The 57,173-nt window shown below is 70.5% G+C and carries 52 protein-coding genes, 1 tRNA gene and 1 pseudogene (2 of these 54 running past the window's edge); 25 read left to right on the top strand and 29 right to left on the bottom strand.

The window, feature by feature from the left end:
• The 8 genes from acs to ACILQ5_RS03660 all read right to left on the bottom strand — a co-directional run.
• Positions 1-878: the start of an acetate--CoA ligase gene (gene acs / locus ACILQ5_RS03695; protein WP_395656617.1), read on the bottom strand. 1,102 nt of this gene lie to the left of the window's left edge; only the first 878 of its 1,980 coding nucleotides appear in the window; the start codon lies at positions 876-878; its stop codon lies beyond the left edge, outside the window.
• A gap of 158 nt (positions 879-1,036) precedes the next feature.
• On the bottom strand, positions 1,037-2,668 hold the full coding sequence (locus ACILQ5_RS03690) for a cation acetate symporter (protein ID WP_395656616.1): 1,632 nt from the start codon (positions 2,666-2,668) through the stop codon (positions 1,037-1,039).
• Position 2,669: 1 nt separating this feature from the next.
• Entirely contained in the window at positions 2,670-3,035 is a 366-nt protein-coding gene (locus ACILQ5_RS03685; RefSeq protein ID WP_395656615.1) for a DUF485 domain-containing protein, read from the bottom strand.
• 116 nt (positions 3,036-3,151) lie between these two features.
• Complete coding sequence (locus ACILQ5_RS03680) at positions 3,152-4,729, bottom strand: cation acetate symporter (protein WP_395656614.1); 1,578 nt, start codon at positions 4,727-4,729, stop codon at positions 3,152-3,154.
• Complete coding sequence (locus tag ACILQ5_RS03675) at positions 4,726-5,121, bottom strand: hypothetical protein (RefSeq protein WP_395656613.1); 396 nt, start codon at positions 5,119-5,121, stop codon at positions 4,726-4,728. Before ACILQ5_RS03675 ends, ACILQ5_RS03680 begins: the two co-directional genes overlap by 4 nt.
• 7 nt (positions 5,122-5,128) lie before the next feature.
• Positions 5,129-5,857: a LytR/AlgR family response regulator transcription factor gene (locus ACILQ5_RS03670; RefSeq protein WP_395656612.1), complete on the bottom strand. Its 729-nt coding sequence runs from the start codon at positions 5,855-5,857 to the stop codon at positions 5,129-5,131.
• On the bottom strand, positions 5,854-6,978 hold the full coding sequence (locus tag ACILQ5_RS03665; RefSeq protein WP_395656611.1) for a sensor histidine kinase: 1,125 nt from the start codon (positions 6,976-6,978) through the stop codon (positions 5,854-5,856). The genes ACILQ5_RS03670 and ACILQ5_RS03665 overlap by 4 nt, the downstream gene beginning before the upstream one ends.
• Positions 6,979-6,996: 18 nt before the next feature.
• Positions 6,997-7,818 carry a class I SAM-dependent methyltransferase gene (locus ACILQ5_RS03660; RefSeq protein ID WP_395656610.1) on the bottom strand — a complete coding sequence of 274 codons (822 nt, stop codon included), beginning with the start codon at positions 7,816-7,818 and terminating at the stop codon, positions 6,997-6,999.
• A 34-nt stretch (positions 7,819-7,852) separates the two neighbouring features.
• Here ACILQ5_RS03660 and ACILQ5_RS03655 point away from each other — a divergent pair, with 34 nt between their 5' ends.
• A complete protein-coding gene (locus tag ACILQ5_RS03655) occupies positions 7,853-8,578 on the top strand; it encodes an oxidoreductase (protein WP_395656609.1) in 726 nt (241 codons plus the stop codon).
• A 417-nt stretch (positions 8,579-8,995) separates the two neighbouring features.
• Here the strand turns inward: ACILQ5_RS03655 and ACILQ5_RS03650 are convergent, their stop codons facing one another.
• The gene (locus tag ACILQ5_RS03650; RefSeq protein ID WP_395656608.1) at positions 8,996-9,796 is read right to left on the bottom strand and encodes an HAD family hydrolase; all 801 of its coding nucleotides are present in this window, start codon (positions 9,794-9,796) and stop codon (positions 8,996-8,998) included.
• 120 nt (positions 9,797-9,916) lie between these two features.
• Between ACILQ5_RS03650 and ssd the strand changes: the two genes are divergently transcribed.
• Genes ssd through ACILQ5_RS03630 form a run of 4 tightly spaced genes read left to right on the top strand, consistent with a single transcriptional unit; the run spans position 9,917 to position 13,624 of the window.
• Positions 9,917-10,975, top strand: a complete 1,059-nt coding sequence (gene ssd / locus ACILQ5_RS03645; protein WP_395656607.1) for a septum site-determining protein Ssd — start codon at positions 9,917-9,919, stop codon at positions 10,973-10,975.
• Positions 10,972-12,153: a TadA family conjugal transfer-associated ATPase gene (locus tag ACILQ5_RS03640; protein WP_395656606.1), complete on the top strand. Its 1,182-nt coding sequence runs from the start codon at positions 10,972-10,974 to the stop codon at positions 12,151-12,153. Before ssd ends, ACILQ5_RS03640 begins: the two co-directional genes overlap by 4 nt.
• Positions 12,150-12,911: a type II secretion system F family protein gene (locus tag ACILQ5_RS03635; protein ID WP_395656605.1), complete on the top strand. Its 762-nt coding sequence runs from the start codon at positions 12,150-12,152 to the stop codon at positions 12,909-12,911. The genes ACILQ5_RS03640 and ACILQ5_RS03635 overlap by 4 nt, the downstream gene beginning before the upstream one ends.
• Positions 12,908-13,624, top strand: coding sequence for a type II secretion system F family protein (locus ACILQ5_RS03630; protein ID WP_395656604.1), 717 nt, complete (start codon positions 12,908-12,910; stop codon positions 13,622-13,624). The genes ACILQ5_RS03635 and ACILQ5_RS03630 overlap by 4 nt, the downstream gene beginning before the upstream one ends.
• Positions 13,625-13,640: 16 nt before the next feature.
• On the opposite strand, the gene ACILQ5_RS03625 is transcribed toward ACILQ5_RS03630, so the two are convergent.
• Positions 13,641-14,519, bottom strand: coding sequence for a sulfotransferase (locus ACILQ5_RS03625; protein ID WP_395656603.1), 879 nt, complete (start codon positions 14,517-14,519; stop codon positions 13,641-13,643).
• Between the two features lie 158 nt (positions 14,520-14,677).
• On the opposite strand from ACILQ5_RS03625, the gene ACILQ5_RS03620 reads away from it, so the two are divergent.
• From ACILQ5_RS03620 to ACILQ5_RS03610, 3 genes are read left to right on the top strand one after another with little or no spacing between them, the layout of a single operon-like run.
• On the top strand, positions 14,678-14,863 hold the full coding sequence (locus ACILQ5_RS03620) for a DUF4244 domain-containing protein (RefSeq protein WP_395656602.1): 186 nt from the start codon (positions 14,678-14,680) through the stop codon (positions 14,861-14,863).
• A complete protein-coding gene (locus tag ACILQ5_RS03615) occupies positions 14,860-15,237 on the top strand; it encodes a TadE family type IV pilus minor pilin (RefSeq protein WP_395656601.1) in 378 nt (125 codons plus the stop codon). Before ACILQ5_RS03620 ends, ACILQ5_RS03615 begins: the two co-directional genes overlap by 4 nt.
• The gene (locus ACILQ5_RS03610) at positions 15,234-15,578 is read left to right on the top strand and encodes an Rv3654c family TadE-like protein (protein ID WP_395656600.1); all 345 of its coding nucleotides are present in this window, start codon (positions 15,234-15,236) and stop codon (positions 15,576-15,578) included. Before ACILQ5_RS03615 ends, ACILQ5_RS03610 begins: the two co-directional genes overlap by 4 nt.
• Before the next feature lie 21 nt (positions 15,579-15,599).
• On the opposite strand, the gene ACILQ5_RS03605 is transcribed toward ACILQ5_RS03610, so the two are convergent.
• Positions 15,600-15,902 (bottom strand): hypothetical protein, encoded by a 303-nt coding sequence (locus ACILQ5_RS03605; protein ID WP_395656599.1) that lies wholly within the window; start codon positions 15,900-15,902, stop codon positions 15,600-15,602.
• Positions 15,903-15,957: 55 nt separating this feature from the next.
• Positions 15,958-18,282 (bottom strand): DEAD/DEAH box helicase, encoded by a 2,325-nt coding sequence (locus tag ACILQ5_RS03600; RefSeq protein ID WP_395656598.1) that lies wholly within the window; start codon positions 18,280-18,282, stop codon positions 15,958-15,960.
• A gap of 244 nt (positions 18,283-18,526) precedes the next feature.
• Here ACILQ5_RS03600 and ACILQ5_RS03595 point away from each other — a divergent pair, with 244 nt between their 5' ends.
• Positions 18,527-18,865: an anti-sigma factor antagonist gene (locus ACILQ5_RS03595; RefSeq protein WP_395656597.1), complete on the top strand. Its 339-nt coding sequence runs from the start codon at positions 18,527-18,529 to the stop codon at positions 18,863-18,865.
• Between the two features lie 174 nt (positions 18,866-19,039).
• Positions 19,040-21,460: a sodium-translocating pyrophosphatase gene (locus ACILQ5_RS03590; protein WP_395656596.1), complete on the top strand. Its 2,421-nt coding sequence runs from the start codon at positions 19,040-19,042 to the stop codon at positions 21,458-21,460.
• Between the two features lie 93 nt (positions 21,461-21,553).
• On the opposite strand, the gene ACILQ5_RS03585 is transcribed toward ACILQ5_RS03590, so the two are convergent.
• The gene (locus tag ACILQ5_RS03585; RefSeq protein ID WP_395656595.1) at positions 21,554-23,158 is read right to left on the bottom strand and encodes an Ig-like domain repeat protein; all 1,605 of its coding nucleotides are present in this window, start codon (positions 23,156-23,158) and stop codon (positions 21,554-21,556) included.
• Between the two features lie 138 nt (positions 23,159-23,296).
• Between ACILQ5_RS03585 and ACILQ5_RS03580 the strand changes: the two genes are divergently transcribed.
• Complete coding sequence (locus ACILQ5_RS03580; RefSeq protein ID WP_395656594.1) at positions 23,297-24,760, top strand: methyltransferase; 1,464 nt, start codon at positions 23,297-23,299, stop codon at positions 24,758-24,760.
• Here the strand turns inward: ACILQ5_RS03580 and ACILQ5_RS03575 are convergent.
• From ACILQ5_RS03575 to ACILQ5_RS03565, 3 genes are read right to left on the bottom strand one after another with little or no spacing between them, the layout of a single operon-like run.
• A complete protein-coding gene (locus ACILQ5_RS03575; RefSeq protein ID WP_395656593.1) occupies positions 24,744-25,511 on the bottom strand; it encodes a hypothetical protein in 768 nt (255 codons plus the stop codon). The two genes, ACILQ5_RS03580 and ACILQ5_RS03575, sit on opposite strands and share 17 nt — an antisense overlap.
• 56 nt (positions 25,512-25,567) lie before the next feature.
• Complete coding sequence (locus ACILQ5_RS03570; RefSeq protein WP_395656592.1) at positions 25,568-26,029, bottom strand: hypothetical protein; 462 nt, start codon at positions 26,027-26,029, stop codon at positions 25,568-25,570.
• Positions 26,023-26,736, bottom strand: a complete 714-nt coding sequence (locus ACILQ5_RS03565) for an RNA polymerase sigma factor (RefSeq protein WP_395656591.1) — start codon at positions 26,734-26,736, stop codon at positions 26,023-26,025. Before ACILQ5_RS03565 ends, ACILQ5_RS03570 begins: the two co-directional genes overlap by 7 nt.
• 190 nt (positions 26,737-26,926) lie before the next feature.
• On the opposite strand from ACILQ5_RS03565, the gene topA reads away from it, so the two are divergent.
• The 5 genes and pseudogenes from topA (at position 26,927) to ACILQ5_RS03540 (ending at position 33,108) form a co-directional block, all read left to right on the top strand.
• Positions 26,927-29,626 (top strand): type I DNA topoisomerase, encoded by a 2,700-nt coding sequence (gene topA, locus ACILQ5_RS03560; RefSeq protein WP_395656590.1) that lies wholly within the window; start codon positions 26,927-26,929, stop codon positions 29,624-29,626.
• Between the two features lie 92 nt (positions 29,627-29,718).
• Positions 29,719-30,372 carry a dTMP kinase gene (gene tmk, locus ACILQ5_RS03555; protein WP_395656589.1) on the top strand — a complete coding sequence of 218 codons (654 nt, stop codon included), beginning with the start codon at positions 29,719-29,721 and terminating at the stop codon, positions 30,370-30,372.
• Positions 30,369-31,553 (top strand): DNA polymerase III subunit delta', encoded by a 1,185-nt coding sequence (locus tag ACILQ5_RS03550; RefSeq protein WP_395656588.1) that lies wholly within the window; start codon positions 30,369-30,371, stop codon positions 31,551-31,553. Before tmk ends, ACILQ5_RS03550 begins: the two co-directional genes overlap by 4 nt.
• Positions 31,550-32,317 (top strand): annotated as a pseudogene (locus ACILQ5_RS03545) (alpha/beta fold hydrolase); the annotation flags it as partial. The gene ACILQ5_RS03550 and the pseudogene ACILQ5_RS03545, both read left to right, overlap by 4 nt.
• 86 nt (positions 32,318-32,403) lie before the next feature.
• On the top strand, positions 32,404-33,108 hold the full coding sequence (locus ACILQ5_RS03540) for an alpha/beta hydrolase (RefSeq protein ID WP_395656587.1): 705 nt from the start codon (positions 32,404-32,406) through the stop codon (positions 33,106-33,108).
• Here the strand turns inward: ACILQ5_RS03540 and ACILQ5_RS03535 are convergent.
• The 4 genes from ACILQ5_RS03535 to ACILQ5_RS03520 are packed head-to-tail and all read right to left on the bottom strand — an operon-like array spanning position 33,098 to position 37,037.
• Positions 33,098-34,456, bottom strand: a complete 1,359-nt coding sequence (locus tag ACILQ5_RS03535) for a flavin monoamine oxidase family protein (protein WP_395656586.1) — start codon at positions 34,454-34,456, stop codon at positions 33,098-33,100. The genes ACILQ5_RS03540 and ACILQ5_RS03535 overlap by 11 nt on opposite strands.
• On the bottom strand, positions 34,453-35,670 hold the full coding sequence (locus ACILQ5_RS03530) for a carcinine hydrolase/isopenicillin-N N-acyltransferase family protein (RefSeq protein ID WP_395656585.1): 1,218 nt from the start codon (positions 35,668-35,670) through the stop codon (positions 34,453-34,455). The genes ACILQ5_RS03535 and ACILQ5_RS03530 overlap by 4 nt, the downstream gene beginning before the upstream one ends.
• Positions 35,671-35,694: 24 nt before the next feature.
• Entirely contained in the window at positions 35,695-36,090 is a 396-nt protein-coding gene (locus ACILQ5_RS03525) for a limonene-1,2-epoxide hydrolase family protein (protein ID WP_395656584.1), read from the bottom strand.
• Positions 36,087-37,037: a LysR family transcriptional regulator gene (locus tag ACILQ5_RS03520; RefSeq protein WP_395656583.1), complete on the bottom strand. Its 951-nt coding sequence runs from the start codon at positions 37,035-37,037 to the stop codon at positions 36,087-36,089. The genes ACILQ5_RS03525 and ACILQ5_RS03520 overlap by 4 nt, the downstream gene beginning before the upstream one ends.
• Positions 37,038-37,145: 108 nt before the next feature.
• On the opposite strand from ACILQ5_RS03520, the gene ACILQ5_RS03515 reads away from it, so the two are divergent.
• Positions 37,146-37,328, top strand: coding sequence for a hypothetical protein (locus ACILQ5_RS03515; RefSeq protein ID WP_395656582.1), 183 nt, complete (start codon positions 37,146-37,148; stop codon positions 37,326-37,328).
• A gap of 148 nt (positions 37,329-37,476) precedes the next feature.
• Positions 37,477-37,552, top strand: a tRNA-Thr gene (locus ACILQ5_RS03510).
• 413 nt (positions 37,553-37,965) lie between these two features.
• Here ACILQ5_RS03510 and mftR read toward each other — a convergent pair.
• Positions 37,966-38,571, bottom strand: a complete 606-nt coding sequence (mftR, locus tag ACILQ5_RS03505) for a mycofactocin system transcriptional regulator (protein ID WP_395656581.1) — start codon at positions 38,569-38,571, stop codon at positions 37,966-37,968.
• Between the two features lie 88 nt (positions 38,572-38,659).
• On the opposite strand from mftR, the gene mftA reads away from it, so the two are divergent.
• On the top strand, positions 38,660-38,764 hold the full coding sequence (gene mftA, locus ACILQ5_RS03500; protein ID WP_395656580.1) for a mycofactocin precursor MftA: 105 nt from the start codon (positions 38,660-38,662) through the stop codon (positions 38,762-38,764).
• Here the strand turns inward: mftA and ACILQ5_RS03495 are convergent.
• Positions 38,758-39,366: a transposase gene (locus ACILQ5_RS03495; protein ID WP_395656579.1), complete on the bottom strand. Its 609-nt coding sequence runs from the start codon at positions 39,364-39,366 to the stop codon at positions 38,758-38,760. The two genes, mftA and ACILQ5_RS03495, sit on opposite strands and share 7 nt — an antisense overlap.
• Positions 39,367-39,559: 193 nt before the next feature.
• On the opposite strand from ACILQ5_RS03495, the gene moaA reads away from it, so the two are divergent.
• The 4 genes from moaA to ACILQ5_RS03475 all read left to right on the top strand — a co-directional run bounded on the left by moaA (position 39,560) and on the right by ACILQ5_RS03475 (position 46,034).
• Positions 39,560-40,546, top strand: a complete 987-nt coding sequence (moaA, locus tag ACILQ5_RS03490) for a GTP 3',8-cyclase MoaA (RefSeq protein WP_395656689.1) — start codon at positions 39,560-39,562, stop codon at positions 40,544-40,546.
• A gap of 1,166 nt (positions 40,547-41,712) precedes the next feature.
• Positions 41,713-43,017 (top strand): NAD(P)H-binding protein, encoded by a 1,305-nt coding sequence (locus tag ACILQ5_RS03485; RefSeq protein ID WP_395656578.1) that lies wholly within the window; start codon positions 41,713-41,715, stop codon positions 43,015-43,017.
• 148 nt (positions 43,018-43,165) lie between these two features.
• Complete coding sequence (locus tag ACILQ5_RS03480) at positions 43,166-45,331, top strand: FAD-dependent oxidoreductase (RefSeq protein WP_395656577.1); 2,166 nt, start codon at positions 43,166-43,168, stop codon at positions 45,329-45,331.
• A gap of 268 nt (positions 45,332-45,599) precedes the next feature.
• Positions 45,600-46,034, top strand: coding sequence for a heme-binding protein (locus tag ACILQ5_RS03475; protein ID WP_395656576.1), 435 nt, complete (start codon positions 45,600-45,602; stop codon positions 46,032-46,034).
• Positions 46,035-46,889: 855 nt separating this feature from the next.
• Here ACILQ5_RS03475 and ACILQ5_RS03470 read toward each other — a convergent pair.
• From ACILQ5_RS03470 to ACILQ5_RS03450, 5 genes are all read right to left on the bottom strand, one after another.
• Positions 46,890-48,980 (bottom strand): FAD-dependent oxidoreductase, encoded by a 2,091-nt coding sequence (locus ACILQ5_RS03470; protein ID WP_395656575.1) that lies wholly within the window; start codon positions 48,978-48,980, stop codon positions 46,890-46,892.
• A gap of 345 nt (positions 48,981-49,325) precedes the next feature.
• Positions 49,326-50,575, bottom strand: a protein-coding gene (locus ACILQ5_RS03465) for an IS3 family transposase (RefSeq protein WP_395656688.1) whose coding sequence is annotated in 2 segments (ribosomal slippage) — positions 49,326-50,302 and positions 50,302-50,575 — 1,251 coding nt in all. Because the reading frame shifts where the segments join, the coding sequence is not laid out codon by codon here.
• A 302-nt stretch (positions 50,576-50,877) separates the two neighbouring features.
• Positions 50,878-51,306 carry a molybdenum cofactor biosynthesis protein MoaE gene (locus ACILQ5_RS03460; protein ID WP_395656574.1) on the bottom strand — a complete coding sequence of 143 codons (429 nt, stop codon included), beginning with the start codon at positions 51,304-51,306 and terminating at the stop codon, positions 50,878-50,880.
• A gap of 164 nt (positions 51,307-51,470) precedes the next feature.
• A complete protein-coding gene (locus tag ACILQ5_RS03455; RefSeq protein ID WP_395656687.1) occupies positions 51,471-51,794 on the bottom strand; it encodes a luciferase family protein in 324 nt (107 codons plus the stop codon).
• 122 nt (positions 51,795-51,916) lie between these two features.
• Positions 51,917-53,173 (bottom strand): flavin monoamine oxidase family protein, encoded by a 1,257-nt coding sequence (locus ACILQ5_RS03450; RefSeq protein WP_395656573.1) that lies wholly within the window; start codon positions 53,171-53,173, stop codon positions 51,917-51,919.
• A gap of 296 nt (positions 53,174-53,469) precedes the next feature.
• On the opposite strand from ACILQ5_RS03450, the gene ACILQ5_RS03445 reads away from it, so the two are divergent.
• Positions 53,470-54,753, top strand: coding sequence for a flavin monoamine oxidase family protein (locus tag ACILQ5_RS03445; protein ID WP_395656572.1), 1,284 nt, complete (start codon positions 53,470-53,472; stop codon positions 54,751-54,753).
• Between the two features lie 217 nt (positions 54,754-54,970).
• Here ACILQ5_RS03445 and ACILQ5_RS03440 read toward each other — a convergent pair whose 3' ends face one another.
• Both ACILQ5_RS03440 and ACILQ5_RS03435 read right to left on the bottom strand, forming a co-directional pair.
• Positions 54,971-55,861 (bottom strand): IS3 family transposase, encoded by an 891-nt coding sequence (locus ACILQ5_RS03440; RefSeq protein ID WP_395656686.1) that lies wholly within the window; start codon positions 55,859-55,861, stop codon positions 54,971-54,973.
• Between the two features lie 8 nt (positions 55,862-55,869).
• Complete coding sequence (locus ACILQ5_RS03435) at positions 55,870-55,995, bottom strand: hypothetical protein (RefSeq protein WP_395656571.1); 126 nt, start codon at positions 55,993-55,995, stop codon at positions 55,870-55,872.
• A gap of 895 nt (positions 55,996-56,890) precedes the next feature.
• On the opposite strand from ACILQ5_RS03435, the gene ACILQ5_RS03430 reads away from it, so the two are divergent.
• Positions 56,891-57,173: the beginning of a sugar ABC transporter substrate-binding protein gene (locus ACILQ5_RS03430; RefSeq protein ID WP_395656570.1), read on the top strand. It continues 1,037 nt past the right edge of the window; 283 of the gene's 1,320 nt are visible here — the first part of the coding sequence; the start codon lies at positions 56,891-56,893; its stop codon lies off the right edge, out of view.

Genomic DNA, 57,173 nt, shown 5'->3' with positions numbered 1-57,173 from the left:
GTGTACGACGCCCCGGTCAGGTAGCCGCCCGTGGTGTGCAGGATGCCCTTCGGCTTCCCGGTCGTGCCCGAGGTGTACATGACGTAGAGCGGGTGCTCGGCGTCGAACGCCTCCGGGGTGTGCTCGGCCGACGCGCCGTCGACCGCGTCGTGCCACCACACGTCGACGCCGTCCTCCCAGTCGACGTCCTGGCCGGTGCGGCGCACCACGAGGACCTTCTCCACGGTGTGGCCCTGCTCCGCGGTCTTGGCGCGCGCCTCGTCGACCGCGGGCTTGAGCGCCGAGGCCGACCCGCGGCGGTAGCCGCCGTCGGAGGTGATGATCACCTTCGCCTGGCAGTCCACCAGCCGCGAGGCGAGCGCGTCGGCGGAGAACCCGCCGAACACCACCGTGTGCGGGGCGCCGATCCGGGCGCACGCGAGCATCGCGACGACCGCCTCGGGGATCATCGGCAGGTAGATCGCGACCCGGTCACCGGTCTGGACGCCGAGCTCGGTCAGCGCGTTCGCCGCCCGGGACACCTCGTCCTTGAGCTGGGCGTAGGTGATGTCGCGCGTGTCGTCGACCGGCTCCCCGACCCAGTGCAGCGCGACCTTGTCGCCCCGCCCGGCCTCGACGTGGCGGTCCACGCAGTTGTACGACGCGTTCAGCGTCCCGCCCACGAACCACTTCGCGAACGGCGGGTCCGACCAGTCCAGCACCTGGTCCCAGGTCGTGGCCCAGTCCAGTCGCCCGGCCTGCTCGGCCCAGAACGCCTCACGGTCCGCCGCTGCACGCTCGTACGCCTCGGCCTTCAGGTTCGCGCCCTCCGCGATGGCGGCCGGCGGCTCGAACCGACGCTCCTCGTGCATCAGGTTCGACAGGGTCTCTTCGCTCACGATCGATCTCTCCTGAACTCGGCAGGTCCTGGGGTGACGTCCGCCACCCTAGGCCCGCAGTGCGGGCTGGCTGCAAGGGTGCCCGGCCGAGGTTGCAGGCGGGTTGCCCGGTCGGGCAACCCGCCTGCCGGTCGGGGTGTCTCGCCGCGGGGTGGCGGTCAGTGGATGACCGCCTGCTCGGCGCCGGCGCCGGTGAGGGCGCGGACCTCGAGCTCGGTGTACTCCTCCTCGGCGGTGGTCTCGCGGGCACTGATGGTGCCCAGGAACCCGAACAGGAAGCCCAGCGGGATCGACACGATGCCGGGGTTCTCGAGGGGGAACCAGGAGATGTCGATGCTGGCCGGCAGCAGGCTCTGGTTCACCCCGTCGACGACGCCCTTGCCGGACATCACCGGTGAGAAGAGCACCAGCAGCAGCGACGACGCGAGGCCGCCGTAGATGCTCCAGACGGCCCCCCGGGTGTTGAAGCGCCGCCAGAACATGTTGTAGACGATCGCCGGCAGGTTCGCCGACGCGGCGACGGCGAAGGCCAGGGCGACCAGGAAGGCGATGTTCAGGTTCTGCGCCGGGATGGCGAGCAGGATCGCGATCAGCCCGATGGTGAAGGCCGCGATCCGGGTGACCCGGATCTCCTGCTGCTCGGTGGCCTCGCCTTTCTTCACGACGTTGTTGTAGATGTCGTGCGCCACGGACGCCGACGACGTGAGGGTGAGGCCGGCGACCACGGCGAGGATCGTCGCGAACGCCACGGCGGCGATCACGGCGAGCAGCACCGCACCGCCGGTGGAGCCGGCGCCTCCGCCGACCTCCTGGGCGAGCAGCGGCGACGCGAGGTTGCCCTTGCTCGTGGCCACGTCGGCGGCCTCGTCGCCCTTCAGCATGGCGGCGGCGCCGAAGCCGAGGACCAGGGTGAAGAGGTAGAACACGCCGATCAGCCCGATCGCCCACAGCACGGACTTGCGGGCGTCCCGCGAGGTGGGGACCGTGTAGAAGCGGATCAGGATGTGCGGCAGGGCCGCGGTGCCGAGGACCAGGGCGATCGCCAGGGACACGAAGTCGAGCTTGCTGGTCGTGGTGAGGCCGTACTTCAGACCCGGCTCGAGGAAGGCCTGACCCTTGCCCGTGTTCGAGGCTGCGGTGCCCAGCAGGTCCGAGATGTTGAAGTTGAAGTGGGCGAGCACCAGGACGACGATCAGCGCCGAGCCCGCCATCAGCAGGACGGCCTTCACGATCTGCACCCAGGTCGTGCCCTTCATGCCGCCGACGGTCACGTAGAAGATCATCAGCAGGCCCACGCCGAGGATGGTGAGGTTCTTGATCGCGTGGCTGTCCACGCCCAGCAGCAGGGCGACGAGCGTGCCGGCGCCGACCATCTGCGCGAGCAGGTAGAAGATCGAGACCACGACCGTCGAGGTCGCCGCCGCCATCCGCACGGGCGTCTGCCGCATCCGGAAGGCGAGCTGGTCGGCCATCGTGTAGCGGCCAGAGTTGCGCAGCATCTCCGCCACGAGCAGCAGGGCCACGAGCCAGGCGACCAGGAAGCCGATCGAGTAGAGGAACCCGTCGTACCCCGACAGCGCGATGGCGCCGGAGATCCCGAGGAACGACGCCGCCGACATGTAGTCGCCGCCGATCGCGAGGCCGTTCTGCAGTGCGGAGAACGAGCGACCGCCCGCGTAGAAGTCGTCCGAGCCCGAGTTCTGGCGACTGGCCCAGAAGGTGATCCCGACGGTCAGGCCGACCACCGAGAGGAACAGGATCGTCGTGAGCAGCTGGTGGGAGTCGTTCATGTCAGTGCCTCCGGCCGTCTTCGTCGGCGAACGCGGCCTCGTACTCCGCGTTCAGGGATCGCGCCAGCGGGTCCAGGCGGGCCGTCGAGAAGCGGCTGTAGATCCAGGCGAGCAGGAACGTCGTGGCGAACTGCAGCAGGCCGAACACGAGGGCGACGTTGATGTTGCCGACGATCTTGGTGTTCATGAAGCCGGTGGCCCAGCACGACATGACGACGTACAGCAGGTACCAGCTCAGGAAGGCGACCGTGGCCGGGAAGACGAATCCCCGGTAGCGGCTCCTGAGCTCCTTGAAGTCGGGCTCGGCGGCCAACCGGTCGTAGACCGGATCATGGCTCGTCGCGTGTCGATGGGTCTGGTGGGTCACGGTGCTCGTCCCTTCCCGGGGGTGTACCGATGTGATGGCGGTCACCGTAGGAGCGGGAGGGTGGCCGGGCCGAGGGGTACGTCCCGGACGATCGACGGACGGACGGTGCGCGTCGGTCAGCGGTCGAGTTCGAGCGACGAGCGGTCGGGGCTGCCGTCCGGTCCGCGGTCCAGGTCGAGCGCCTCAGGGGTGTGCAGACGGACCATGAACTGCCCGACGTGGTGCGGGACCCGCCCCCGGGTGCGTCGGCTGACCAGGACCATCGTCAGGAAGGCGGCCGGCACGCTCCAGGCCGCCGGCTGCTCGAGGAGCACGGGCCCCCAGCCGGATCGCGGCTCGACCAGCAGGGTCCAGGCAGCGCCGAGGCCGGCGCCGAGGCCGCCGACCGCCAGCCCGGCCACGGCGCCGCGCGCGGTGAGCCCGCGCCACCAGATGCCGAGCAGCAGCAACGGGCAGAAGGTGGAGGCAGCGACCGCGAACGCGAGCCCGACGGTGCGGGCGACGCTGAGCTCCGGGGTGAGCAGGGCGGCTGTCGCGGGCACGAGCACCGCGACGAGCGCCGCCGCGCGGAAGGCCGTGATGCCGCGCAGCCGGCGACCGCGGTAGGTCCGGCTGGTGACGTCCTGGCTGAGCACCCCCGCGACGGCGATCGCCAGCCCCGAGGACGTCGAGAGGAACGCCGCGAAGGCGCCGGCCGTCACCAGGCCGGTCAGCAGGTCACCGACGATCCCGGGGACCATCAGCCGGGGCAGCTCGAGCACCAGGGCGTCGGACCGTCCCGACGCCGCCAGCTCGGGCGCGTAGATGCGCCCGAGGGCGCCGTACACCGGCGGCAGCACGTAGAAGGCGCCGAGCAGGGCGAGGACGACGAGCGTCGTGCGGCGGGCCGCGCGGCCGTCGGGGTTGGTGTAGAAGCGCACGACGACGTGGGGCAGCCCCATGGTGCCGAAGAAGGTCGCCACGATGAGCGAGTAGGTGATGTAGAGCCCCTGGCCGCCGGTGCCGGCCAGCGGCAGCGACCAGTCCGCGGTCGCGGCGGTCGGCACGGCAGGGGAGCCGTCGCCGGTCCACACCACCAGCAGGACTGCGGCGGGGACCAGCAGTGCCGTCAGCTTGAGCCAGTACTGGAAGGCCTGGACGAAGGTGATGCTGCGCATGCCGCCGCTGGTCACGTTGGCCACGACGACCAGGACGACGATGACGGGCCCCACCCAGAGGGGAGCTCCGATCGCGGACTGGAGGGTGAGCCCGGCGCCCCGGAACTGGGGGAGCAGGTAGAGCCATCCGATGGCCACCACGAGCAGCGAGCACGCGGCCCGGACGTGGCGGGAGGCGAACCTGGCCTCGGCGAAGTCGGGGAGCGTGTAGGCGCCGGACCGCCGCAGCGGGGCCGCCACCAGCGCGAGCAGGACGACGTACCCGGCGGTCCAGCCGACGGGGTACCAGAGCATGTCCGCGCCGAAGGTGAGCAGCAGGCCGGCGACCCCGAGGAACGAGGCGGCCGAGAGGTACTCCCCGCCGATCGCGGAGGCGTTCAACCCCGGACGCACCGTGCGCGAGGCGACGAAGAAGTCGCTGGTGGTCCGGGAGAGGCGCAGCCCCCACGTGCCGATGGCGAGGGTCGCGACGGTGACCAGGGCGACCGCCACCACGCCGGGGGCGGCGTCCAACCCGTCCGTGAGCAGCGGCGTCACCGGTCGTCCTCCGGATCGGTCGGAACGGCGTCGCCGACCAGCTCGGCGAAGTCACGCTCGTTCGACTCCGCCCGCCGGACGTAGACCCAGCCGAGCAGCACGAGGAAGGGGTAGACGAGCACGCCGAGCACCAGCCAGGCCAGCGGCAGTCCCAGGACGTCGGCCCCGGCCAGGGAGGGCGCGAGCCGGAAGAGCACCGGCAGCAGGCCCAGGGTCACGCCGAGCACCGCCAGCACCCCGAGGGCGAGCCGCAGCTGCGCGCGCAGCAGGGAGCCCATCAGCATCTCGCCCAGCCGGGTCTCGGCGTCGATGTCGCGGGTGCGCGCCGTGGGGGTACGCCGACGTGGTGGTCCGGTGACCCGGACCCGTGGCGGGGGGTCCTCGGCGCTCACGGCGTGCTCACGAGCCGGCTCGGCGCAGCAGCAGGTCGCGGAGCTCGCGGGTGTGCCGGCGGCTGACGCCGAGCTCGACGGGCTCGGGTCCGGCCAGGCGCACCGAGCAGCGGCCGCCGTCCATCCGGATCTCGTCGATGTGGGCGAGCGAGACCAGCAGCGAGCGGTGGATCCGCACGAACCCCGCCGGCGCCCACTCCTCCTCCAGCGTCGACAGCGGCGTGCGGACCAGGTGCGCCCCCGTCGCGGTGTGCAACCGGGCGTAGTCCCCGTGCGCCTCGACGTAGGTGATCTCGGAGCGGTTGACGAAGCGGGTGACGCCGCCACGCTCGACCGGGATCTGGGCGTCCATGCTGGGCGCGGACCGCTCGCCGCCGCTGACCACCCGGCGCACGGCCTCCGCCAGCCGGTCCGCGCGCACCGGCTTGAGGACGTAGTCGACGGCACGCAGGTCGAAGGCGTCCACGGCGTGCCCCTCGTGGGCGGTGACGAACACGATCGGGGGCGGCACCTTGAACCGGGCCAGGACCTGGGCCAGCTCGAGCCCGGTGAGCCCGGGCATCTGGATGTCGAGGAACACGACGTCGACGTCCTGCTCCTGGAGCAGGCGCAGCCCCTCGGTGGCCGAGTTGCTCGTGAGCACCTCGCCGATGCGCGGGTCACGACCCAGGAGGTAGGCGAGCTCGTCGAGGGCAGGACGCTCGTCGTCGACGACCAGGACCCGCAGCCGGCTCACGCGTGCACCCCCGGCGCGAACTTGGGGACCCGCACCACGACCTTGGTGCCGGCTCCGGGGGCGGTCTCGACCACCAGGCCGAAGTCGTCGCCGAAGGCGTTGCGCAGCCGGCCGTCGACGTTGCCGAGGCCCACGGAGTCCAGGTCGGTGTCCCCGGCGAGCGCGCGCCGCACCCGCTCCGGCTCCTCGCCCGACCCGTCGTCCTCCACCTCGATCACGCACTCCTGACCCCGGTCGCGCGCCACAATCCGGATGTGTCCGACGCCCTCGCCGTCCTCGATCCCGTGCCGCACGGCGTTCTCGACCAGCGGCTGGATGCAGAGGAACGGTACGGCGACCGTGAGCACCTCGGGCGCGATCCGCAAGGTCACCTGGAGCCGGTCACCGAACCTGGCCTGCTCGAGCAGGAGGTACCGCTCCACCGAGCGGAGCTCCTCGGCGAGGGTCGTGAACTCGCCGTGCCGGCGGAAGGAGTAGCGGGTGAAGTCCGCGAAGTCGAGGAGCAGGTCCCGGGCCCGGTCGGGGTCGGTGCGCACGAAGCTCGCGATCGCCCCGAGGGAGTTGTAGATGAAGTGGGGGCTGATCTGGGCCCGGAGGGCACGGACCTCGGCCTCCATCAGCCGGGTGCGGCTCGCGTCGAGCTCGGCGAGCTCGAGCTGGCCGCTGACCCACGCGGCCACCTCGTCGACCGCGCGCGCCAGTCCGGCGGTCGCGTGGGTCGTGAACGCCTGGAGCGTCCCGACCACCCGCTCGTCGACCACGAGCGGGCTGGCGATGGCCGCCCGGATGGCGCACCCGGTGACGTCACAGCCCAGGTCGCTGCGGTCCACCATCCGGGTCCCGCCCCGGTCGACGGTCTCGACCGCGAGCCGGGCCGCCTGGTCCTCGTGGTGCTGGCCGCCGCCGTGCCAGGCGAGCACCCCGGCGGGATCGGTCAGGGCGACCGCGGGCGTGCCCAGCAGCGCGTGGAGGTGCCGGATGCTGCGCTCGGCGCTCCCGGCGTTGAGCCCGGTCCGCAGGGCGGGGGAGGCCAGCGAGGCGCTGTGGAGCGTCCGGAACGTCGCCCGGTCGGCCTCCGTGCCCAGGTGCCGACGTCTCCACGGGCGAGCCATGGGCGACATCGTGGCCCGCCCGGCCGCTCAGCGGAAGTCGATGAGCAGCACGTCGGCGTCCGAGCCGTCGTCGGTGACGGGCTCGGGAGCGGCGTCCTCCGCGTCGGCCTGGTCACCGGCGCGAGCCGGTGGGTCGACGAGCGTCGCGCGGAAGCAGGACGCCCGCAGGGGCAGCTGCATGCCGTCCATGCCGCGGCCGTAGTCGTCGTAGAACGCGAGCACCTCGGCCAGCTTCGCCGCCCGCTCCGCCTCGCCGAGCACGGCGACGTTGGAGCGCGACAGCGCGAGGTCCTGGATCGAGCGACGGTCGACGACCTGCCAGTGCCGGAACTCGCGCTCCTCGACGAACCCGAACAACGGCGAGGTGACCAGCGGCTCGTGGGAGGCCAGCTGCTCCTGGGTGCCGATGACGGTGCCCAGGCGCCGGACCCACGGGATCCGCTCGTCGCGCTCGTTCCAGACCAGGGCGAGCCGGCCGCCCGGCTTGAGGACGCGCGCGATCTCCGGCAGGGCGCGGTCGTGGTCGAACCAGTGGAAGGCCTGCGCGACCACCACGACGTCGTACGACGCGTCCGGGGCGGGGATGTCCTCGGCGCCGGCCACCGAGGCGCGGACGTCCGGGAGGTGCTCCTGGAGCCGGCCCAGCATCTGCTCGTCGGGGTCGGTCGCGTGCACGTCGTGGCCGAGGTCGACCAGCACGCTCGTCAGCTTGCCGGTGCCGGCACCGAGCTCGAGGACCGTCGTCGGCTGCTCGCCGGCCAGCCACGCCGCGGCCTCGCGCGGGTACGTCGGGCGGGCCCGGTCGTAGGCGTCCACGACGCCGCCGAAGGAGCGGGAGGGATCGGTCATCAGGGTCACCGTACCCGCCGATACGGTGTGGTCCGTGAGCGCAGACCCGTTGTCCCGCCTGGCCTCCCTCGAAGGAGTGCCCTCGGCGTACGCCGCCGCCCGCGACGGCATCGACGTGGTGCTGCGCGACCGCGGCCTGCGCCGTACCTCACCGGAGACGACGGCCGACTCGCTGCTGCGCGGTGCGCACGCCAGCGGCGTGCTCGAGGGCTCCGCGTCGTCGCTGGTCGAGGTGCGTGAGGGCGCCGGCGACGAGGTCGCCCGCGACGCCGTCCGGGTCTCGACCGAGCTGCTCGGGCTGGCGCCCGCGCTGTCCCGGACGCCGCTCCAGGCGCTGGCCCGGATCCACGCCGTGGCCGCGGCCGGGCTCCCCGAGGAGCAGCGCGGCCGGCCGCGCGACGAGGCCGCCGCCGAGCGGCTGCGCGGGATCGGCGGCCTGCTCACCGGTGAGACCTCGGCACCGGCACTGCTGCTGGCCGCCGTCGTGCACGCCGAGCTGGTGACCGCGGCCCCGTTCGCGTCCCACAACGGGATCGTCGCCCGCGCCGCCGAGCGCCTGGTCCTGGTCGCGCGCGGGGTCGACGAGAAGTCGCTCATCGTCCCCGAGGCCGGGCACCTCGCGCTGCGCCCGGCGTACGAGTCGAACCTGCGGGGGTACGCCGAGGGCGGTCCGGCAGGGGTGCACGCCTGGCTGCTCTACGCGGCCGAGGCGTACGCCGCCGGCGCCGAGGCGAGCCCGCTGCGCCGGGCGGCCGAGTAAGGTCCGGCGTCGGCGTCTGTCTCACCGGGTTTTCGAGACGCGCCGTCGCGACCTCCTGCGTCGGTCGTGGGCGCTCCTCAACCTCCTTGGTCGACGCGTGCTGCCCTCGGACATGCGAACGGCACCCGGTGTGTCGAGTCGTTGCTCCGGGTGCCGTCGCTGACACGTGAGACCGTGGGCTACCAGGCGTGCATCATCAACTACTGCCGCGGGATTCTCCCGAACCGGCAAGCGCCCTGTAGGAAGGGTAGATCGCCGCGTGGGTACCCGGCTCACGTGCTGTCCTCTTCAGTTCTTGCCTCCTGTCTACGCCTGTTCGGCGTCACCTTCAAGGCTTGACTTCCGGGCGCGGAGCGAGGTCTAGCCGGGACTCGTCCCCGGCCTCGACAGGCTCGGCGGACCCGACCCGGTGGACTGCTACGAGTCGAGGCGGCGACGCCGGGCGCTGGCCCACCACACGCCACCGACCGCGACGACGCCGCCGACCGCGAGCGCGGCGAGGGTGGGCCCGGTCGGAGGCAGTGGCACCCGCGCACGGAGCGCGACCGGCTTGGTGAAGACCAGGACCGGCCAGCCGTTCTCGGTGGCGATCCGGCGCAGCTCCTTGTCGGGGTTGACCGCGTGCGCGTGGCCGACCACCTCGAGCATGGGCACGTCGGTGACCGAGTCGCTGTACGCGTAGCACGCGGCGAGGTCGTAGCCGCGCAGGGACGCCAGCTCCTCGATCGCGCGGGCCTTCTCCTCGGCGAACGCGTAGTACTCGATGCCGCCGGTGTAGCGACCCTCGGCGATCTCCATCCGGGTGGCGATCACGTGGTCGGCGCCGAGCATCTCCGCGATCGGCTCGACGACCTCGGCGCCGGACGCGGACACGATGACGACGTCGCGCCCCGCGAGGTGGTGCTCCTCGATGAGCGAGACGGCCTCGTCGTACACCAGCGGGTCGACGATGTTGTGGAGGGTGTCCGCGACGATCTCGCGGACGGTCGCGACGTCCCAGCCGGCGCACAGCTGCGACATGAACTGCCGCATCTTCTCCATCTGGTCGTGGTCGGCGCCGCCGACCAGGTAGACGAACTGGGCGTACGCCGAGCGCAGCACCGCGCGCCGCGAGATCAGCCCGCCCGCCTGGAACGGTCGGCTGAAGGCGAGCGTGCTCGACTTCGCGATGACCGTCTTGTCGAGGTCGAAGAAGGCCGCGGTCGGGCGGTGCGCCATGGGGCCATCGTAGGCGGCCGCGGCCCACCTCCCGTCCACACCCGGGCTGTCGAACCCCCTTGCCCACAAGGGCTCGTCATCGCGACCCCGTCGTCGCCGCACGCGGGGAGCATCGACCCCATGACCGCGCCGCTGCTCATCACCCGTGACCAGGCCCTCCTCGACGAGCTGCTCCGCCTCGCCGCTGCCGCCGGGGTGACCCCCGACGTGGCCGCCGACGGCGGGGCCGCGCTCCGCGGCTGGACCGCCGCGCCGCTCGTCCTGGTGGGTGCGGACGTGGCCGAGGACCTCGCGCGGATCTCGCCCACGCGCCGCAGCCACGTGTACGTCGTGGCGTGGGGCGGGGTGCCCGACGACCTGTTCCGGGTGGCGCTCGCCGTGGGCGCCGAGAGCGTCGCCCAGCTGCCCCGGTCCGAGGCCTGGTTGACCGAGCTGCTGACCGACCTCGGCGATTTGGGTGCCGGGGCGTCGGCGGAGGGCCTGCTGGTGGGCGTCACCGGGGGCAGCGGTGGCGCCGGGGCGACGACCTTCGCGTGCGCGCTCGGGCAGGTCGCCGCACGGCGCGGCCGGGCGGTGGTGGTCGACGCGGACCCGCTGGGGCCCGGGATCGACCGGGTCCTCGGGCTCGAGGACCGCGACGGGGTCCGGTGGGACGGCCTGTGCGACGCCACCGGGCGCCTCAGTGCCCGGGCGCTGCGCGAGGCCCTGCCCCGGCGCGAGGGCCTCGGCGCGCTGACCTGGCGGGCGGGGGCGCCGGGGAGCCTGCAGGCCTTCGCGGTCCGCGAGGTGCTCTCGGCGGCGCGCCGCGGCCACGACCTGGTGGTCGTCGACCTGCCGCGCACGCCGGACCCGCTCGTCGACGAGGTCGCCGCCCGGTGCGACCGGCTCCTGGTCCTCGTGGTGCCGACGGTCGCCGGGGTGACCTCCGCGGTGCGCACCTGCGCCCGCCACCACGACCCCACCCGGGTGCGGCTCGTGCTGCGGGGGAGCGGGGTCGACCCGGCGTCGGTCGCCCGCGCGACCGGCGTGCCGGTGCTCGCGCGGATGTCGGACCAGCGGGGCCTCGCCGAGGCCATCGACCTCGGGCTGGGTCCGGTCCGCTCGCGTCGCGGCGCCCTCGGCCGGGCCGCCGCCGAGGTCCTCGACCAGCTCTCCCTCCTCCAGGTGGCCGCCGCATGAGCACCGCCCGCGCGGGCCTGGGCGGCGCCGTCGGCGCCGTCGACGACCTGGAGGTCGTGCGGGACCGGTTGGCGCGCAGCCCCGGTGAGCTCACCCCGCACCGGGTCGCCGAGGCGCTGCGCGAGAGCGGTCGCCCGGTCGGCGACGCGGCGGTGCTCGCGGTCTACGAGACCCTGCGTCGCGACGTGGTCGGGGCGGGCCCGCTCGAGCCGCTGCTCCGCACCCCGGGCGTCACCGACGTGCTGGTCAACGGCGCCGACCACGTCTACCTGGACCGGGGAGCAGGCTTGGAGGCCACCGCCGTGCGGTTCCCCGACGAGGACGCCGTGCGCCGCCTCGCGCAGCGGCTGGCGGCACTCGGCGGCCGCCGGCTCGACGACGCGACGCCGTACGCCGACCTCCGCCTGCCCGACGGCACCCGGTTCCACGCGGTCCTGGCGCCCCTCGCCCGGCCGGGGACCCTGGTCTCGCTCCGCGTCCCGCGGGCGCGCACCTTCACCGTCGACGAGCTGATCGCGTCGGGCACCCTCTCCGCGGACACCGCGCGCGTCGTCACCGCCGTGGTCGCCGCTCGCCTGGCCTTCCTCGTCTCCGGCGGCACCGGCTCGGGCAAGACCACCCTGCTCGCCGCCCTGCTCTCCCGGGTCGCCGCCGAGGAGCGGCTGGTCGTCGTCGAGGACGCCAGCGAGCTGCGGCCCGACCATCCGCACGTCGTGGCGCTGGAGGGCCGGCCGCCCAACATCGAGGGTGCCGGCGCCATCGACGTCCGCACCCTGGTCCGCCAGGCCCTGCGGATGAGGCCCGACCGGCTCGTCGTGGGCGAGGTCAGGGGTGGCGAGGTCGTCGACCTCCTCGCCGCCCTCAACACCGGTCACGAGGGCGGCTGCGGCACGCTGCACGCCAACTCGGCGCTGGACGTCCCGGCCCGCGTCGAGGCGTTGGCCCTGGCGGCCGGGCTGGGCCGCGACGCCGCGCACAGCCAGCTTGCGTCGGCGGTCGACGTGGTGCTGCACCTCGCCCGTGGCCCCGACGGGGTGCGTCGGCTGCGCCAGGTGGCAGTGCCCGAGCGACGACCCGACGGGCTGGTCTCGATGCTGCCGGCGCTCGACGTCGACGATCGTGGGGCCGCAGCACCCGGCCCGGCGGCCGCGCTCCTGGCCCGACGGCTGGACCTGTGACGACGGTCGCGGCGACGTGCACGGCACTCGCGCTGCTCCTCGCCCTCCCGCCGCGGCCGCGGCTCGGGACCACCCACCGGGTGCGGCTGCTGCCGCTGGTCGCGCCAGGGGTGGTCGCGGTGGCCCTCGTCGTCCCGCGTCAGGGGGCCCTGGTGCTCGTGCTGGCCGCGGCGGCCGCCGGCGGGCTCGCGCTCTGGCGTCGACGGCGACGGCGCCGAGAGGCGGCCCGGGTCGCCTCCCGGGTGCTCGAGACCTGTGAGTTGGTCGCCGGGGAGCTGGCGTCCGGCCGGCCGCCCGGTGCCGCGCTCGACCGGGCCGCGATCGCGTGGCCGGTGCTGGCGCCGGTGGCCGAGGCGTTCCGGGTGGGTGCCGACGTGCCGGACGCGCTGCGGTCCCTCGGCGGGCGGGTCGAGGGTGCCGCGGACCTCCGGGTCGTCGCGGCCGCCTGGCAGGTCGCGCACCGGACCGGTCAGGGGTTGGCCGTCACCGTGGACCGGGTGGCGGCGGGGTTGCGATCGGCGGCTGCGACCCGGCGGATCGTCGAGGGCGAGCTGGCGTCCGCCCGGGCGACCGCCCGACTCGTGGCGGTGCTGCCGGTGCTCGCCCTGCTCATGGGCTCGGGCGCCGGTGGCGACCCGTGGGGCTTCCTGCTCCGGACGCCGGCCGGGCTCGTCTGCCTCGCTGCCGGACTCGGCTTCGGCCTCGCCGGCCTGTGGTGGATCGAGGCGATCGCCGCCGAGGTGGAGGAGCGGTCGTGACCCCCTGGGTGCCCGCACTCTGCGCGGCCGGCGCGGCCGCCCTGCTCCTGCCGACCGGCCCGACCCTGCGAGTGGGCCCGCCGGACGCGCCGGACGCGGTCCCGGTGGGCTGGCTGCACCGGCACCGGCTGCTCTGGAGCGGGCTCGCCGGGCTCGGGGCGTTCCTGTTCCTCGGTGGTCCGGTGGCGCCGGTGGCGGCGGTGTTCGTGGCCGCCGTGACCTGGGTCGCGGTCGGTCGGGCCGAGCCGGCGGACGTCCGGCGCCGGCGGGCGGAGGTCCGCCGCGACCTGCCCCACGCGGTAGAGCTGTTCGCGGCGACCCTGCGCGCGGGCGCGGCCCCGGGTGATGGCGTGGCCGTCGTCGTGGCGGCACTGCCCGGGGCCGCGGCCGACCGGCTCGGCGCGGTCGCCGCCCGGCTGTCCATCGGCCTCGACCCGGTCCAGGTCTGGGACTCACTCGGCGCGGACCCGGAGCTCGGTCGCCTCGGCCGGGCGCTGGCACGCGCGCAGGCCTCCGGCAGCCCGGTGGTCGCCTCGGTCGAGCGGCTCGCCGACGAGCTCGCTCAGGCCGCCCGCGCCGAGACCGAGGAGCGCGCCCGGGCCGTCGGGGTGAAGGCGGCTCTCCCGCTGGGGCTGTGCCTGCTGCCGGCGTTCCTCCTGGTCGGGATCGTGCCGCTCGTGGTCGCGCTGCTCGCCGCGCTGGACCTCGGCTGACCGGCTCGGCCCGTCGTCACCAGCCGAGCAGCCGGGCCGTGGGCCACCGGCTCAGGACCAGCTCGCGGCCCAACCGCTCGGCGACGGCCTCGCAGGTGTCTCGGTAGTGCTCGGCGATCTGCTGGGCGAGCGGCCCCGGGAGGGCTCGTCCCTCCTCCTTGGGCGACGCGTTGACCCGGCGGTCGAAGTCGGGGAGGTGGGGGCTGATCCCGAGGAACTCGCAGAGCGTCTTGACGGTGGCCGGCTCGAACAGCTCCTCGTACAGCGCGTAGTAGCAGCCGCCGTCCCGGCCGAAGACCTCCTCGACCGCGGCCATGGTCCGCTCGTAGCGCGTCGGGGCCTCGAAGCGCGGGCGGGTGAAGACCTCGGCGACACGGTCGTCGCTGCTGCCGCTGAAGGCCGCGGGGTTGCGCTGCTGGTACATGCGCACCGCCGACCAGATGCGCTCGGCGGGGTCCCGCACGAGGAAGACGGGTGCGACGCGGATGCCGCGACGGTCGAAGGAGTCGCGGATCGCGGCGAGCCGCTCGGGCAGGAGGCCGGCGTACGCCGGTGTCACGTCGCCGGTCAGGCGGATCCCGCCCCGTCCGAGGAGCAGCTCGAAGTAGTCGTAGTAGGTCTCCGGGTCGGCGAGGAACGTCGCCAGGCGCAGCGACTCGGCGTCGGTGCTCGTGCTCGACCCGAGGCGGCCAGCGGCGCGGGTCACCCGTCGTGCCAGGCGGTCGCGGAAGTGCGCCATCTCGGGGAGGTCCACGCAGTCCCACACGTGGTACTCCTTGCGGAACCCGGTGTCGCATTCCGGCGACGACGCGAGATAACGGTGCAGCCAGGCGGTGCCGCCCTTCTGGCAGCCGACGCCGAGGAGGAACGTGGGGCGGTCGTCGGCGGGGTCCATGCCCTGGCAGTGTCCATCTCGGCGGCCCGGGAAACGTCCACCGCGAGCGGCCCGACCCGGGCCTCCACAGCCGCGGGCGGCGGCCCGGCACGCCGGCTCGGGATCGCCGAGGGTGGGCGCGTCGGCCGCATCGGGCGGCCGGGATCAAGGAGTCCTCGATGTCCCTTCGCCACCGCCCCACCCGCCGCGACCAGCGCGGCATCACCACGGCCGAGTACGCCGTCGGCACGGCCGCGGGCGCCGGACTGGCCGGCCTGCTGTTCAAGCTGCTGACCGGCGGGTTCGGCGACCAGCTGCTCAAGACTCTCTTCGACCACGTGCTCGGGCTGCTGGGCATCGGATGAGGCCCCCGACCAGGGCCGGCCGGTCCGAGCGCGGCGCCGCCACCGCCGAGCTGGCCCTGGTCCTGCCCCTGCTGGTGGCGGTCACCATCGGGCTGGTGTGGCTGCTGGCTGTCGGCTCCGCCCAGGTGCGTGCCGTCGACGCGGCCCGCGAGACGGCTCGGGCGGTGGCGCGTGGGGACGCCGAGGCAGCGGCGGTGGCGCGCGGGCAGCAGGTCGCGCCGCCCGGCAGCCGGGTCGACGTCCACGACGACGGCGACCAGGTGACCGTCGTCGTCGTGGGCCGGGTGTCCGGTCCGGGTGGGCTCTTCAGCCGGCTGCCCGGCGCCACCGTCTCGGCCGAGGCCGTCGCCGCGAGCGAGGAGCAGGCGCCGTGAGCCGCCCCGACGAGCGCGGCGGAGCGACCGTCTTCGCGGTCGCGTGCCTCGCCCTGCTGCTCCTGCTCGGCGCCGCGCTCGGCGTGGTGACGGCGATGGTGCACGCCCACCGGTCCGCCCAGGCGGCCGCCGACCTGGCGGCGCTCGCCGCCGCGGACGCGGTGGGGTCGGGCCGCGACCCGTGTGGCGCCGGGACGGCGGTCGCGTCGGCCAACGGTGCGCGGCTGGACTCCTGCGTCCTCGACGGGCGCGAGGTCACGGTCGCGGTGACCGTCGCCGGCCCGCACTGGCTCGGTCAGGCCGCGGACCTGACGGCCCGGGCGCGCGCGGGTCCGGCGTGACCTGCTGGGTCGGTCAGCGGGTCAGAGCGAGCGGTCCTCGCGCTCGGCGGTGTCCTCACGACGCTCGGCGTCCCGCTGCTCGAGCTTCTCGGACAGGTCGTTGAGCCGCTTGCTTTCACGGCGCTGCCGCAGCGTCCGCTTGGTGCCCCACTTGGAGAACCCGAAGCCCCACACGATCGCGAGTCCGGCGCCGAGGCCGACGAAGAACATCGCCAGCGCGCTGAGGTCGAGCCCGAACAGCTCGGTCGTGCCGTCGGCGGTGAAGAGGGCGCCGACGACGGCGACCGCACCGAGTCCCATGAGGAGCAATCCGAGGACGACCATGGTCGGAGGGTAGGGCACACCACGGGTGTGGGGGAACGTCCGCGGCGCCGGGCGGCTACCCGCCGAGCAGCACGTCGAGGAGGGCGACCGCTCCGGTCTTGTCCAGCGGGTTGTTCTGGTTGCCGCACTTCGGCGACTGGATGCACGACGGGCAGCCCTCGTCGCAGGCGCACGACACGATGGTGTCGCGGGTGGCGGTCAGCCACTCCCGGGCGGCCCGGAACCCGCGCTCGGCGAAGCCGGCCCCGCCGGGGTGCCCGTCGTGGACGAACACCGTCAGCCGGCCGGTGTCGGGGTGGAGGGCGGTGGACACGCCACCGATGTCCCACCGGTCGCAGGTGGCGAACAGGGGCAGCAGTCCGATCGAGCAGTGCTCGGCGGCGTGGGCCGCGCCCGGGAGGTCCCGGCCGGCCATCCCTCCCTCGACCAGGGCGTCGTCGGGCACCGTCCACCAGACCGCGGTGGTGCGCAGCGAGCGCTCGGGCAGGTCCAGGGGCTCCTCGCCGAGCACCTCGCCACCGGGCTGGCGCCGCTTGAGGAACGACACCACCTGGTGCGTCACGTCGACCTCGCCGAGGGACAACCGGCAGCCGCCCCAGCGGGCGTGCTCGCGCTCGGACACGATCGAGATGTCGGTGACCTCGCGAGCCGAGGTCGAGTAGTCGGGCTCGGCTCGCTCGATGACGGCGACGTGGTCCTCGAGGTCGAGGGACTGCACCAGCCACGTCTCGCCGCGGTGCACGTAGACGGCGCCGGGATGCGCGGTGCTGTGCGAGCTCGAGGCGTCGACGGTGCCGATCACGCGACCGGTCTCCGCCTCCACCAGCTGCACCGGAGCGCCGCCGGTGGACCGGATGTCGGCGAGGTCGCTGGCGCGCCGGCGGTCGGTCCAGTACCAGCCCCGGGCCCGGCGCCGCAGCAGCCCGCCCTCGGTGAGGGCGTCGAGCACCTCGCGCGCGGTGGGCCCGAAGATCGGCAGGTCGTCCTCGGTGAGCGGTGCCTCGTGTGCCGCCGCGCACAGGTGCGGCCCGAGGACGTAGGGGTTGGCGGGGTCGAAGACGGTGGCCTCGACCGGGCGGCCGAGCAGTGCCTCCGGGTGGCTGACCAGGTAGGTGTCCAGCGGGTCGTCGCGCGCCACGAGGACGCCGAGCGCGTCCTGGGCGCCACGCCCCGCCCGGCCGACCTGCTGCCACAGAGCGGCCCGCGTGCCGGGGAAGCCGGCCATCAGCACGGCGTCGAGGCCGCTGATGTCGATACCGAGCTCGAGCGCGTTCGTCGCGGCCAGCCCGGTCAGCTCGCCGCGGCGCAGCAGGTCCTCGATGGCGCGTCGCTCCTCGGGGAGGTAGCCGCCCCGGTAAGCCGCGACCCGGCCGGCGAGGGTCGGGTCGACCTCCGCCAGCAGCTCGGCGGTGGTCATCGCGACCTGTTCGGCGCCCCGACGCGAGCGCACGAACGCGAGCGTGCGGACGTCCTCGACGACGAGGTCGGCCAGGAGGTCTGCGGTCTCGGAGGAGGCCGCCCGCCGTACCGGTGCGCCGTTCTCGCCGGTGAAGGAGGTGAACGGCGGCTCCCAGAGCATCAGCGAGACCTGGCCGCGCGGGGACGCGTCGCCGGTGACGGCGAGGACGTCGAGCCCGGTCAGCCGGTGCGCGAACACCTCCGGCTCGGCCACGGTCGCCGACGCGAGCACGAACGTCGGGTGGGCGCCGTGGAGCGCGCAGACCCGACGGAGCCGGCGCAGGACATGGGCGACATGGGCTCCGAACACGCCGCGGTAGTGGTGGCACTCGTCGACGACGACGTACTGCAGCGACCCGAGGAACGAGGACCACCGGGCGTGGCCCGGCAGCAGGGACCGGTGGAGCATGTCGGGGTTGGTGAGGACGTACTCGGCGTGGTCGCGCGCCCAGGCGCGCTGCTCGCGGCCGCTGTCGCCGTCGTGGGTCGTCACCCGCAGGTCCAGCCCGAGGCCGGTGATCCCGGCGAGCTGGTCCTGCGCCAGCGCCTTGGTGGGGGCCAGGTAGAGCACCGTCGCGCCCCGCTGGCCCCGGGCGCCGCGTGCCCCGCGCACGGCGGAGAGCGCCGGCAGCTGGTAGCCGAGGCTCTTGCCCGATGCGGTCCCGGTCGCCATGACGACGTGCTGGCCGTGGTGGGCGGCGTCCGCGGCGACCGCCTGGTGCTCCCACGGCCGGTCGACCCCGCGGGTGCGGAACGCAGCCACCACGTCGTCGGCCGCCCAGCCCGGCCAGTCCGCGTGCCGGGCCGTCCGGGGCGGCAGGACCTCGAGGTGGCGCAGGCGCTCCTCGCGGCCGGGGACGGCGGCGAGCCGCTCGACCACGCCGGCCACCCCGGAGGGGCGGGAACCGAGCGTCGACGTCACCCGACCATTGTCGACGACGGCGCCGACACGCCGGTGCACCCCCGGCACGGGACGCGCCCGGTCACCCCGGAGGTGGGACCCGATTCTGGGACCTGGGCGTAATCTGTGCGAGGCTCGCCCGTCGAGCGTCTGTTCACGACTGAGTGCGCGTGACGGCGTGAGCGTGGTTTCATTGTGCAGGCCGGATGTCGGGGTTCACGCCGCGACAGGACCGGCGACCGACCAGCGGCACCGGGAGACATAGGTGGACCTGACTCTGACGACGCGCGAAGCCGGTGGCAAGACCATCGTTGCCGTCGGGGGCGAGATCGACGTCTACACGGCCCCCAAGCTGCGCGACAAGATCACCGAGCTGGTCGCCGGCGGCGTCTACGACATCGTCATCGACATGGAGGAGGTCGAGTTCCTCGACTCCACCGGGCTCGGTGTCCTCGTCGGCGGCCTGAAGAAGGTGCGTGCCCACGACGGCTCCCTCCAGCTGGTGTGCAACCAGGACCGGCTGCTCAAGATCTTCCGGATCACCGGCCTCGCGAAGGTCTTCGTGATCCATGACTCCGCCGACGCGGCACTCGCCGGCAGCTGACCCCGGCCCTCGCGGCCACCGGCCCGTCGTCCTCGGACGGCGGGCCTTTCGTCACCCTGTGAGACACGCCGTGTGTTCCGGGTCACACCTCCGTGCGGACCTACCGGAGGGGATGCGTAGACTCCCGCCCGTCCGTGAGATCTGCATCACTCCCATACTCCTTGGAGGAACCGCATGACGGGGATCGCTCCCGCTGTCGTGGACGTCTCCGGAGGCAACCTCGTCCTGGTCGTCGTCGTCGCACTGATCGCGCTCGGCGCGCTTGCGATGGCGGCGATGTTCCGCCAGGAGGTTCTTGCCGCCGGTGAAGGCACCGACAACATGAAGACCATCGCCCAGGCCGTCCAGGAGGGCGCGAACGCCTACCTGCAGCGGCAGTTCCGGACCTTGGCGATCTTCGCCGCCGTGGCGTTCTTCCTGCTGCTCGCCCTGCCTGCCGACGACACCACCGTCCGGATCTTCCGATCCGTGTTCTTCCTGGTCGGCGCCGGGTTCTCCGCCACGGTCGGCTACCTCGGCATGTCGCTGGCCGTGCGCGCCAACCTGCGCGTCGCCGCGGCGGCGCAGCTCGAGGGTCGCAACCCGGCCATGAGGATCGGCTTCCGCACCGGCGCCATGGTCGGCATGCTGACCGTCGGCCTGGGCCTCCTCGGCGCCAGCGTCGTCGTGCTCCTCTTCCAGCACGACGCACCCGCCGTCCTCGAGGGCTTCGGCTTCGGCGCCGCCCTGCTCGCGATGTTCATGCGGGTCGGCGGCGGCATCTTCACCAAGGCCGCCGACGTCGGCGCGGACCTCGTGGGCAAGGTCGAGCAGCACATCCCCGAGGACGACCCGCGCAACGCGGCCACCATCGCCGACAACGTGGGCGACAACGTCGGCGACTGCGCCGGCATGGCGGCGGACCTGTTCGAGTCGTACGCCGTGACGCTGGTCGCCGCGCTGATCCTGGGGTCGCAGGCGTTCGGCGACAAGGGCCTGGTCTTCCCGCTGCTCATCCCGGCCATCGGCGCCCTGACCGCCGTCCTCGGCGTCTACCTGTGCCGCCCGAAGACCGGCGAGAACGGTCTGGTCACCATCAACCGCGCCTTCTACATCTCGGCGGCGATCGGTGCGGTCGCCAGCGTGATCCTGTCCTTCGTCTACCTGCCGGGCAGCTTCGGCGCCCTGACCAACGCGACCGTCGACTCCGACGCCGACCCGCGCATCGTCGCGTCGGTGGCGGTCGTCATCGGCATCGTCCTGGCGTCGATCATCCTCAGCCTCACCGGCTACTTCACCGGCACCGACTACCGACCCGTCAAGGACGTCGGCAAGACGTCGCTGACCGGCGCGGCCACGGTGATCCTCTCCGGCCTGTCGGTCGGCTTCGAGTCGGCCGTCTACACCGCCCTCGTGATCGGCGCAGCGGTCTTCGGTGCCTTCCTGATCGGAGGCGGCTCCGTCGCGGTCGCCTTGTTCGCGGTCGCGCTGGCCGGCTGCGGCCTGCTGACCACCGTCGGCGTGATCGTCGCGATGGACACCTTCGGCCCGGTCTCGGACAACGCGCAGGGCATCGCCGAGATGTCCGGTGACGTGGACGCGGCGGGGGCGCAGATCCTCACCGAGCTCGACGCGGTCGGCAACACGACCAAGGCGATCACCAAGGGCATCGCGATTGCCACCGCGGTGCTCGCGGCAAGCGCGCTCTTCGGCTCCTACGTCGACGGCGTCACCCAGTCGGTCCGCGACGTGAACCTGACCGAGAGGCCCAGCGAGCTCACCCAGCTGGCGTTCTCGTTCGACATCTCCTACCCCAACATCCTGGTGGGTGCGCTCCTCGGCGCGGCCACGGTGTTCCTGTTCGCCGGCCTCGCGATCAACGCCGTCGGCCGGGCCGCCGGAGCCGTGGTCCTCGAGGTGCGCCGCCAGTTCCGCGAGATCCCCGGGATCATGGAGGGGACCGGTCGTCCCGAGTACGGCCGCGTGGTCGACATCGTCACGCGGGACTCGCTGCGCGAGCTGGCGACCCCCGGCCTGCTGGCCGTCCTGGCCCCGATCGCGGTCGGCTTCGGCCTCGGTGTGGGCCCGCTCGCCGGGTTCCTCGCCGGTGCGATCGCGACCGGGACGCTGATGGCGGTGTTCCTCGCCAACTCCGGCGGCGCCTGGGACAACGCCAAGAAGCTCGTCGAGGACGGCAACCACGGCGGCAAGGGCTCCCCGGCCCACGACGCGACCGTCATCGGTGACACCGTCGGCGACCCGTTCAAGGACACCGCCGGCCCGGCGATCAACCCGCTGCTCAAGGTGATGAACCTGGTCTCGCTGCTGATCGTGGCGGCGATCGTCAAGCTGTCGGTCGGCGAGGACGCCAACACGCCGCTGCGGATCGTGATCGCCGTGGCCGCGTTCCTCGGCATCGTGGTCGCGGTCTACATCTCGAAGCGTCGCCCGGTGGCGATGGAGGTGGACGGGGCCGCCCCGCCCCCGCCCCCGCCCCCGCCGCCGGTCGCCTCGGCGCCGGACACGACGACGCCGACCGCGGCGCCGGCCGGGACCCCGGGTGCGGCTCCGGACACGGCTCCGACCCAGCAGTTCGAGACGCCACCGCAGCACTGAGCACGGACCCGAGCACCTGCTCGGGACACCGGCACCGACGACGGCCCGCCCGGTCACCCGGGCGGGCCGTCGTGCGTCCGGCTGGCGTCCGGGCTAGCGGGTGACCCGCAGCCGGACCACCTTCGAGGTGGCGCCGGCGACGGTCGCGGACCCGGCGTACGTGGCGAGCAGCTTGTGCACACCGGGCTTCAGGCCCTTCAGGCGGACGGTCAGGCGCCCGTTCCTGCCCTCCGCGAAGGCGGCGTTCTTCCGCACCGTGCTGCCGTCGCGCACCGTCACGGCGCCGGTCGGTGAGGTGGTGCCGCGCACGGAGAGGACGAGCTTCAGCACGGCGGCCTGACCCCGCTTGACCGACTTGTGCGGGAGCGACATCCGGAGCCGGGAGGTCATCCGGCCGACGGTCACCGCTGCCGTGGTGAACTTGCCGGCCTTGTACGCCGGGCGGGTGGCCGTGACGAGGACGGCGATGTCCTGGCCGGCGTCTGCGCTGTCGACCTGGTAGGTCTGGGCGACCGCCCCCGGGATCACCGCGCCACCGCGCAGCCACTGGTAGGCGAACGCGGGTGGGCCGGAGCCCTCGGTGCCGCCGCCCCACTGGCCGGGGTCGGCGGTGAGCAGCCTGCCCACGGCGCCGGTGCCGGTGATGCGCGGCTTCGAGACGAACTGGATCGCGTCGCCGATGAGCGGCTCGACCGGGTCGCTGGTGATCGTGTTGTCCGTGTAGCCCGCCTTGTGGCCGGTGACCTTCACGGAGATCGCGTGCCCGAAGTCGGCCGCCACCAAGGCGTACGTCGCGCTGGTCGCCCCGGCGATCGGCGCCTCGTCGCGCAGCCACTGGTAGCTGTTGGTGGCGTCCGCCGGGTCCCAGGTCGGTCCCGTCAGCGCCAGCGTGGTGCCGATCTTCTTGGCGCCGGTGATCGTCACGTCGCCTGCCGGGCTGAGCTGGGTGTCGAAGATCGGCAGCGGGATCGGCAGTGCGCCGGTGATGACCGTGACCGCGGGGATCCCGGCGAGCGTCCCGGTCACCTGGGCGGCGATCGAGTGCCCGGCGTCGTCGAGGGTCGGCACGTAGAACTGGTCGTCGGCCCCCGGGATCGGGACCCCGTCGCGCAGCCACTGGTAGGTGGTGGTGACGCCGGGCAGGTTCCAGACCGGGTCGGTGAGCGTCACGAGCTGGCCGACCTCCGCGGAGCCGGGCAGGCCCAGCCCGCCGACGAGGGTGAGCAGGTCCGAGCCCGGGTCACCCGGGTCGCCGGGGTCCCCGGGGTCGCCGCCGGGGAGCGGCACCGGGATCGCGTTGCTCGGCACCGGGACCGGCACCAGCCCGAGCACCGTCCCGGTCACCACGGCGACCACGGCCCCACCGGCGTCGTCGGTGGTCGGGGTGTACGAGGAGCCCGTCGCCCCGGCGATCGCGCCGCTGCTGTTGAACCACTGCACGCTCGTGGTCACGAGGTCGCAGTTCCACGTGGGCAGCGAGGTGAGCTGGACCGGCGACCCGACCGCCCCGGTGCCGGCGATGACCGGTGCGGTGGTCGCCTCGAGCACGCTCACCAGGCAGGGGAGCCGATGCTCGGCCCGCACCGAAGCCGACGACGGGGCGTGCGCCTGGGACGGGGCCGACAGCCCGACGGCGAGGCCGGCGGCCACCAGGACGCTGACGACGAGGGCGCCGATGGCGCGCGAGAACAGGTGCATGGACCCCTCCCATCCCGGCCGTCCGGGGGACGGCAAGACCATGCGTTCGACTGGTTGTCGCTTGCGTGATGCCCGTCACGCACCGTCCGCAACCTGCGGTCTGGACCATCGCACAGGCTCGCGGCATACCCTCTCGGCGTGAGCGAGTCGAGCACCGAGCTCCCGCGTCGGCTGCGTGCGGCCCTGCTGGTGGCCGGTTTCACCTACGACGCCGTGGCCGAGGTGCTCGGCCCGGTCGCCCACGAGGCGCTCGCGCGCAACGAGACCACCCCGGGGCTGCGGCGTACGGCGGGCGGGTGGCCGCTCGAGACCCTGATCCGGCTGTTCCTCCTCCAGGCGCCGGTGGTGCGCTCGGCGGCGGAGCGGGCGCTGCCCGGCCTGGTCGACCGGCTCGCGGCCGCCGGCTTCCTGGAGCAGACCGTCGGGGAGGTCGCGGCCCGCCTCGACGTACGTCCCTACGCCGTCGACGACGACCACCTGTGGGTGGTCAGCGACCTGACACCCGGGCTCGACGGCAGCCACGCTCGTGTGGGGGCCGACCACGTCCTCGGGATCAGCTCCGCGTCGACCTCGTTGGCCCAGCTCACCCTCCGCGAACCGGTCGGCCGCTCGCTCGACCTCGGCACCGGGTGCGGCGTCCAGGCGCTGCACCTCGCCACGCACAGCGGCGCGGTGGTCGCCACCGACGTCAACGAGCGGGCGCTCCGGCTGGCCCGGTTCAACACGGTCCTCAACGACGTACCGGCGCCGGTCGACGTGCGTCGCGGCTCCTTCTTCGCGCCCGTGGCCGGCGAGCAGTTCGACCTGATCGCCACCAACCCGCCGTTCGTGATCTCGCCGGCGACCGGCGAGCGGCTGGTGTACCGCGACTCCGGCCTGCCGGGCGACCGGGTCGTCGAGGACATCGTCCGGGCTGCGCCGGAGCACCTGGCCGACGGCGGGTGGTGCCAGGTGCTCGCCAACTGGGTGGTCGCCCGCGACGTCGCCTGGGGCGAGCGGATCGCCGGCTGGGTGCCGGAGGGCACCGACGCGTTCGTCGTGCAGCGCGAGCTGGTCGACCCCGCGACGTACGTCGAGCTCTGGCTCAAGGACGCCGGGCTGCACGGCGCCGGCGACTACCTGGTCCGCTACGACACCTGGCTGTCCTGGTTCGAGGACCAGGGCGTCGAGGCGATCGGCTTCGGCTGGATCAACCTGCGCCGCAGCGGCGGGTCGCGCCGTGAGCTCCTCGAGTGGCCGTACGACGTGGAGCAGCCGATCGCGCCGGCGATCCGCGACTGGGCCGGCGCCGCCGACGCGCGGGTCGACCTCGGGTCCCGGCTGGTCGCCCGCGCGGACGTGCGCCAGGAGACCCTCGGCGCGCCTGGCGCGGAGGACCCCGAGACCGTCGTGCTCCGCCAGCAGACCGGGTTCCGCCGCGCCCGCCGCGTCGACACCGTCGAGGCCGCGCTCGTCGGTGCCTGCGACGGCGAGCTGACGGTCGGGCAGATCCTCGACGCGGTCGCGCAGCTGCTCGACCGCGACCCTGCGGAGACGCGCGAGACCTACCTGCCGCTGGCGCGGGAGCTGGTGGCGGAGGGCTTCCTCACCGCGGCGACCTGAAGGTGACCTTCAGCGTGACCGACCCCTTCGCGGTCGAGGGGCTGGTGATACCGAACGAGATGTTCTTGCCCAGGACGCTCCGAAGGGACTTCTTCTTCGACTTCGGCTGGAGGGTGAGGCGCACCTTTCCCCGCACGACCTGGCAGGTGACCTTCAGCGGCGACTTCGTGGACTTCCTCAGGTCACCGTCCACCGACATCGCGAAGCCGTCGGGGGTCCTGGTCGTGCGCGCAGGAACCCCGGTCGGGTTGGTCGGGCAGGACCGCCGCGGGGCTGACCGATCCGTCCTGGTCGCCTGCTGCGCGAGCACGTCGGCGATGAGGTACGAGATGCGCTGGCAGGCGACGAAGTTCACCAGGGCTGCTGTCGTCTGCGTCTCGTCGAAGTCCATGTGACTGACCCAGGACTCGTCGTACGCCACCTCGTTGAGCTGGGACGCGTAGAAGCAGAAGAGGAACCTCTTGCTCGGCGAGAGGGGAGCCAGGCTGAAGACCAGGTCCTTGAACAGGGCGTCGTCGCCGTTGACCGCGAGGTCCAGGACGACCGACTTCTGCCGGCGGGGGACCTGTCCTGAGATCACCCTCGCGCTGGTGCCGGGGTCGAGCGTGACGTCGACCGAGCCGTGGACGCCGTGGTCCCCGTCGCGCTCGAACGCGACGGGCGCGGTGCTCGCCGTCGCCGGAGCCAGCAGCGAGACCCCCACGGCCCCCACGGTGGCCATGACGGCGAGGACGATCCGGCGCGGTGCCATCCGCCGACGGTAGGTCCGCCTCACCGACCTGTCAGGTGGTGGGCTGGACCAGTGCCTCAGCCAGCGGCGCCGCCCACGTGGAGCGTGCCCTGGCCGACCTCGCTGCCGAGCGTGGCGTCGACCTCCAGCCGCAGCACGGGCTCGGGGTCGCAGGCGGCCTCGAGGACGTGCACCGTGCCCCGGGCGGCGGCCTCGTTGGTCGACGTCTCGTTGCTCCGCGGCCGCCCCTCGCTGTCGGCGACGAAGAGCGTCAGCGGGACGTGCTCGGTGTCCATCGACCAGTCGTTGGGCCAGGTGAACGTCCGGTCTCCCGCGATCTCGTCGACGATCGCCTCGAGGTAGACGAACGGCTCGGTCACCCGGGCGTCGTCCCCGGTGCCGACGAGGTGGATCGGGCTCCAGAGCCAGATCCGACCGGGTCCGCTGCCGAGCGGGTCACCGCCGTCGACCCGGGGCGGGGTGCAGGAGACGGTCACGTCCGGGAAGGAGTAGGTCGACCCGTCCGGCCGGGTCAGCACGAGCGTGCTGGTCGGGCCGGAGGGCTGGTCGACCGCGACCGTGCCGCTGTCGTCGCCACCGCCGAGCGCCAGCGCGGTGCCTGCGACGGCGACCAGCCCGAGCGCGGCGGCACCCGCCGCCGCGCCACGTCGGCGGCGCCGGCGCACCCGGACCCGGCGGGCGACCCGGTCCTGGACGTCCAGCGGCGCGGCCAGCGCCCCGTCGAGCCGGTCGTGGTGCGGAGCGGTCCGTGCTCCCGCGCGTGCTCGCGGAGCCGCTCGGTCCCGCGGGACAGCTGGCTCTTCACCGTGCCCTCCGAGCAGCCCATCCGCTCGGCGATGCCGCGCACGTCGAGGTCCTCGACGTAGCGCAGCGCCAGCGCGGTGCGCTGGCGGGGCGAGAGGGTCGCCAGCGCCTCCACCAGCCAGGTGTCGACCTCGCCGACCACCTCGACCGCCGGCGCCTCGGGTGGGTTCCCGAGCAGCGGCAGCTCGCGCCGCAGCCGGCGGATCCGGTCGATGTTGAGCCGCACCATCACGGTGCGGGCGTACGCCGCGGGCTCGGCGATCCGCGTCCGGTCCCACCGCTCCCCGAGGCGGGCCAGGGTCTCCTGCGTCAGGTCCCAGGCGTCGTGCGGGTTCGCCGTCAGGGCGTGCGCGAACCCGAGCAGCGGGCGCGTCTGCACCGCCACGAAGTCACGGAAGTCAGCGTCCGTGCCAGCGTCCATGTCCCGGCCTCCCGAGGGGGTCGTTGGTTCCTCTCACCTACGCTCTCCTGACGAGGAGCCTCCCCGGAAGGTTGAGGGCCGGCCCCGATGCGCGAGAGTGGGGCAGTCCCGGGTTCGCGCTACCGTGTTCGGCCGTACGCCCGAACCGGGCGGACATCACAGCGACAGGCAGCAGGAAGACAGAGGTCCCGTGACCCACAAGTTGGTGATCGTCGAGTCCCCGGCGAAGGCCCGCACCATCGGCGGGTACCTCGGCCAGGGCTACGTCGTCGAGTCCTCCATCGGGCACATCCGCGACCTCCCGCAGTCGGCCGCCGACACCCCGGCGAAGATCAAGGACAAGCCGTGGGGCCGGCTGGCGGTCGACGTCGACAACGGGTTCGAGCCCTACTACGTCGTGCCACGCGACAAGAAGTCGCACATCTCCAAGCTCAAGACGCTCCTGAAGGACGCCGACGAGCTCTACCTCGCCACGGACGAGGACCGCGAGGGCGAGGCGATCGCCTGGCACCTCCTCGACGAGCTCAAGCCGAAGGGCATCCCGGTCCGGCGGATGGTCTTCCACGAGATCACCAAGCCCGCGATCCAGGCGGCGGCCGAGAACCCGCGCGAGCTCGACATGGACCTCGTCGAGGCCCAGGAGGCGCGGCGCATCCTCGACCGGCTCTACGGCTACGAGGTCAGCCCGGTCCTCTGGAAGAAGGTCATGTCCGGCCTGTCCGCCGGACGTGTGCAGTCGGTGGCGACCCGCCTGGTGGTCGACAAGGAGCGCGAGCGGATGCGCTTCCGGCTCGCGTCGTACTGGGACCTCGAGGGCACCTTCGACGCCGGCGCCTCCCACGAGCCCCGGATGTTCCCGGCGCGGCTCCACTCGATCGACGGCAGCCGGGTCGCCGGCGGGTCGGACTTCGGGCCCGACGGGCTCCTCAAGGACAAGAAGGACGCCCGGGTCCACCTCGACCGCGCCCGGGCCGAGGCGCTGGCCGCGAGCCTCCAGGAGACCGGCTTCGCGGTCCGCTCCGTCGAGGCGAAGCCGTACCGCCGTTCGCCGTACGCCCCGTTCCGCACCACGACCCTCCAGCAGGAGGCCAGCCGCAAGCTCGGGATGAGCGCGTCGGTGACGATGTCGGTCGCCCAGCGGCTCTACGAGAACGGCTTCATCACCTACATGCGGACCGACTCCACCACCCTCTCCGGTGGTGCGGTCAACGCGGCGCGGTCGCAGGTGCGCGAGCTGTACGGCCCCGAGTACCTGCCTGACAGCCCGCGGGTCTACGCGAGCAAGGTCAAGAACGCCCAGGAGGCGCACGAGGCGATCCGGCCGGCCGGCGACAGCTTCCGCACGCCGGCGCAGACCGGGCTGACCGGTGACCAGTTCCGGCTCTACGAGCTGATCTGGATGCGCACCGTCGCCTCGCAGATGAAGGACGCGGTCGGGCGGTCGGTGACGATCCGGCTCGGCGGAGCGGCGGCCTCCGGCGAGGACGTCGTGTTCTCGGCGACCGGCCGGGTGATCACCTTCCACGGCTTCCTCAAGGCCTACGTCGAGGGCACCGAGGGCGGCAAGCGCAGCGACGACGACCAGGTCCCGCTGCCCGACCTCCACGAGGGCGACGCGGTCAGCGCCGCCTCGGTCACCGCGAACGGCCACGAGACCAAGCCGCCGGCCCGCTACACCGAGGCCACGTTGATCAAGGAGCTCGAGGACCGCGAGATCGGCCGGCCGTCGACGTACGCCTCGATCATCGGCACCATCCTCAACCGCGGCTACGTCTACAAGAAGGGCACCGCGCTGGTCCCGGCGTGGCTCGCGTTCTCCGTCACCCGGCTGCTCGAGGAGCACTTCCCGCGCCAGATCTCCTACGAGTTCACCGCCGGCATGGAGGACGTCCTCGACGAGATCGCCGCCGGGCGCAAGGACCGCAACACCGAGCTCGGCGAGTTCTACTACGGCTCCGGCGACGTCCCGGGGCTCAAGAGCCTCGTCGACGGGCTCGGCGACATCGACGCCCGCGAGCTCGCGACGTTCCCGATCGGCGGCCCCGACTCGGGGATCCAGCTGCGGGTCGGCCGCTACGGGCCCTACCTCGAGGGTCCGGGCGAGGACGGCACGCCGCTCGCGGTCCGCGCCAACGTCCCCGACGACCTGCCGCCCGACGAGCTGACGATCGACAAGGCCAAGGAGCTGCTGGCGAACCCCGCCGGCGAGGAGATCCAGCTCGGCCGGCACCCCGAGACCGGCCTCGAGGTCGTCGCGAAGAACGGCCGCTACGGCCCCTACGTCACCGAGCTGCTCCCCGAGGACGCGCCCAAGAGCGCGCGGCCCCGCACCGGCTCGCTGTTCAAGTCGATGTCGCTGGACACCGTCACCCTCGACGACGCGGTCAAGCTGCTCTCGCTGCCGCGGGTGGTCGGCGCCGACCCGGAGTCCGGTGAGGAGATCACCGCGCAGAACGGCCGCTACGGGCCGTACCTGAAGAAGGGCACCGACTCCCGCTCGCTCACCTCGGAGGACCAGCTCCTCACGATCGGGCTCGACGAGGCGCTGCGGATCTACGCCCAGCCCAAGCAGCGCGGCCGGGCCGCGGCCGCCGCGCCGCTCAAGGAGCTCGGCAACGACCCCGTCTCGGGCCAGCCGGTCGTGGTCAAGGCCGGCCGCTTCGGCGAGTACGTCACCGACGGCGAGTACAACGCGACCCTGCGCAAGGAGGACTCGGTCGAGGCGATCACCCTCGAGCGGGCCGCTGAGCTGCTGGCCGAGCGCCGGGCCAAGGGGCCGGCCAAGAAGGCGACGAAGAAGACCGCCAAGAAGGCGCCGGCCAGGAAGTCGGCGGCCAAGAAGACGGCGAAGAAGACCACAGCGAAGAAGACCGCGGCCAAGAAGGCCTGACTGCCCGGCGGCGCCCACCGCGCGCACCCGACCGGTCTCGACCTCTCGACCTGTCGACCGCCGATGTGGGTGCGCCCGCCTAGGGTGTCCCCGTGAGCAGGGGACCGGGGGTGCACGCCGCGACCGGCGTCTTCGTGTGCTTCGAGGGCGGCGAGGGGTCGGGCAAGTCCACCCAGTCCCGGCGGCTCGCGGCCTGGCTGGAGGGGAAGGGGTACGCCGTCGTGCTGACCTTCGAGCCCGGGGACACCGAGGTCGGCCGCAAGCTCCGCACGATCGTGCTCAGCCCCGAGACGGGCGCGATCTCCGACCGCACGGAGGCGCTGCTCTACGCCGCCGACAAGGCCGAGCACGTCGACTCCGTGGTCCAGCCCGCGCTGGACCGCGGCGAGGTCGTCATCACCGACCGGTACGTCGACTCGATGCTCGCCTACCAGGGCGCGGGCCGCTCCCTCGCCGCCGAGGAGGTCGAGGAGGTCGCGCGCTGGGCGACCCACGACCTGCGGCCCCACCTCACGGTCGTGCTCGACCTCGAGCCCGAGCACGGGCTGGGCCGGTTCGAGGAGCGCGACCGGATCGAGGGCGAGTCCGTGGAGTTCCACCAGCGGGTCCGTGAGGAGTTCCTGCAGATGGCGAAGGCCGACCCCGACCACTACCTCGTGCTGGACGCGCGCGGCGACGTCGACGAGATCGCGGATCAGGTGCGGTCGGCAGTCACGCCGCTGCTCGCGCAGGCGGTGCGCCGGTGACGGCCGGACCGGGGACCGCGACCGCGGCCCACACCGTCTGGGACGGCCTGGTCGGCCAGGCCAAGGTGATCGAGGTGCTACGCGCCGCGGCCGACGGCCACGGCATGAGCCACGCGTTCCTCTTCACCGGACCGCCCGGCTCCGGCCGGTCCAACGCCGCGATCGCCTTCGCGGCCGCCCTGCAGTGCGAGCAGCAGCCACCGGGCTGCGGGATCTGCCACGCGTGCCACACCGTGCTCCACGGGTCGCACGCCGACGTGGTGGTGGTCCGCACCGAGGGGCTCTCGATCGGCATCAAGCAGGTGCGCGAGCTGGTCCGCCGCTCCGCGCTCGCCCCGGTCGGCCGGCGCTGGCAGGTCGTCATCGTCGAGGACGCCGACCGGCTCACCGAGCAGGCCTTCAACGCGCTGCTCAAGGCGATCGAGGAGCCGGCCGAGCGCACGGTCTGGATGCTGTGCGCCCCGACCGTCGAGGACGTCCTGCCCACGATCCGCTCGCGCTGCCGGCTGGTGTCGCTGACCACCCCGACCGCCGACGACGTCGCCGCGTTCCTGGTCCGTCGCGACGGCGTCGACACCGCCCTCGCGTCGTACGCCGCCCGAGCCAGCCAGGGCCACATCGGCCGCGCCCGGGCGCTGGCCCGCGACGAGGAGACCCGCAACCGGCGCCGGGCCGTGGTGGCGATCCCGGTGTCGCTGACCTCCCTCGGCCGCTGCATGCAGGCCGCCTCCCAGCTGACCCAGGTCACCAAGGAGGAGGCCGAGGCGATCACGACCGACCTCGACGCGCGCGAGAAGGCCGAGCTCGACACGGCGTACGGCGTCGTGGAGCGCGGCCGGCGGCCCCGGGAGTACGCCCCCGCCCTGCGCGACCTCGAGCAGGAGCAGAAGCGCCGCGCCAAGCGCCGCCAGCTCGACGTGGTCGACCGCAGCCTGATGGACCTGATCTCGGTCTACCGCGACGCGATCGCCGTCGCGGCCGGTGCGGCCGGGCCGCTCGTCAACGAGGAGATCCGTGGTGACGTCGAGCTGCTGGCGCGGGTGTCGACCCCCGAGGCCAACCTGCGCCGCACGAGCGCGATCTTCGAGGCGCGCGAGCAGATGCTGGAGTTCAACGTGCAGCCGGCGCTCGCGCTCGAGGCGATGATGCTCGCCCTGGTCGCCCCCGAGGTGCGCGGGTGAAGCGGCTGCTGGCGGTCGCCGTCGTCCTGAGCCTGCTGTACGTCGGCCTCGGGATCGGCGCCCTGGTCGCGCTGGCGTCGCTGGGCGACGACGACGGCACCTCCTCGAGCACGAGCACCCCGAGCGCCGAGCCCGAGCCGGGCGCGACCGAGGCGCCGAGCCCGGACCTCGAACAGTTCTACTCGCAGGAGCTGTCGTGGTCCGACTGCGGGTCGGGCGACTCCTGCGCGACCCTGACCGTGCCGCTCGACTACGAGGACCCGACCGGCGAGACCATCGACCTCGCGGTGCTCAAGGTGCCGGCCTCGGACCCGGAGGCACGGATCGGGTCGCTGGTGGTCAACCCGGGTGGACCCGGCGCTCCCGGCACCGACTACGCCGCCAACGCGTCGTCGGTCTTCCGCGACCCGATCACCCAGGTCTACGACATCGTCGGCTTCGACCCCCGGGGCACCGGGCACAGCGACCCGGTCGACTGCCTCACCGACGACGAGCTCGACCAGTACGTCGCGGAGGACCCCGACCCCGACACGGGTGCCGAGGTCGACGAGTACGAGCACTGGGTCGACGCGCTCGGGCGCGGTTGCGTCGAGCGCTCCGGAGCGCTGGCCTCCCACGTCACGACGGTCGAGGCGGCCCGCGACATGGACGTCCTGCGCGCCGCGCTCGGCGAGTCCGAGCTCGACTACTTCGGCGCGTCGTACGGCACCAAGCTCGGTGCGACGTACGCCGACCTGTTCCCCGACCGCGTGGGCCGGATGGTCCTCGACGGTGCCGTCGACCTGTCGATCAGCCCGCGGCAGCTGAGCCTCCAGCAGGCTGCCGGTTCGAGACCGCGCTCCGGGCCTACGTGTCCGACTGCGTCGACCAGGGCGACTGCTACCTCGGCGACACCCTCGACGAGGGGCTGGCGCGGATCAAGGGCTTCCTCGACGAGGTCGATGCCGACCCCCTGCCCACCGACGACCCCGATCGAGACCTCCAGGTCGGCAACGCCTTCTACGGCGTCGTGCTGCCGCTCTACAACCGCGAATACTGGACCTATCTCGACCAGGCGCTGGCGGCCGGGTTCGACGGCGACGGGTCGCTGCTGCTGCGGCTGTCCGACGTCTACAACTCGCGCGGCCGCAACGGCTACACCGACAACTCCACCGAGGCCAACTACGCGATCAACTGCCTCGACGAGCCGTACGCGGTCCCCGCGGACGAGGTCCCGGCGCAGATCCCGGCCTTCGAGAAGGCGTCGCCGACCTTCGGCTCGGTCTTCGCCTGGGGCCTGGCCGGCTGCGGGGGCGTGCAGGCGCAGGCCACCGAGAAGGACCGGGAGATCGACGCGAAGGGTGCCCCGCCGATCGTCGTGGTCGGCACGACCCGCGACCCGGCGACGCCGTACCAGTGGGCCGAGCACCTCGCCGACCAGCTCGACTCCGGCGTCCTCGTCAGCCGCGACGGCGACGGCCACACCGGCTACAACTCCGGCAACGAGTGCGTGGACACCGCGATCGAGGACTACCTCGTCGACGGCACGGTGCCCGAGGACGGGCTCAGCTGCTGAGCGCGGCCAGCACCTCGTCCGCCGTCGCCTCGCCGGAGCGGACCGCACCCTCCATGTAGCCGTTCCAGACCGGCGCGCACTCGGCGCCGGCCCAGTGCAGGCGCCCGACCGGCTCCCGCAGCGCCGACCCGAAGCCGGTCCACACGCCCGGGGCGAAGTGGGCGCCGTAGCAGCCCCGGCTGAACTCCTCGGCCATCCAGTCGCGCTCGACGTACTCCAGCGGCTCGGCCGCGCGGGGCCCGAAGTAGCGCACGAAGCAGTCCACGACGGCCGCGCGCCGCTCCTCGGGCGTCCGGCGCGCCCAGCGGCGACCGTCCTCGGCCTCGATGAAGCCCATCAGGATGCCGCGGTCGTAGCCGGGCGGGGTGTTGTCGAAGGTGACCTTGACCGGTCCGCGGTCCGATCCCGCCTGGCCGTTGAGGCCGTCCTCGCGCCAGAACGGCGTGGGGTAGACGGCGTACACCTTGAAGACGCTGCCGGCCGGGAGCTTCTGGGTGAGCTGGTCGCGCCAGCTCGGGAGCGGTGGGTCGTACTCCAGCCGCCCGGCCAGGGTCGGCGGCAGCGTGAGCACGGCGCGCTCCGCCTCGTACGTCGTGCCGCCGCGGGTCGTGACCCGGACGCCGCCGTCGTCCTGCTGGACGGTGCGCACCGGGTCACCGAGGCGGACGTCGAGGTCGGCGGCGAGCCGTTCGCTGACCCGCCACGAGCCCCCGGCGATCCGGTCCTGCTGGGCGCCGCGGTCGACGGCCATCAGGGTGTCCATGTCGGTGCCGGAGCGGGTGTAGAAGAGCGCGTGCAGCAGCGAGATGTCGGAGAGGTCGGCGGAGAAGACGGCGTCGCAGTAGAGCTCGAAGTAGGCCCGGCCCTGGGGCGTGCGCAGGTTGCGGTGCACCCAGCTGCGGAAAGTCTGGCCGTCGAGCTCGCGGGCGTCCGGGGTGCGCCACGGCTCCTCGAGGTCGACCTTGCGCGCCAGGCGGCCCCAGCGCACGGTGCCCTGCGCCAGGTCGGCGACCGCGAACGGGTTGAGCCTCGGGACGGCGCCCTTGCGGCCCGCGAGCCGCCCGGTCCGCCGGCCGAGCCCGAAGACGATGTCGCCGTCGTTATACGTCGGGATGGTCTCGAGCCCGAGCTCGGCGATCAGCTCGTACATCCGGTCCTGCGTCGGCCCGACCCACTGCCCGCCGAGCTCGATCCACTGACCGTCGGAGAGCGCCCCGGCCTCGGTGCGACCACCGACCCGGTCGCGGGCCTCGACGACCACGACCGAGCGGCCGGCGGCGGCCACCCGGCGGGCGGCGGAGAGCCCGGAGAGGCCGGCGCCCACGACGACGACGTCGGTGCAGCTCACGCCGGCACCTCGGCCGGCCGCGCCTCGAACGCTGCCCGGTCGTACCCCTGCCAGGCCCGGCGGGTCCACCACGGGCGGGTGTCGCGGACGGTGACCCGCTCGATCGCCGGCAGCCAGCGCTCGCGGGCCTCGAGGCCGGCGGCGAGCGCCTCCTCGGTGGGTGGCGGGTCGGCGATCCAGGCGCGCTCGAGCCGGTGCCGGTCGGCGGCGATGAGGGTCTCGGCGCGCGCCCAGTCACGCAGGGCGCGCCGGTGCAGGCGTTCGTGGCGCCACCACAGCGAGCGGTCGTCGTACCGGTTGTCCACGCCGGCGGTCGGGTAGACGTCCTCGCCCAGCGGCTCGTCGACGCGCAGCGGGACGAACGGGGCGAAGGCCGGGTCGGCCGAGCCGGTCGACCAGTGCAGGCCGGTGCCGAGGTGGCTGACCCAGGAGGAGACCGTCTGGCTGGAGGCGAGCCAGCCGCCGGCGTGCATGTTCGGGCCCACCATCGAGCCGGTGATCGGCGACCACCGCGGGCCGCGCCCGGTCCCGTTGTCGCGCAGGATGCGCATCGCCTCGCGGACACCGCGCGCCGTCTCCGCGCGGTGCTGGGTCAGGGTCTGCCGCGTGTCGCAGGACGCGACGCGGCCCCGCAGCCGGTCGGCGTGCTGCTCGGCGAAGCCGGGGATGGTCAGGCCGTTGCTGATGCTGCGCGCCGCTCCCTTGACCTGCTCGGTGGCCCAGTGCCGGCCGGCGGTCTCGAGGACGACGGCGCTCTCGGCGTCCGCGACGAGGAAGCTGTTGTGGTAGGTGAACTTCGGGTGCTCGATGCTGCACGCGCCGCTCTGCCCGTGCTCCTCGAGCAGCGCCACGATCGTCTGGACGGCCTCGTCGGCGGTCGTCGCCCGCTCGAGCGCCAGGCGCAGCAGGTCCATGCCGAGCAGGCCCGGCTCGAGGCTGGTCGGCTCCTTGGTGAAGACCGCCTCGTTGCCGATCGCGACGCCGTGCTCGTTGGCGCCCATCTCGGCGCCCCACATCCACCACGGCCGGGACACGACGGTGGCGTGCGTGCGGGCGGCCTGGGGGACGTCGACGTACGTCGTCCGCAGGGTCGAGCCGATCGGGTGGTCGGCCGCCGGCGTCCACTCCCAGAGCTGGGCCTCGTTGGGGTCCCGGTCGGAGTTCTTGGCCAGGACCATGCCGGTGTCGGTCCGCAGCACGAAGGTGTCGCACACGCTTCGCAGCCTAGGGAGCGGAGGTCACTTCGGGGTGAGGATCCGCGCAAGTCCCGCCACGCCGGAGCCGAGCAGCTCCAGCCAGCTGAAGGCGTCGTCCCAGAGCACGATCTTGCCGTCGCGCACCTCGAAGGTCCCGCGCACGTGGAACGAGGTCGCCCACGGCCCGGCCTTGATCACGTCGGTGCGGTCGGTGAGGACGGCGCCGCCGCTCGACGCGACGTGGTGCCACTGGACCTCGAAGCCGATGCCGCGGCTCTCCATGTCGCGCAGCATCGCGTGCACCCGCTTGCCCTCGAACGTCGGGAGCCCGGTGTTGCGCCACACCACCTCGTCGTCGAGCAGGGCGATGGCGGCGTCGGTCTCCTGGGCGGCGAGGTGCTCGAGGAAGGCGCGGACGGTTGACTTGGCCGAGGTCATGCTCCGACCGTAGCGCTGCCCCGGCGAGGGGCGACCGGCTCGGCGATCGCCTGGATCCTCCGGGTCGCCAGCTCGATCATCAGCCGGGCCGCGGGGGAGAGCAGGGCGTCGGCGCGGTGCACGACGGCGAAGGTGTCGTACTGGCGCGGGCGCAGCGACACCCAGCCGGCCTCGGGCGCGAGGCGGGGGAGCAGCTGGGTCGCCGCGCCCTTGGGCACCACGGAGTCGGCGTACCCCATCCCGACCAGCTCGACCGCGGTCTCGATGTCCTCGACCTCGATCCGGGTCTGCGGGTTGCGGCCGGTCTCGTGCAGCATCTGGCGCAGGGTCTGACGGGTGGAGTCCGTGGCGCGGTACGTCGTCTCCGCCATCACCAGCGAGCTCAGGGACAGCCGGTGCGGTGTGACCGGGCTCGCGAGCCGCGCGGGGTCGGCGCTGATGTAGACGAGCTCCTCGCGCGCGACCGGGGTGATCGCCAGCCCCTCGCTGGCGAGGGTCGACACGGCGAGCATCGCGGCCTCCAGCCGGCCGCGGCGCAGGTCCTCGGCGACCTCGGTCGAGTTCTGGCCGACCAGCTCGACCCGCACACCGGGGTAGCGGGACAGCACGTCGGCGATCAGCCCGGAGCCGGCGTACAGGCGAGCGATGCCGAACATGCCGAACCGGATGGTGCCGGTCTCGAAGGACCGGACGCTGCGCACCGCCTCCTGGGCGTCGTCGACGGCGGCCAGCACCTTCTCCGCGTGCGGGCGCAGCGAGTCGGCCACCGTGGTCGGGACCACGCCGCGCCCGACCCGCCGGAACAGCTGGACGCCGAGCGACTTCTCCAGCGACCGGATCTGCTCGGAGACCGATGGCTGGGCGTAGCCCAGCTCCTCGGCTGCGCGCGTCAGCGAGCCGTGCTCGTAGGTGGCGAGGAAGCATGTGAGCTGGTGCACAGAAACCATAGGACAATCCTAGGGCTCGCGAAGGAAACCAAGGCTACCCCTATCTCTACAGATGTCGCAGAATAGAGGGGACACCCCGTCCGTCCCGTCCTCTGGAGGAGGTCCACGATGTTCGACCACCACTGCACCGCGTGCGAGCGGCGCCAGCTCATCTTCCCGAGCCAGGTCACCGCCCTGGCCAACACCGAGCACGGCATCGTCGTGACCTTCACCTGCTGGTGCGGGGCCGACCAGACCCTGGTCACCGGCCGCGGCGCCACCTCGACCTCGAAGGTCACGCTCGCCGCCTGAGCCCTCCGACCCGGCGCCTCGTGGTCGCGTTCGACGTGCCGATCGGAGCGTCGGACGTCGGGCCGGGTGCGGTTTTCGCCCCCCGGACCGGCGTCCGTATACTTCCTCGGGTTGCCCGGACCGGATCGCCTCCGGAACCGGGCAGCGCGCCGCCTTAGCTCAGTCGGTAGAGCGATTCACTCGTAATGAATAGGTCGTCGGTTCGATTCCGACAGGCGGCTCCAGTCACATGATCTGACCTGCGGAAACGCGGAGTTTCAGAGCATCTCTGTTGCGATAGCGTCGGGGGCCTCGCATGAAACTTACGGAAAACCGTCTCGAGGCACCGCACCGGAACCGCATCCCGAAGCCCCACCGTCGCGACTGCGACCTAACCATCGCGTCAACGCGGCATCAGGGGGGCGGCCCAGATTGAGCCGCGAGGGTCCGTGACCCCCCGGGTCTCGGACCCTCGCGGCATGCAGACGCTAGGCGGCGGCCCATTCACTTCTCTAGGTGACCGGCGAGTAAGAGATCCGCCTCACACGCCGGCTCACCGCTGCGGCGCTCGCCTTCCGAACGACCTTGGCGGTTTGCCGGGCCGCCTTCTGTTTGCAGACTGGACGAACCTGGCGAGAGCAAAGGACAGCGCTTCCGGTCACGGCCCGACAGTCAGGTACGTACGTAGGTCGACCATGCTCTGTGCTAGTCGCTGTTCGAGGGTCAACGCGCCGCTGCGGAGCCATATCGCGTAGGCGGAGAGAGCGAGCGCCAAGGCGACCTGGCCGGCGGTCTCGGGCAAAGCGTCATGTGGGTCGAGACCGGCACGTTCGGCGACGTACTCAGCGACAACCGCACGCCATTCCGCGTATCGAAGTACGGAGTGCGCTTGGAGTGCCGGCGTCTCGAGGATGAGCCGCATCCGCTCGCGATGGGGAGGGGCGGCCGTCTCATCGAACCTGTTGAACTCCAGGACGCCGCGGTGCACGACCTCGTGCACCGGGAGCATCTGCGGCAGCGCGCGCAAGATCGTCCGGAATCTCTCCAGCGTCAGGTCGAACTGCCCCCAGGGGATGTCGTTCTTGGACTCGAAGTAGCGGAACAGCGTGCGTCGACTGACGCCGACCTCGGCCGCGATGTCGGCCATCGTGACGGCGTCGAACCCGCGCTCGGCGAAGAGCTCGAACGCCGCGCGCTCGATCACGGCGTGCGACGTTGCCTCCGGACGGCCGACTGCGGAGCGTCGGTGGGCGTGGGTCGGCATCACCGGATCCTAAGACACCTCTTCCATTTATGCACCGAGTGCATTTATTCTGTGCCGCACCACACCCGCTGTCGAGGAGGCCGCGCAGATGATCGAGAACCCGGAGCAGGAGAACACCGAGACCCAGGGCGAGCTCGTCGCCGAGGACCTGATCGAGGAGGTCTCGATCGACGGCATGTGCGGCGTCTACTGAGCATGGCCGAGATGAGCCTGGACGAGCCCTGGGCGCTGTCGCCGTCGGTGGCGCTGCGCCCGGAGCCGTTCGGGGCGCTGGCGCGAAACCAGCTGCGGCAGCGCGTCGTGACGTAGCCAGTCTTCATGCTTGCCGGTCCAGGCTTCCCCGCCGTAGTAGACGATCCCGTTGCGCAACAACAGCTTCGACAGCCGATGCCGGGCTCGCATCAGGTCCCCACGGCAGTCCTCCCGGGCCCGGACAAGGTCTCGGGCGGACTCCTGCTCGACGCTAGGCACGACAACCGGGCTGATCTCGTCGAGCCGCAGCAACCGGGCCAGGTGGATCGCGTCCTTGGCGTCGGTCTTGACCCGGTCTCCGGCCGGTCGCTGCAGCTTGCTCGGTGCGACCACCTCACATCGGATCCCCGCCGCGGACAGGTGCCGGTACAGACCGAACCCGGTCGGCCCGGCCTCGTAGGCCACCGCCACCGGACCCGGCTTGTCGGTCAGCCAGGAGGTGATGTGGTCATAGGACGGAGTCAGCTTTGCCTGAAACAGCTCGCCCGTGTAGCCATCGATCGCCGCTGCCGCGACGGATCGGGCGTGCACGTCGAGCCCCACACTCGTACGCTCGGTAAACAACCGGGGCCTCCCACAATGTCGGATAGGCCGAGCAGGCAGCCCCTGCTCGGCAACCCACGAATCTTGTGAGTGAGGCCCCGGCCCGCAACCCGTTCCTACGACCGGGTCACGTCATACCGTCTAGTGCGAACGGGTCGGCTCGCTGACTCGCCTCGATAGACTCGTACGCGTGATGGCACCTCTGGCAGACCGCTTTGGCCGCGTGGCCACGGACCTGCGTGTGTCCCTGACCGACCGGTGCAACCTGCGCTGCAGCTACTGCATGCCGGCCGAGGGCCTCGACTGGCTGCCCCCAGAGCAGACGCTGACCGACGACGAGATTGTCCGGTTGATCACCATCGGTGTGGAGATGCTCGGCATCGGCGAGGTTCGATTCACGGGAGGCGAGCCGCTGGTGCGACGAGGGCTGGTCGACATCGTGGCACGTACCCACGCGCTTGGGGTGGAGACCTCACTTACCACCAACGCGCTCGGCTTGGCCCGCACCGCGCAGGCGCTCGCCGACGCCGGCCTCGATCGAATCAACGCCAGCATCGATACCGTCCGCCCGGACACCTTTGCCACCATCACCCGCCGCGACCGCCTCCACGACGTAGTCGCCGGGCTCGAGGCAGCCAGGTCCGCCGGTCTGGGCCCCATCAAGCTCAACGCCGTCCTGCTGCGCGGCGTCAACGATGACCAAGGCCCCGAGCTGCTGCGCTGGAGCATCGAACACGGCTACGAGCTGCGCTTCATCGAGCAGATGCCCCTCGACGCGCAGCGCGACTGGAGCCGCGCCGAGATGGTCACCGCCGAGGAGATCTTCGACGTGCTCTCGACCGAATTCAGTCTGACCCCGCACGGCGAGCCGCGCGGGAGCGCCCCCGCTGAGCTCTTCGACGTCGACGGGGGACCGGCGACTGTCGGCATCATCGCTTCGGTCACCCGTCCTTTCTGCGGAGACTGCGATCGCGTGCGCCTCACCGCCGATGGGCAGGTGCGCAACTGCCTTTTTGCGCGCGAGGAGTCTGACCTCCGCACGGCGCTGCGCTCCGGCGCCACCGACCAGGAGATCGCCGAGCGCTGGGTCATTGCGATGCTCGGCAAGCGCGCGGGCCACGGGATCGACGACATGACGTTCTTGCAGCCCGACCGCCCGATGTCCGCGATCGGCGGGTAGCCGCAGCCAAATCGGGCGCGGCAGGAGCCGCGCGAGCGTCGACCGCTAACGGCCGCGTTGGACGCAAGGAAGGGCGCGGCGGCTCTGCCTTGCCGGTCGTCAGCGGCACGGGCTCCGGGCGTAGTCGTGACCGATGCGGCGCGCGCTAGGAGCTGCTTCCGTTCGTCGGGGCTGGTCAGGCACTCATGCTGATGCTGGCGAAGTAACCCGATGTGTAGATCTCTTTGGCTCGACATATGAGGCGTACCGAAGATGGTCCATGCGACGGAACCTCACTAGATCTGCGCAGCCGCGCTGGAGCCTGGCGGGGCCACTTGTCGAGTCAAGAGTGGTTCTCAACAGAAGACGTTTGGGATGAGGCCCGCCGCGCGGTGGGTCATCCTGTCGACGAGCGGGCGCACTGTCCTGCGACTAGGGCGCGCCCGAATGCGGTGTGTGTGGCCGTGATAGCTGTGCGTTGCAGTTGATGTGTTCTGGCCTCCATGTTGCGCAGGCCAGCGGGGTCGTCAAGGTGACCGACGCAGGGTACAGGCGCAGAGGGTGTGCGGCACCGGGTGATTCGTGCAGGAGGGGGCGGTCCAACGGGAAGCGGAGTCTCACGGGGCGAAGTCCGACGCGGTGCCCTCTCGTTGCGAGAGGGGCACCGTCTACGCTTTCGATCCCCGGAGTCCGTGCTCCACAGTGAGCCCGCCGAGTCGAACTTCCATATGGCCGGGCTCGACTCTCGATTTGCCGCTGGGTCTGGGAAGGGCACTCCGTGGTTAGGCCCCGACCCGGCCGGCGGTGGTGCGATCATCGGAGGTCGCCGAACGGCCCTAGCTCCAGGGAACGCTCGCGCGTCAAGCACTCGGCAGAACGCGTTCGGATACCTCGACGGAGGAGCAGTGTCGGTAGTGCGTCAAGCAACCGATGTCGGTTCTGCGGATTGGGGCAAAGGATGCGCACGCCTATCAAGGCAAAGTCGTTCCCCCACCCCAAGGAGGAACGATGTCGCCGGTCGAAGACGTGAGCACCCCGGGTGATGACGAACAGCTGGACCCTCCGCCCAAGCCGCCGGGGCCGCCCGGTCCACCGGTGCCTGATCCCGACGACCATGAGACTGACCGTTGCCGATCGCGCGAGGCGTGTCGCGCATGAGCGTCGTAGGCACGACGAAAGGGCAAACCATGAGCCAGATCCTGGTTATCGGCGCGCGAGGCAAGACCGGGCGACACGTGGCGTCGGGGCTCGTCTCGCGTGGGGCTTCAGTCAAGGCAGCCTCACGCAATCCGGAAGAGGTTTCCGGCGAGTATGGCGTCCCGACTAAGTTCGATTGGCTCGACAGCTCGACCTGGAGGTCAGCTCTCGCCGGTATCGATGCCGTGTACCTCGTGAAGCCCGAGTCCGAGGACGTTGTCGAGATCGTGACTGAGTTCCTGCACGCGATGGAGGACGCCGACGTGCGACGGCTCGTCCTGCTTTCCGAATGCGCGACCCACACCCGCTCTGAAGAAGTAACGGAACGCCGGGTCGAGTTGGCCGTGGAGGCTACGAATCTCGAGTGGACGATTCTCCGCCCGAGCTGGTTCATGCAAGACATGATCGACGAAGACTTCTTCGGGCCGATGATCCGCGATGGCGGCGTCATCGTGATGACCACCGGCGGTTCGGCGATAGGCTGGATCGATGCTCGCGACATCGCCGAGGTAGCCGTCGAACTACTGATCGGCGGCGGCTCCATCGGCCAGGCGCTCGACCTGACCGGCCCGGAAGCACTCACGTTGAACGAGCTCGCGGACCGCATTACCGCCGCGGCGGGCACGCCCGTGTTAGGCGTCGAGGAAACCGTGGCCGAAGCCGAGAGTCGTATGCGCCGTGACGGGTTCGACGAGGACACCATCGCCTACCTGACCCGGATCGTCGAAAGCATCATCGAAGGACACACCGCGAACGTCACCGGCGATGTCGAACGGATAACCGGGCACCCACCTCGACACTTCGACTCCTTTCTGGTTGACCATGCCCGAGACCTTCGACGTACTGGTGAGCTCGACGCCGACAGCACGCGACCAGACGCCGCCGCCGATAACGAGGCCCTCTTCAGGCGGCTAGTTGCGGCGTGGGCGAGCAGTGACTTCGACACGCTGCTCGACTGCTTCGCAGACGACATGGTCTATACGGACATGCCCTTCCCCGACGCCCCGGTTCTGGGCAAGACCGCTTTCAAGCGCCACGTGACCGACTACAACGCGCTGTTCGCCCGCGGGCAGGTAGACACTGAACTGGTGACAGTCGTGGCGACCGACACGCATGTCGTCGGCGAGCTGTCGTGTCGAGCCCGCTACGTAGGCCCCGGCGCTCCGGAGGAAGGGGTCCCGGTCCATTGGTACGCCACATTGGTCGACACCATCGACGACGGGAAAGTTGTCTCGGAGCACGTGTACTTCGACCCCACAGCATTCGACAAGGCTGTCCAACGCGTCTCTACTTAAACGCTGCGCTCCTCGGGCGAGTTCGCTACGAACCTGGCGACTCCTCGGCGCGGTGGCGACGGCAAATTGTCAAATGACCGACATTGCAAACCCCTACTTAGCAGACTCCGTGAAGGGCGCCGCAACCCACTGATCGTACGTTGGCGAGATGACCATGGACCCCCGCCATGCCTCACTGTTCGAACCGATTCGCGTCGGCCCGAAGACCTTCCGCAACCGGTTCTACGTAGCGCCGCACTGTTCCGGGCTCGGGGTCGAGTTTCCAGGCGCACAGGCATACCTGCGCGGGATGCGGGCAGAAGGCGGCTGGGCCGCCGTCAACACCGAATACTGCGCGGTCGATGCCGAAAGCGACGATTCGCCGTGGGTCCAGGCACGGCTCCTCGATGAACGCGACGAAGCCAACCTGCGCCTCATGGTCGAGCGCGTCCACGAGTTCGACGCCCTGGCCGGTGTCCAACTGGTGTACATGGGTGCCGACCACACCGGTTACGTGACGCGGCTACCCGCCGGAGGACCCTCGCAGATCGCGAGCGGCATGTCGGGCCACTCCTGCTACGCGATGGACAAGTCCGACATCCGCCGCATACAGAAGTCGTACGTCGATGCTGCGATTCGCGCTCGAGACGTCGGATTCGACCTGATCCAGGTTGCCGCACGCGAAGGCTTCTCTCTCCCGCTCCAGTTCCTGTGGCGTTACTGGAACCATCGCACCGACGAGTACGGCGGCTCACTCGAGAACAGGACACGATTCTGGAGAGAGACGCTCGAACAAGTGCGCGAAGCGGTCGGTGACGACTGCGCCATCGTGGCCGGGTTCTGTCTGGACTCCTTCAATGACACCACGGAGAGGGCGTTCAAGGTCAGCGACGACGGTGTGGGTGTAGTCGAGATGCTCGATGACATCGTCGACCTCTGGGACATGCAAGTCGGTCACCTGGAGGACGACGTCAGCTCGTCTCGGTTCTTCGAACCGTTCTGGCAGCGCGACTACATCGAGCAAGTCCGGGCTTACGCCAAGAAGCCCATCGCCGCCGTCGGACGGTTCACAGATCCGGAGCTGATGGCCCGAGCAGTTGGTGACGGGGTCATCGACATCATCGGTGCGGCTCGCCCGGCGATCTCCGACCCGTTCATTCCCAACAAGATCCGCGACGGTCGAGCCGAAGACATCCGCGAATGCATCGGCTGCAACATGTGTGTCTCACGCTTCAACAATGGCGGCGGCCGCATCGTTTGCACGCAGAACGCCACCGTTGGCGAGGAGTACCGCCGCGGCTGGCACCCCGAGAAGTTCAACCCTTCAGACCGTGGCAACGATCCCATTCTCATCATCGGCGCCGGCCCTGCCGGAATGGAATGTGCACGCGTACTCGGTGAGCGTGGTTTCGAAGCAGTCCACCTGGCGGAAGCCGAGTCGGAGGTCGGCGGCCACGTCAACTGGGTGTCACGGCTCCCCGGGATGCGCACGTGGCGACGAGTGGTCGAGTACAGGGAAGCGCAGCTGGCGAAGTTGTCGAACGTCACGGTGCTCACGGGTAAGCGTTTCGACGTGGAAGATGTCCTGGACTACGGTGCCTCGACGGTCGTCATCGCCACGGGCGCGAATTGGGACCGTACGGGGACCAGCCCGATGACCCACACGTCCGTCCCAGGGGCCGACGCTCATCCGGGGATGGTGTTCACCCCAGAAGACGTCATGGTCGACAAGCGCACGGTCCACGGCAGCCGAGTCCTAGTTTACGACTGCGACGGTTACTTCATGGGATCGAGCCTGGCACAGAAGCTCGCCATCGAGGGGAAGGAAGTCATCCTGGTCTCCCCCACCGACCAGGTCGGTTCCTACCTGTTCCACACTGACGAAGGAGGGCACGTGATGCATGCGCTGCTCGAGCTCGACGTGGAGCTCGTCACGAGTCACGCGCTTACCAGGATCGAGCCGGGAAGGGTCACTGGACACAACGTCTACCACGAAGCCAAAGAGTCGAGCTGGGCGGTCGACTCGGTCGTGCTCGTGACACAGCGCCGGTCCCGCAATGACCTGTACGAGCAACTAACAGCTGACCCGGAACGTCTGAGCGCTGCAGGGATCGCCCAAGTGTTACGCATCGGAGACTGCGTCGAGCCGCGTGTCATCGCTGAGGCCGTGTTCGACGGTCACCGCCTCGGCCGGGAGATTGACACCTCGGACCCTGCCGCCCCTCTGCCGTTCATCCGAGAACAGCGCATCCTGGGCTGGCGGGAGGAGGACTACGACGGTGTCCTTCGGCACGTGCTGCCGCTTACGCCGGTGTCGAGGACGACTCGAGCATGATGGGCGAACATGACACAACTGGACTCCGCTACCGACCAGGCCCCAAGGTCGCCGCAAGTCGCTCCACGTGGTTGGCGGCTCGTGCTTGCCGCCCCGACGCTCGCCCGGGCACCCGCGAAGTACCCGACTACGGGCCGTCTCCGTGTGTAGGGCCGGCCAAGACGATGCCCCGAGTGTCGAGCTGGAGGAGCCGCCACCAGCGGCAAGACGCGGTCCTGTCGAGGTCATGGTCGACAGAGGTTCGACGACAGACCAAGAAGGACTCGGGATGACGTTATCGCTAGAGACTGGCCGGCGGATCGTCCGGTTCGTTCACGGAGCGGCAGACCGCCTTCAACTTCGCCCGCTCACAATCGTCGTGCTCGACAGTGGAGGTCACCTCGTGGTGGCGGAGAGGGCGGACGCTTCGCCCATCGGTCGATTCGAGATTGCCCGGGGTAAGGCTTACGGTGCGCTGGCACTGGGCATGAATTCGCGCGCCATCATGGAGCGAGGCGAAGTGCAGCCGCAGTTCGTCGCATCGGCGACCGTGGCCCTGGGCGGGCGCGTCATCCCAGTGCCGGGTGGCGTCCTGGTGGATGACCCCGATGGGCAGCTCGTCGGCGCCGTGGGGGTATCAGGCGACACGTCCGACAACGACGAATCCGTAGCGATGGAGGCCATCGCTGCAGTGGACCTCATGCCGCGCGGCGCGGGGACATGACACGTCCGATGTCCCTGCCCGCTGGGTGAGGTCCCTGCGCGCGTCCATGGGGACGCCCGCGAGCATCACGCTCAGCGTTCGCTCGTTGGAGCGAAAGTCCGCCCGTTCGCTCGCTTGAGCGAAAGTCGGGCCCGGGCGCCTATGGTCGGTGGGAGACGATCTCTCGACACCTCGGACAGCAGTCATAATCCGGGCCAGGAGGGAACGAGTGCCCCCACCACTTGGGCCACGACTCGCAACGGATGCCGCAAGCCGTGGAAAAGGCGCCCATCTCTTTGGCATGGACTGTGGACGACGGCAGTACGACCACGTCTCGTTCTACGTCCGCACGCCGGCTCGACTCGGCGACGATGAACCATCTGTTCACGCGATCACCGGGAGATCGGATCAAACTCGGACAAGGCCCGCGGCTGCGCGGGCGCGCCGTCGACTTCTCGGCTGCCGACCTGGAGAGCGCGCGGGTCAGCGATGCGCTTCGTTCGCGCGGCGCAGATTTCCATCGTTCGTCCCGTCGCTTCCTAGTGGCCCACACTGTATGAGGTGCGAGGGCGGACGACGTGTCGAGGATCGGGAGATTTGTGCTCGACAGTGCCGGAAACATGGCGTTCCGCAGTGCGGATCGCTGCCGTTCACGGATCGACAGGTGTGAACTACCCGGTGGTCCTCACGCGATCGGGTAACGCTGTTGACAGAAGGTGGCGAGCCGCTCAGCCAGAGTTCAGGCGCTGCGTGGGGGTTCGGACCCGCATCCCGATGACGGCCAGCAACCCGATCAGGGTGTGGTGGGTGGCCGCTGGCAGCCGCCACCGCATCGAGTCGGGCCGTTCGTCGGAGAACCACGCGCGGAGGTGAGAGTCACTCCACGAAGTGCAGCGACTCTCGCCTGTACAGAAGCGGCACCGAAGGGTCGGTTGACTCGAACTCACGTGCCAAGCGGTGACCGTCAAACATCGCCTCGGCGAGCGGACGCGGTGACTGCGCGTCTCCGATGCAGAAGACTGCCTCGATCCCCGACTCGGGAAGCGCGCTGCGTTCACTCACGAGTCGGTGATACAGGTCGTCGACCGGTGCCCGCATCGTCACGAGCACGAGGGCGTCCGTCTCGAGCGAGAACGGCTCCTCGAATTCGCCCGCCCCCCGAAGCACTCCGGCGCCGACGCCCGTCAGAGAAACGTTCCGGTACATGGCGACGCCGCTGGTGTGGAGGAACGCACGAACCGCTGGCCCATCCAGTGTCAGGTCCGCTTCTGCTGACACTTGAGAGTGCGGCGTCACGACGGAGACCTTGTAGCCTTCGTCGGCAAGAAGCTGAGCGAGACTCGACCCCATGTAACCGCCTTCGGCGTCGTAGACGGTCACGCGACATCCCGAGACAGGCCGGGCGCCTCGGACGACCAACTGTTCAGGCGTGAACACCCATGCCGAGCCGTCGACTCCCGGCAACGACGTGTGGGTGCCTGGCGTGAGCCCTGTTCCCAACCATCTGGCACCTGTAGCGATGACTACGTGGGATGCCCCGTAATCGAGAATGTCGTCGGCGCTCAAGGTGGTCGAGGGGATGAGCTGCAGGTTCGGGAGCTTTTCGATCTGGACCTTTCGGTGATCGATGAAGCGTCCCCACTCTCGAAGTCCCGGTAGGTCGATCACTTGACGGAGGTGGCCGCCGACCTGGTCGGCAGAGTCCACAAGGTGCACCATGTCGGCTCCGCGCCTCGCCAGGCCGACCGCTGCTTCCAGGCCGGCAGGGCCTGCGCCAACGACCAAGACGCTGACGTCTGGTCGTTCGAGAGGTTCGTAACGCTCCGGGTGCCAGCCACGCCTGTACTCCTCGCCCGCGGTCGCGTTCTGAGCGCACGCCATGTTGCCCCGATCGAGACTACTGATGCAGTAGTTGATACCCATGCACTCTCGGATGTCCTCAATGCGACCCTCATAGACCTTCTGAGGGAAGAAGGGATCCGCGATCGACTGGCGAGCAGATCCGACAATGTCGATGACTCCGGACCGCACTGCCTGGGCCATCAGATCAGGACTCGTCCATCGCGATACCCCGACGATGGGCTTTTGGGTGGCGCTCCGGATGCGCGTGAAGACTTCCATGTTGTGCCCTTCGGGGATGACTCTCGACGGGCTGATGTCGCTGCCCCAATCCAGAACAGACCCGACGTTGAGATCCCAGAAGTCGACCAGTGGATCAGCCATCCGGACCAACGTCACACTCTCGTCCAGCGTGTGACCCCACGGACCCTGCGTCTGGATCGACAGGCGACTCGCGACGGCGCATTCGGCACCTACGGAGTCGCGGACTCGGCTGAGCGTCTCGATCCAGAACCTCGCCCTGTTCTCCAACGACCCGCCGTACTTGTCAGTGCGGTGGTTGTGGAAGGGGGACAGGAACTGCGCAAAGAGATACCCGTATCCCGCGAGCACGTCCACGATGTCGTAGCCCACGTCGCGTGCGCGCACCGCCGCGTCGACAAAGGCCTGCTCAACGCGCTCTATGTCCTCGAGGGACATGGCTTTGGGAGTCCCAAGTGGCCCGGCGGGCGGCGGCAACTCGCCGGCGAGGCCTGACGGCGACAGCGCTGGTTCTCGGGACAACCTTCGCATGGCGTGAGCGCCGCCATGATGAAGCTCGATGCTCGCCAGCGCACCGTGGTGGTGGACGGCGTCGACCAGAGCTTTGTGCCGTCGACCGTCCTCCCTGTCCCAGATGTCACTGGAGTGCAGGGGGAATTCGTCGCTGCTGGGTCCCACGCTGGAGAACTCCGTCGACACCGCTGCCCAGCCGCCCTCAGCGCGAACCGCGCGGTATGAGGCCCACGTGGATGGACGGAGTACCCCGTAGCCCGTGCCGTGGGGAACGTTGAAGAAGCGGTTTCGAAGAGTCTTCGGGCCGATTGAAATCGGTTCGAATAGGACCCTGTGGTGATCAGCAGGGGGCACGCGATTCAGCCTCTCCTCGGGTGGCAGGGATTGTGAGCACGGACGGATGAGCGTCGGGGGCGTCTCTCATTAGTGGGCGGAATCGCCAGCGAGGGTCCTACGGCTTGTCTTGCGACCTCGCCCTCCGCAAGAAGTCCGCTGGCCAGGGAAGTGGTATGCCGGTAGTTGGAAGCCGATCTGGGGAGTTGTGAACTCGCGGGGCAGAGCGGTAGATGCTGTGGGATGTATGTGTGTCGCGGCGACATCTAGCGTCCGATGCCGTTGTGAATATGCCGACCTCTTCGCCACGGAACCAAGCTAGTTACGTTCTGCATCCCTGAAGCGTCACGGCTTCTCTGCCGCCCCCTATACGGGTAGCGACTCTCGGTTGAGGGCAGCGTAGTAGTCCTGCTCGTACTCGACTGGGGTGAGCCAGTTGAGGGATCCGTGCAGGCGTCGGTGGTTGTACCAGTCGACCCAGCCGGCGGCTGCGTACTCGACGTCGGCGAGGGTCTTGTAAGGGCCGTCGTGGAAGACGGTCGTGGTGATGGCCTCGGTCTTGAACAGGCCGATGATCGATTCCATCAGGGCGTTGTCGTAGGCGTCCCCGACCGACCCGATCGAGGGTGCGATGCCCTCAAGCTCGAGGTGCTCGGTGAAGCGGATGGAGGTGTACTGGCTGCCGGCATCGGAGTGGTGCAGCAGCTGGCCCGGTCCGACCGGCGTGCCCTGCCGTTCCCGGTCCCACAGCGCGATCCGTAGCGGGGTCAGCACCAGATCGGTGACCTTGGTGGATGCGGCCTGCCAGCCCACGATCCTTTGGGCGTAGACGTCGACGATGAAGGCGACGTAGACGAACCCGGCCCAGGTCCTGCAGTAGGTGAAGTCCGCGACCCAACGCTGGTTGGGTGCTGGTGCGGTGAAGTCGCGGTCCAGCAGGTCCCCGGCACGGTTGCCGTCCTTGGCCGGGACCGTGGTCCGGATGCCTTTGCCGCGACGGACCCCGTTCATGCCCAGGTCACCCATCAGGCGGTCTGTGGTGCAGAACGCGACCTGATGGCCCTGCCGACGAAGCCAACGGGTCATCTTCCGGCGGCCGTAGAGCCCTTCGGGGGTGCCCTGGACGCTGATCAGCGCGTCGATGATGACCGCGTCGGACACGGTGCGGGCCGCGATCGGGCGGGTGATCTGCTTCCAAGACCGATAGGTCCGCGCGGCGACACCGCAGCCGTGCTCGGTGAGCACCCTGCAGGTCGACTCGACCGCGTGACCGGCCGCTTTCATGTCGTCGATGAACGCCATGATCAGCGGTTGCGGGGGTCGAGCTCCCCGGCGAAGAAAACCGTGGCCGACTTCAGGATCTCGATGTCCTCCTTCAACCGCCGGTTCTCGGCTTTCAGCTTCTTGATCTCGGTCTGGTCGTCGGTGGTGACCCCGGGTCGGGCGCCGGCGTTGACATCGGCCTGGACCAGCCACCGTCGAGCGGTCTCACGACCCACACCGACCTTCTTCGCCACCGCCTCGGCCAACGCCGTGTCCGATGGGTAGTCCGAGCGGTGCTCGGCCATCATCCGCAGGGCCCGCTCCTTGACCGCGGGATCGACTCTCTTCGGCATGCGCACATTCTCCTGTGACTCAAACAGGAGCGGCATCAAACCCGTGACGCTTCATCCCAGCTTTGTGACGAGTGGCAGAGGAGGTCCACATCTTCCACGGATTGGGGAGAAGATTCGTGCTGGAGGCACGACCGCCCGGGCGATGACTGGGCTACGGCGGCGTGGGTCCGAGCCGCGGGTGAAGGGACCGCTGAGATCCGGCGCCCGCTCATTGCCCACGCCGCCACCGGCTGTTTCGGCAGGGACTGGCAACGTATGTGACCAACCGGCTGACAGCTCGAACCGGTCGAAGTGTGCGAGGGCTAGGGTGAGCCGACCCACTCCTCGGTGCCGTCGCCGAACTGTTGGTGCTTCCAGATCGGGACTTCTGACTTGAGTGTGTCGATGAGCATCCGCGATGCCTCGAACGCGGTGCCGCGATGAGCAGACACCGCCGCGACCACCACCGCGATGTCTCCGATTGCCAGCGAGCCTACCCGGTGAACAACTGCAACGCCGTGAACCTCGTGCCTATCGGTGACGGCCTCGCACACGCGGGCCAATTGCTCTAGAGCGCTCGGATGAGCCGAGTATTCGAGCCCGTTCACCGATCGGCCGCCGTCGTGATCGCGCACGCGACCCACGAACAGTACGAGTCCGCCCGCCGCATCATCGTCGAGCGAGGTAAGAACCTCGCCTACGCTCAGCGGAGCTTCCCGGATGTCGACGAGACGGACAGCAGGATGAGTCATGAAGAAAGGCTAGTGACCCCACGAAGGGTTGCCCGGGAGGCACCCATAACGGGATATGGGGTCTCAGGAGAGACTGGAGATGACGGTCGGCTTGCGGCTCCGTGCTGGTCCTCGGACGCGCCCACCGCGTACACCGACATGGGTCCGCTTCTTCGCCGACTGGTTCACGTCGCAACCCACTCGTAACTCAACTGAACGAGGTGCCACACAACCTCCAGCTCATGACGATCCCGAGGACCGAACACGAGTAGGGCATCCTGCACCGGATGCGGGACCCCCCATCTGACACCGACCACATGCTCCATCACGTGATCCGGGACCGAGAGGTGAAGGCTCCCATCGTGATGAGGATGCAGGTGCGCGAACTCCCGCCCGCGCTGGAACCTATCGGGCGGTGCTGAACCGATCCCTTCCGCGAGGTGGAGAGCCCGGGCGTGCGACACCGAAACCAACGTCGGGGCAATGTAGGTGTAGGGGAGCGAACGCATGCGGGACCACAGCTCCTCCTGCACCATGACGGGAGCGATCTGTGACCGTTGACCGTGCGGGGCCGGACCCACTGTCTCGGGGATGGGGCCCGCGCGGTGTGGCAGCGTGGGGAAGAGGGAAGTCATCGCACTCGGCCGGTCAGAGCAGACTCCACACCGGCGGCGGCGTGGTGTCCGCTGCGGATCGCCCCTTCCATCAGGCCTGTGTAGTCCGGGTCTGTGTACTCGCCCGCAAAGAACACCGCGCCTACTGGGCGCTGAATTGCCTCGACGTCGGCCGGAGTGGCGGCGGCACCGAGTGCGGAGTAGGCCCCGCCGGACAAGGGATCATCAGACCACGTGCTCAGAACGGCACGGGGCCCCGGCACGAACTCAAGATCGTTACGTAGGCGGCGCACCGCTTCTGTCCACCCAGACTGGAACCCATCCGGACCGTAGGCACCAAGAGCCTCCGCGCTGCCCATGAAGCAATTGAGTATCGGCGGAACACGACCGTCCGCAGACTGCGCTGTCCAACACCAAACACGACCGCGCACGGACATGACCGCCGAGGTCCCGGGTTCCTTGCTGAGCGGGACGTGGAGCTTGGCTGCATCTCCTTGGACCAGATGGTCCAGGGCCGCGCGCTTCCACTCGGGCAGATGCATCACAAAGGGGCCCAGCTCACGCAGGACGGCCAGCGGAAGCGCGACGACCGCAGCATCGAATCGCCACGACTCATTTCTCGTCGCGATGGTGACGCCTGCTTCGTCCTGGATCAGGGTCTTCACCCTCTCGCCCAACCGCACACGAGCCCCTAGTCGGGCGGCAATCGCGTCGGGAAGGCTCTGGTTGCCGCCCGCTATACGCCAGCTCGGCCGGGGTTCGATCGACGCTATCTGGCCGAGCGCAGAAGCACTCACTAACCGTGCTGCTGCCGCCGCAGAGATCTCGATGCGAGCCCTGAGCACCTCGGCCAAGCGACGATCGTCCACCCCCCGCAGACCGTCCTCCGCGGAGAGTGCGCCCTCGTGCGCATGATCGCGCACGAATCGCAGCGCATCCCGGCCAGCCGCGATGACGTCTTCGGTCGACACGCCCTCCAGGTCGCCAACCTCGCGGATGTAGTAGCTCATCCCGGTCTCGACGAGCCCAAGACCGTAATGCTGCAACAGACCCCTCGTCTCGGAGTAGCCATGAAGCACGAACTCGGCGCCGCGCTCGATGACGATCGGACCGAACGGATCCTCGAGCGTCTGCGTCCACACGCGACCCCCGACGCGGTCCCTTGCTTCGAAGACCGTGACATCGAACCCCTCGTCCATAAGGCGCGCGGCCGCAGCGAGGCCCGCCAGACCCGCTCCTAAGACAGCAACGGTGCCAGTGGACGGCGGGATCATGCGAGTGCTTTCAACTGGGTCACCCATCGACCGTAGGCAGACGAACGACCGCCGTCACTTCTCGTGCCGTATGAATTGGGGCCTCGATCCGTACGTTCGTATAGCCCCTCGCGTGCAGCAGTCCTGCACGAGCCCACAGCCCTGTCGGGTGCGGGACAGCGCGCACCGCGGATCGCAGCTGCGTCACGATTGCAGGAAGGTGATAGGGGTCACCCGTCTTTCGTCAGATCCGGGTAACAGAGCACGTCGCAGTGATTCGTCAGAATGTCTGTTGAGCAAACGAGAGGGAGAACAGCATGGTCGACAGCGTCGAGGTCGCAGTCGTTGGAGCCGGATTTGCCGGACTTCGGGCGGCACGGGATCTGAGCGCAGAGGGGCGTTCGGTCGTGCTGCTCGAAGCAGCTGGAAGGGTCGGCGGCCGTGCATACAGCCGAGAGTCGGCGACTGACCCAGGGACGACTGTGGAGGTCGGCGGAGCATACTTCCACCGCTACCACCACGCGCGCCTCGCAGCAGAGGTCGACCGCTATAACATCGAGACCCAACCCGCCGCGCCGTTCAAGGTCTTCCGGAACCGCTTGGCGCCAGGAGATCACAACGCTGCCTTCCCCATCCCGCCTGAAGAGTTTCTCGAGGCAGAAAGAGTCCTCTTCTGCCTCATCAGGGACGCGCGCCGCATCGACCCTCACGCGGGCCTCGAGAATCAGAATCTCAAGGATCTCGACATCTCGGCGCATGACTATCTGAACGCATTGAACCCGCCGCCTGTCACCAGCCAGCTCTTGCGATCGTGGATCTGGAACATGATGGGTCAGCGCGTCGAGGACGCATCTGCGCTGTGGGTCCTGCAGTTGATCGCCTCGCACGACTATTCTGTGCTTGGTGTTCTCTTGTCTTTGGACGAGGTGATGACCAGCGGTACTGGCACACTGACGAATGCGATCGCCAACGAGGTGCCCGACCTTCGGCTGGGTGAAGCGGTGCACGCGCTTCATCAACAGGCCGACTGGGTCGATCTCGCGTACGGCGCAGAGCGTGCGCTGAGGGCCGAACACGTCGTCGTCGCGGCACCCTTGAACTGCATGCGAGAACTCCGATTCGAGCCGCCATTGTCGGGGCCGCGCGCCGAAGTCGTCGCCGAAGGGCACGGAGGCAGGGGACTCAAGTTGCTCATCCACGTGCAAGGCGTCCCCGAAGGAATCTCGTGCACAGGCGACGGTGTCTTCCCGACCTTGTACGACTACCTACCCGCCACCGACGGCGGTCGCATCCTCGTCGGCTTCACGGACCGGGACTCCTTCGACCCCGCCGACAGCGACGCGATCGAGGCAGCGGTTCACCACTACCTGCCGGAGGCGGTCATCGTCGGAACGGACTACCACGACTGGTGCGCGGACCCGTACGTGCGGGCGCCATGGGTGTCGCCGCGTATCGGGCAGGCGACACGCGCCCACAAATCGCTCGGTGAGCCGCACGGCCGTGTGCACTTCGCGGGGTCGGATGTGTCGGTCTTGTTCCCTGGCTACATCGAAGGTGCGCTTGAGACCGCCGACCGCGTTCGGGCAGAGATTAATGGCTGACGATCCGACTCTAGGCCACCTGTCGCTCGCTGATGCGCCGCTGGCGGGGGCCTCTGGGTCGGCTGTCTGTCCGTCGCACACGCGGCGACGGGCCGGAGGCACAGCGTGATTATCGGACTGTCGTCGTAGGTGCAGTGGTGCAGTCACGAGCAGGAACGACGCAGGTCAAACGCTGTGGGAGCCTGACCCGGTTCTCCGGACACGGGTGGTGTGGTGATCATGCCGCTCCGTTGGCGGTGGTGTGAAGGTCAGCGGCAGCTTGTTGCTGCTGCCAGTGGTGTTCGTATTCGACGGGGCTGAGCATCCCGATCGAGGTGTGTCGGCGCCGGGGGTTGTACCAGGCCTCGATCCACTCGAAGATCGCGGCGCCGAGCTCCTCGGGGGTCTCCCAGATCCGCTGATCGAGGAGCTCGCGTTGCATGGTCGACCAGAACGATTCGATCATCGAGTTGTCCACTGATGAGGCCACGCGGCCCATGGATCCGAGCAGGCCGGCGTCGCGGAGCCGGTGCCCGAAGACCCAGGATGTGTACTGGGCGCCTCGGTCGGCGTGTACCACGGTCCCGGGCTCGGGGCGGCGTCGCCAGATCGCCATCTGCAGGGCGTCGACGACCAGCTCGGATCGCATGTGGTCCGCGATCGACCAGCCCACGACTTGTCGGGTGAAGACGTCGAGGACCGCGGCGCAGTAGACCTTCCCGCCCCGGGTCGGGCGCTCGGTGATGTCGGTGCACCACAACAGGTCCGGCCCCGCGGCGACGAACTTCCGTTGCACGAGGTCCTGGTGGACCGCCTGCGCCGGCTTGTGGCGCCGCTTGTGGCGGTGGCTGATCCCGCGCCGGCCGGTGATCCGCAGCAGCCGGGCGACCCGTTTGCGTCCCACCCGGACTCCCATCCCGAGCCGCAGTTCGGCGTGCACCCGCGGCGCCCCATAGGAGCACCGGGACATGGCGTGGATGTCGACGATCGTGTTCGCCAGATAGGCGTCCTCGACGTCCCGCGCCGAGGGTGGCCGGTCGCGCCACTCGTAGTAGCCCGACCTCGAGACCTTCAAGACCCGGCAGGCCACCGCGACGTCAAAGCCGTCCGCGGCGAGCTCCTGGACCAGCCGGAACCCTATTTTGGGAGCACGTTCTCCCGCGCGAAGTACGCGGACGCGCGCTTGAGGATCTCGACCTCCATCTCCAGTCGGCGGTTGTCGCGGCGCAGCTTGGTCAGCTCCTCCCGCTCGCTGGTCGACAACCCCTCCTTACGACGCGACCGACGCGCCCGGCTGGCGGGCCAGATCGACAGCCCGGCGGCGGAACTCGGGCGGATGTGGTGCAGGCATCTTCGAACTCCTTCCTGCAGCGATCATCGCTACAGGTCAGGTGTCCGGGCTACCGGGTCAGGCTCCGTGTGCGAGGTTGCGAGCTGGTGGGCATCCGGCAGACAACCTGGCAGAAGGGGTCACGAGCAAGCCATGTATTGGGAGGGACGGACGTCGGCTTGTTCTATTCGATCCATTGTCCCGTGGTGAAGACAGCACTCAAGCAGGAAGACATCCCCGTCGTCGGCTCAGGAGCCGGCAGAACGCTGCGAGTTCCACCCTGTGCAAGGTCGCACTTCGCCGCAGCGTCGCCGTTCTCGGAGGGCAGTTCTATCTACCGGAGTGATGTGCTGGGTGCAGCGCGGGCCAGGGCGGTCGCGCGGTTGCGGGAAGTTGAAGTTATCGAGGTCAACGCGCCGGATCTCGCTATATCAAGGCTCTCCGCGATGGGCTCATCGACGTCACGACCGGGTCGACTCCGGCGAGGTCGAGATGACCGAATCAGCCATCAACAGGCCGGACACCACGCCATCACGAGTCATGGTGACGACAACGCCCCTGGGCGTGGCGTGAGCGTCACCTGGCAGACAATTCTGACGCCGGCAGCCACTTGCAGGAAGGTGACAGGGATCGCGCCGAATTCGTCGAATCTCGGCAACACGTGTCCCTGTGGACCACCCCCAAACTGGATCTCACCAAGACCGAGAGGGGCTATCAGCAACCACAAGGTCCCTAAGCCGCCCAGGCATCCATCTGAGGCTTAGTCCTGACGACAACCCCGATCCCACGCTACGTGATCGAACCTGGGGCGTTTCTACAAGGCGCCGCTTGAAGGGACCCGGCTCACTCGCCGAGCACTTCGTTGATCCGATTCTCGGACTCAGCATCACCAATGGCGGCTACATGGTGTGGCTCGCCGCTGACACTTCGCAGGCTCGTTGCCTGTCCAGCACAGCACTCCGAAAGAGGAACGACATGCACAAGACACTCGGCACACGAGTCCGACGCCTCGTTGGCGCGGTCCTGACGTTGGCGGTGATGGGAGCCATCAGCAGTTGCAGCACTGAGTCCGGGGGACAGGCCGCTTCCGTCTCCAGTGACGACAAGGTGG

The sequence above is a fragment of the Nocardioides sp. genome (assembly GCF_044226305.1).
GTDB lineage: Bacteria > Actinomycetota > Actinomycetes > Propionibacteriales > Nocardioidaceae > Nocardioides.
The sequence above is the reverse complement of the archived record's forward strand: the minus strand, read 5'-3'. Positions and strand labels throughout refer to the sequence as shown.

Coding starts and splice junctions, on each gene's coding strand:
- ACILQ5_RS03520 (WP_395656583.1), bottom strand. CDS start 37,037: ATGGTTTCTGTGCACCAGCTCACATGCTTCCTCGCCACCTACGAGCAC.
- mftR (WP_395656581.1), bottom strand. CDS start 38,571: ATGCCGACCCACGCCCACCGACGCTCCGCAGTCGGCCGTCCGGAGGCA.
- ACILQ5_RS03660 (WP_395656610.1), bottom strand. CDS start 7,818: ATGACCGATCCCTCCCGCTCCTTCGGCGGCGTCGTGGACGCCTACGAC.
- ACILQ5_RS03455 (WP_395656687.1), bottom strand. CDS start 51,794: ATGCGTTCGCTCCCCTACACCTACATTGCCCCGACGTTGGTTTCGGTG.
- ACILQ5_RS03640 (WP_395656606.1), top strand. CDS start 10,972: ATGAGCACCGCCCGCGCGGGCCTGGGCGGCGCCGTCGGCGCCGTCGAC.
- mftA (WP_395656580.1), top strand. CDS start 38,660: ATGATCGAGAACCCGGAGCAGGAGAACACCGAGACCCAGGGCGAGCTC.
- ACILQ5_RS03445 (WP_395656572.1), top strand. CDS start 53,470: ATGGTCGACAGCGTCGAGGTCGCAGTCGTTGGAGCCGGATTTGCCGGA.
- ACILQ5_RS03690 (WP_395656616.1), bottom strand. CDS start 2,668: ATGAACGACTCCCACCAGCTGCTCACGACGATCCTGTTCCTCTCGGTG.
- ACILQ5_RS03515 (WP_395656582.1), top strand. CDS start 37,146: ATGTTCGACCACCACTGCACCGCGTGCGAGCGGCGCCAGCTCATCTTC.
- ACILQ5_RS03485 (WP_395656578.1), top strand. CDS start 41,713: ATGAGCCAGATCCTGGTTATCGGCGCGCGAGGCAAGACCGGGCGACAC.
- ACILQ5_RS03565 (WP_395656591.1), bottom strand. CDS start 26,736: ATGGACGCTGGCACGGACGCTGACTTCCGTGACTTCGTGGCGGTGCAG.
- ACILQ5_RS03605 (WP_395656599.1), bottom strand. CDS start 15,902: ATGGTCGTCCTCGGATTGCTCCTCATGGGACTCGGTGCGGTCGCCGTC.
- moaA (WP_395656689.1), top strand. CDS start 39,560: ATGGCACCTCTGGCAGACCGCTTTGGCCGCGTGGCCACGGACCTGCGT.
- ACILQ5_RS03625 (WP_395656603.1), bottom strand. CDS start 14,519: ATGGACCCCGCCGACGACCGCCCCACGTTCCTCCTCGGCGTCGGCTGC.
- ACILQ5_RS03665 (WP_395656611.1), bottom strand. CDS start 6,978: ATGTCGCCCATGGCTCGCCCGTGGAGACGTCGGCACCTGGGCACGGAG.
- ACILQ5_RS03590 (WP_395656596.1), top strand. CDS start 19,040: ATGACGGGGATCGCTCCCGCTGTCGTGGACGTCTCCGGAGGCAACCTC.
- ACILQ5_RS03585 (WP_395656595.1), bottom strand. CDS start 23,158: ATGCACCTGTTCTCGCGCGCCATCGGCGCCCTCGTCGTCAGCGTCCTG.
- ACILQ5_RS03650 (WP_395656608.1), bottom strand. CDS start 9,796: ATGGCGCACCGCCCGACCGCGGCCTTCTTCGACCTCGACAAGACGGTC.
- ACILQ5_RS03615 (WP_395656601.1), top strand. CDS start 14,860: ATGAGGCCCCCGACCAGGGCCGGCCGGTCCGAGCGCGGCGCCGCCACC.
- ssd (WP_395656607.1), top strand. CDS start 9,917: ATGACCGCGCCGCTGCTCATCACCCGTGACCAGGCCCTCCTCGACGAG.
- ACILQ5_RS03450 (WP_395656573.1), bottom strand. CDS start 53,173: ATGATCCCGCCGTCCACTGGCACCGTTGCTGTCTTAGGAGCGGGTCTG.
- ACILQ5_RS03620 (WP_395656602.1), top strand. CDS start 14,678: ATGTCCCTTCGCCACCGCCCCACCCGCCGCGACCAGCGCGGCATCACC.
- ACILQ5_RS03575 (WP_395656593.1), bottom strand. CDS start 25,511: ATGGCACCGCGCCGGATCGTCCTCGCCGTCATGGCCACCGTGGGGGCC.
- ACILQ5_RS03480 (WP_395656577.1), top strand. CDS start 43,166: ATGACCATGGACCCCCGCCATGCCTCACTGTTCGAACCGATTCGCGTC.
- ACILQ5_RS03525 (WP_395656584.1), bottom strand. CDS start 36,090: ATGACCTCGGCCAAGTCAACCGTCCGCGCCTTCCTCGAGCACCTCGCC.
- ACILQ5_RS03475 (WP_395656576.1), top strand. CDS start 45,600: ATGACGTTATCGCTAGAGACTGGCCGGCGGATCGTCCGGTTCGTTCAC.
- ACILQ5_RS03460 (WP_395656574.1), bottom strand. CDS start 51,306: ATGACTCATCCTGCTGTCCGTCTCGTCGACATCCGGGAAGCTCCGCTG.